Below are 57671 nucleotides of genomic sequence, written 5' to 3'. Positions count from 1 at the left end.
GCGAACCCACACCTTTCGCCGCGAACCCACGCGATCCGGCGCGTATCGCGTGTGGGGTGGGACCGAAACGTGTGGGTTCGGCGCGGGGCTGGGATCACGCGCGGTATCGCCACACCCCACCGGTAGGCTGGGGCGCGTGACCATGGAGATCGAGATCGGCCGCGCCAAGCGGGCTCGCCGCGCGTACTCGTTCGACGACATCGCCGTCGTTCCCTCGCGCCGCACCCGCAATCCCGAGGATGTCTCGACTGCCTGGTCGATCGACGCGTTCCAGTTCGACATCCCGGTGCTCGGCGCCCCGATGGATTCGGTTGTGAGCCCGCAGACGGCGATCATGCTCGGTCAGCTCGGCGGACTCGGTGTCCTCGATCTCGAGGGGCTCTGGACCCGGTACGACGACCCCGAGCCGCTGCTGGCTGAGATCGCGTCTCTCGACGAGGCGACGGCAACCTGCCGGATGCAGGAGCTCTACTCCGAGCCGATCAAGCCCGAGCTCATCCGTGAGCGACTGCAGCAGATCCGTGACGCCGGAGTCACGGTGGCCGGTGCTTTGACTCCGCAGCGCACCCAGCAGCTGTACGAAACCGTGGTCGCCGCGGGTGTGGACCTGTTCGTCATCCGTGGCACGACGGTTTCGGCCGAGCACGTCTCGAGCGTCGACGAGCCCCTCAACCTCAAGAAGTTCATCTACGACCTCGACGTGCCTGTCATCGTCGGCGGTGCTGCGACCTACACGGCAGCCCTGCACCTCATGCGCACGGGCGCCGCGGGCGTGCTCGTCGGCTTCGGCGGGGGCGCAGCCTCGACGACGCGCGGGGTTCTCGGCATCCACGCGCCCATGGCCACGGCGGTAGCCGACGTCGCCGGCGCGCGCCGCGACTACCTCGACGAATCGGGCGGGCGCTACGTCCACGTCATCGCCGATGGCGGTGTGGGAACCTCCGGCGACATCGTCAAGGCTCTCGCGATGGGCGCGGATGCCGTCATGCTCGGCGTCGCTCTCTCGCGGGCAACCGACGCGCCGGGCCGTGGATACCACTGGGGCCCCGAGGCTCACCACTCGAAGCTCCCGCGGGGGCGTCGCGTGAAGGTGGACCAGGTGACGAACCTCGAATCCGTGCTCTACGGTCCTGCTCCGGTCGCTGACGGCACCGCGAACCTGATCGGGGCGCTGAAGAAGTCGATGGCCACGACCGGCTACTCCGACCTCAAGGAGTTCCAGCGCGTCGAGGTCGTCGTCGCGCCGTATACGGGCGGATGACAGACCAGACAGTCTTTCCCCCGACCCTGCGGGAGGTCATGCTCCGACCCCGCTGGATCGGCGTCCTGCTGCTCTCGCTCGTCGTTGCGGGCGTGTTCGCGTGGCTGGGGCAGTGGCAGCTTTCTCGCGCGATCGACACCGATCCGCTTCCGCCTGGAACCACCGAGGAAGTCCAGCCGCTCGCCGAGATCGCCGGGCCCGGCGAATACCTCCCCGAGCCTCTCGTCGGCCAGCGCGTCGAGGTGACGGGCACGTGGGTCCCCGAGGACTTCCTTGTCGTCTCGTCGCGCTTCAACGACGGCGTCGAAGGCTTCTGGGTCACCGGTCAGCTGCGTATCGCCGACACGACGGGACCGACATCCGTGGCCGTCGCCGTCGGCTGGGCGCCGACGCTCACCGTCGCCGAATCCGCCGCCGAGGCGCTCGAGCAGACTGCGGTCGCGGGGGAGCCCGTGACGGTCGTCGGTCGGTTGATCTCGGACGAGGGTCCGGTGCCGCCGCCGCGCGGCGAGCCGCCGTTCACCATGACACGGATGTCGCCGGCGGCACTCCTGTCGCAGTGGCACGACACCGCGGGCCTTGACGTCTATCGCAGCTACATCGCCTCGCAGTCTGCGCCGGCGGGCCTTGTGGACATCGCCTCGCCCGCGCCGGATGCCGGGTCCACAGTCAACTGGCTGAACATCTTCTACGCCGCCGAGTGGGTGGTCTTCGCCGGCTTCGCCTTCTATTTCTGGTACCGCCTCGCCAAGGATGCGTGGGAGAAGGAAGTCGAAGAGCTCGAGGATGCCGCAGCCGCGGCATCCTCGTCGGGAAGCGCCGGCGCGACCGGCGACTAGAATGGGCCCATGCCCCGCGAGCCGAAACCGTCGTCTTTTCCGGCCATTCGCGGAGCCCTGACCTTTTACCAGGTCGCCTCGATCATCACCGGTGTCATGCTGCTTCTGCTGCTGGCCGAGATGATCCTCAAATACTCGCCGCTGCACGTCGAACTGTTCGCGGGTGGCTCCGGTGGTTTCCTCTGGTTCGCGCCGGTGCTGGTCGGCCCCGGATGCGAGTGGTACTCGCTTTTCGTTCCCGGCGGTCTCGGCTGCGACCTCGAGTCAGCGGGCGACGGTGTCAACGTGTCGCTGTCGATCCTCGTCGGCCACGGCTGGTTCTACGTCGTGTATCTCTTCGCCTGCTTCCGCATCTGGAGCCTCATGCGGTGGCGGTTCGGTCGCTTCATCGCGCTTGCGCTCGGCGGGATCGTCCCCTTCCTCTCCTTCTTCATGGAGGCTCGCGTCGCCCGTGAGGTCAAGGCCTACCTCGCTGCGCGCGAGTCCGAGAGTCACGATCTCGCTGAGCAATCCAGCCTGACCCGCCAGAACCCCACAGTCTCCTGACCCAACGCTCCTGGGTTCCAGGGGCGCCGACCGAAAGCATCCGGTGACAGAACAGACCGAGACCTCGCAGCGACCCGTCCTCGTCGTCGACTTCGGCGCGCAGTACGCCCAGCTCATTGCCCGTCGCGTGCGAGAGGCGGGCGTCTACAGCGAGCTCGTGCCGCACACCGCGACGGCCGCCGAGATCGCCGCGAAGAACCCGATCGGCATCATCCTGTCGGGCGGGCCCTCGTCCGTGTACGAACCCGGCGCGCCGACGCTTGACCCGGGCGTGTTCGATCTGGGCGTGCCGACCCTGGGCATCTGCTACGGATTCCAGGTAATGGCTCAGGCTCTCGGCGGCGTCGTGGCCAACACGGGCCTGCGCGAGTACGGCGCGACGGATGCCAGCATCATCCGCGACGAGAGCGTGCTGTTCGACGGTCAGCCCGCCGACCAGAACGTGTGGATGAGTCACGGCGATCAGGTCTCGGAGCCTCCCGCGGGGTTCGAGGTGCTCGCTCGCACCGGAGCCACCCCGGTCGCCGCGTTCGGAAACGACGCGCGTCGCATGTACGGCGTGCAGTGGCATCCCGAGGTCAAGCACTCCGATCACGGCCAGCGGATCATCGAGAACTTCCTGCACAAGGCCGCGGGTCTTCCCGCCGACTGGAACAGCGGCAACGTCATCGCTGAGCAGGTCGATCGGATCCGCGCGCAGGTCGGCTCGGGACGCGTGCTTTCGGCACTGTCGGGCGGTGTGGACTCTGCCGTGTCGACAGCCCTCGTGCACAAGGCCGTCGGCGACCAGCTCGTTGCGGTCTTCGTCGATCACGGGCTCCTGCGCAAGGGTGAGCGCGAACAGGTCGAGCAGGACTACGTCGCCTCGACCGGCGTACGGCTCGTGACCGTCGACGCGCGGGAAACGTTCCTCACGGCGTTGGCCGGTGTCAGCGATCCCGAAGAGAAGCGCAAGATCATCGGCCGCGAGTTCATCCGCGCCTTCGAGCGGGTGCAGCGCGAACTCGTCGACGAGGCCAAGGCCGACGGCGAGCCCATCCGCTTCCTCGTGCAGGGCACCCTGTACCCGGATGTCGTCGAGTCCGGTGGTGGCACAGGCACCGCGAACATCAAGAGCCACCACAACGTCGGCGGGCTTCCCGAGGACCTGCAGTTCGAGCTCGTCGAGCCGCTTCGCACCCTCTTCAAAGACGAGGTGCGCGCCATCGGGCGTGAGCTGGGGCTTCCCGAGGTCATCGTGGGTCGCCAGCCCTTTCCGGGGCCCGGTCTTGGCATCCGCATCGTGGGTGAGGTCACCGCTGACCGCCTCGAGATCCTGCGTGATGCCGACGCCATCGCCCGCGAAGAGTTGACCAAGGCGGGGCTGGACGGCGAGATCTGGCAGTGTCCGGTCGTGCTCCTCGCCGACGTGCGGTCGGTCGGCGTTCAGGGCGATGGGCGCACGTACGGGCATCCGATCGTGCTGCGCCCCGTCTCGAGTGAAGACGCGATGACCGCCGACTGGACCCGGCTGCCGTACGACGTGCTCTCGCGGATCTCGAACCGCATCACGAACGAGGTGCGTGAGGTCAACCGTGTCGTGCTCGATGTCACCTCCAAGCCCCCGGGGACTATCGAGTGGGAGTGACGCGGAGCGGCGCTCACACTCGGGCGATGGTGCTGTGTGGCACGTGACCGTCGGAGCGGGCGAGTGGGAGTAGCTCCCACCGCTGGGGGTGCGTTGCCTGGGGCGCGCTACCTCGTCCTTGCGTCGCGGCTCGTTCCCGATCGCGACGGTGGTTTCACGATCTCGGTGCTCCGGCGGGCGCTCGATATGGCAGCCGCGGGCGCGGAGATCACGCTCCTGACGGTCGATCCGGGGGAAACTGCCGACCACGACACTCATCGAGCCGAGTGGGTGCGGCGTGGTCTCCTTGGCAGTGAGGGGAGTCTTCGGAATCTGTTCGATGACGCGCGCTCGGATCCGTCGTGGTTGCGGCGCTCGGCGATTCCGGGGCCGGTGCCGTCCTCCCCGTGGCCGACGCGGGTTGTCACCGACGGCTCGGGCGCGGCGATGCTCGACTTGCCGGTGGTGAGCGGCGATGCCGCGTGGCATCTGACTGACGCTCCGGTTCGTATCTACGACGGCGACGGAGACGTGATTGGGTGGCTGCCGGGGTTCGGTGGCCTCTACCGCGCCTGGCTGAACGCTGTCGCAGCCGAATCGGCGGATGGCGGCGCGGAGCGCGCCCCGGTTGTCGTGCTGTGCGAGGCGCGGCAGATCGGCGAGACGCTGGTCGCGTCTGGCGGACCTGCGCTGGATGCCGGCATCCGTGTGCTGCATACGACGCACGCCTGTCATGTCCTCTCCCCGTTCCAGTGGGACTCGCCGATGGATGCCGCATGGCAGCGGTGGTTCGAGATCGCAGACCGGTTTGACGGCGTGTTGTGGCTCACGCCTTCGCAGCGCGACGACGTCGAGCGTCGGTTCGGCGGCCGACTGCGGTCGTTCGTCGTGCCGCATCCTGCGCCGGTCGTGTCGGCGCCGAGCGATCCCGTTGCCGGCCGCATCGTCATCCTGAACTCGCTCATTCCTCGCAAACGCGTCGATCACGTGCTGCGGGCGCTTCCCGCGATACGTGCCGCGGTCCCCGCCGCGCACCTGTGCGTGTACGGTGACGGCGGGTCGGGTGCGCAGCTGCGCGCTCTGGCGACGGAGCTGGGCGTCGCCGATGCTGTCGAGTGGCTTGGTCACGTCGCCGATCCGGCGACGCAGGCCTGGGCATCCGCCGACGTTCTCGTGCTCGCGAGCACGAACGAGGGGCAGCCTCTCGTGATTCTGGAGGCGCTGGCGGCCGGCGTTCCCGTGGTCGCCTACGACATGCCCTACGGGCCCCGCGACACCCTCGCGTACGGCGGAGGGGTGCTCGTCAGCGATGGCGACATCGACGCCCTCGCCGCGGCGCTCATCGACGTGCTCTCGGACCGTGGCCTCCGTTCGGAGCTTTCAGCCTCGGGACGAGCAGCTGCGGCGGCGATGGATGCCGCGGCATCCATGCGCGCCCTCGGCGACGCGGTTCGCACTGCCCTGGCCGACCCCGTCAGCAGCTGACCCCTAGCGCCGCCGGATGCTCGAGTCGCAACGGCGCACAGGATGTCCGACGCGCCGGGCGTCTTGGGTGTGCGCACGGCGTGTCGGGTAGCGGATGCGCCGTTGCGACAGGGGTGAGGTGTCAGGGGCGAGACGGATGCCGGGCGCGGGCCGTGCGACGGATGCAGAAGGGCCGCCCGACTCCGAGGAGTGGGCGGCCCTTCTGTAGATCGGTGCGTCAGTTGCTGCCGCGCAGGATCGCGAGGATTCGCAGGATCTCGACGTACAGCCACACGACAGTGACCATGATGCCGAAGGCGCCGAGCCAGGCGTACTGGCGGGGGGCGCCGTTACGCACACCCTGCTGGATCGAGTCGAAGTCGAGCACCAGCGAGTACGCCGCCATGATGACCACGAAGACACCGATGATCAGTCCGAGTGGGATTCCGAAGACCTGCTGACTCAGCAGACCGAATGCGCCACCGGCGATCGGGACATTGAAGATCATCAGCATGACGTTGATGAGCGAGAAGACGAGGTAACCGATCATCGCGATCATGAAGACCTTCGTCGCCTTCTTGGAGGCGCGCACCTTGCCGCTTGCGAACAGGGCCAGGGTGACGCCGACGACAGCGACGGTCGCGAGCGTTGCCTGGATGACGATGCCGGGCCAGATGAACTCGAAGAAGGCCGAGATCGCGCCGATGAACAGGCCCTCGAAGGCCGCGTAGCCCCAGATGAGAGCCGGGCGGATCTTCTTACGTGACGTGAATATCACGACCATCGCAAGCACGAATCCGCCGAGTGCACCAATGATCCACGGCGCCATCGTCGGGCTCGGGTTCGCCGCGGTAACCGGGGCCATCGTCCACAGCCACCCAGCGACAGCCGTCACCAGCAGGATCGCGAACAGGCCGATCGTCTTGATGACGGTGTCTTCGACAGTCATCCGCCCGGTCTCGATCGCGCCGGCCGACGGCGCTGCGTAGGCACCCTCCAGCTGGGCGTTGACCGCGGCGTCCGTTGCTGCAGCCGGGGGCGCGTACTTCGTCTGCGCCCCGGAGCCGGTCTGGCCGCTCGTCGGGAAAGCGCGGCCCGCGCCCTGCTCCTGGAACGCGGGGTTGTTGAATGCGGGGTTGTTTCCAGCCGCCACGAGTTCACACTCCAAAGTTCGTGAAAAACAGCCGTCTGCTGTTGATCAAGGCTATCGGACGGGGGCACCTGAATGACCCGTGGCCGCTGTGAAGCCGCCATGAAAGGCTAGCCTGAGCGCGTGAGAAGGCCCCTCATCATCGGCCACCGCGGTGCGCCCGGCTACCGTCCCGAACACACGCGCAGCTCCTATGAGCTCGCGATCCAGATGGGGGTGGACGCCGTCGAGCCCGACCTCGTCGTCTCCCGGGACGGGGTTCTCGTCATTCGTCATGAGAACGAACTGTCAACCACGACGGATGTCGCAGACCGTCCCGAGTTCGCCGGCCGGCGCACGATCAAACGGATCGACGGGCTCGACCACTCGGGGTGGTTTGCCGAGGACTTCACCTGGGATGAGCTCGCGACCCTCCGCTGCCGGGAGCGGATTCCGGGCATCCGCCCGGGGAGTGCTGCCTTCGACGACCAGGAACCGCCGCTGCGGCTTCGGGACCTGCTCGCGCTGTTGGATGACCATCGCGCGGGTGGGCGTGAGGTCATCCCCGTCATCGAGATCAAGCACGCCGCCTACTTCGCGTCGCTCGGTCACGATATGGCGCGCCTTGTCGAGGCCGAGCTGGCAGCGAGCGGGTGGAACGAACGCCGCGTGGTCATCGAGTCGTTCGAACTGGCCATCCTTCGCCACCTGCGCGAGCGGGGCACGAGCGCTGAGCTGGTGTTCTTGATCGACGCCGACGGCATCCCTGCCGATCAACTCTCTGACCCGACCGCGCGAACCTACGCCGACTGGATGGCGCCCGACGGACTGGATGTCCTCGCCACCGAGGTCGACGGGATCAGCCCCGACAAGATGATCATCCTTGCCCCGGATGCCGAGGGCCGCGCAACCGGTCCGGCGCCGCTGGTCGACCGGGCGCATGCACGGGGGCTCGCCGTCTTCACGTGGACGTGTCGGCCCGAGAACGCGTTTCTTCTTCCCGAGTATCAGACGGGCACTCTCGCGGAGTACGGCGATTGGCGAGGCGAGTGGGCGGTGCTGCAGAGGGCCGGTCTCGACGGCGTTTTCGTCGACCACGCCGACCTTGGCGTCGAGGTCTTCGGCGTCTAGGCCGTCGGTGAGGGTGTAGACGCCACGAGCGATGCGCGGGGGCCTCGGCCCCGCTATGGCCGTGATCGCGGCGCCGCTCGCTCTGGCGCGTGCGAGGGCAATCCCGAGCTGGCCCGGCGTGCTCGCTCCAGGACTCCCGCGGGTCTGCTCGAAGCCAACGACCCCCTGTCCAATGCTTGACAGACGGCGCCGGGGAAGCGAATCTTTGTGGAAGGGGTGACCTGAGGTGGATGGACCTGTGCAGCGCGGTGAACGGGGTCTGCAACCCACAGATCCCGGCGTGCGCGCGGAATCTGCGTCTGCGGAGCGCATTCTGCTCTCGCTCCAGATCCAGCCGTGGACGCAGTTTGCGTTGCTCGCCGCCACGGTCGGGGTCATGGTCACCGCCCAGATCTACGGCGACAGTGCGCTCACCCCGGCGGCCTTCGCCGGGTTCGGCTTCATCCTCGCCGGTGCTATCGCCATCGGCATCCTGGCCCGGTTGCGGCCACGCACCCATACGGCGTGGATTGCGTTGGTTCCGCTCGCGGCGCTCGTGGGGATCCCCCTGATTCGGAACGAAGCCGTCGATGTGGTCGACGGCATCGGCTTCATGATGGTCTTCCCCCTCGTCTGGCTCGGCGCCGCGTTCTCGCTGCCGGCGGTCGTGGTCGGTATCGTGCTTGCGGGGGCCATTCCCCTGATGCCGGCGATCGGTGCGGGCCGGGTGCCCGATTCTGCGCCCGAGTGGATTTCGTTCGGTGTGTTTCTCACCTTCGCTGCCCTCATCGCGCTGTCGGCCTTTGCCACCGGTCACCAGCTTCGACGGGAAGTGGCCAGTCGGGAGGCGGCCCTGGCCGCGTCTCGGGCTGCGTCCGAGGCGCAGGAGCGCCTCTCGGCGATCCTGCGCGCCGTATCGGAGGCCACGGAAGACGCCGTCTTGGTGTTCGATCCGGACGGGCGTGTGCTGACAGCGAATGACTCTGCTCAGCGACTTGCCCATCTTGCCGGAACGGATCTCACGGGACATGCCACTCCGGGGGGCCGAAAAATCTTCTCCGCAGACCGGCGCACGCCGCTTCTCCCGTCGGCGGAAGCCATATCGGCACTCGCTCGCAGCGGCGAGGTGCGGGGCCGCATCGCCTGGCTCGGCGAGGCAGACCAGGTCGCGGTGAGCTACTCGGCACGACCGATCTTTCGTGCTGGAGAGCCGCTCGGTACGGTCTTGATCGCACACGACGTCACCGACCTCGTCGAGGCGATCGAGGTGCGCGATCGCTTTCTGGATGCCGTGAACCACGAACTGCGTACGCCGCTGACCGTGCTCATGGGCGAGACGGAACTGGCGCGGGATGAGGAGGTCACTCCCCGGGTGGCCGCCCGTCTCGAACGGGTCGACTCGGCCGCGCAGCGTCTGTTCGCGACCGTCGAACACTTGCTCTCGGCTTACCGACACTCGGTGCGGGCGCTCTCGCACACGACAAGCGTGGCCCTGGCGGTCGGGGATGTGATCGAGCGCCAGTCGGGCCTTGCCCAAGAATCCGGGGTGAGCGTGGTCTTCACCGATCACGGCGCCGAAACGACGAGTGTGGACGCCCGAAGCCTCGGGGGCATCGTCGAGGAGCTCCTGCGCAACGCGGTGCTCTGTTCCCCCCGAGGCGCAACCGTTTCCGTGGAGACACGACGTGAGGGGGACTGCCCGACGATCGAACTCACGGACTCTGGCGTCGGGATGAGCGACACGGAGCGTCGCCGCGCCTTTGATCGGTTCTATCGCACGGACTTCGCCCGCCAGCAGGCGCTACCGGGTGTCGGCCTCGGCCTGTCGATTGCCCGCAATCTGGCAGACGCGAACGGCGTTTCGATCGAACTCGAACCCGCCTCGACGGGTGGAACGTGCGCGCGGCTCACCCTGCCGCCAGCGATTGCTCCCGTGGATGCGACGGCGTGACGACCTCCGCCGGAGGGGCCGCGAGAAGCCGCCGTCCTCGCATAGGGTGGCACCATGGATGCCGCCTCTGATCCACCCGGCGCCGCTGCAACAGGCATTGTCGCGACCGGTCTGCGTCGCTCGTTCGGCAAGGTCGAGGCGGTTCGCGATGTCTCACTGCATGCGCGCGCCGGCGCGGTTACGGGGCTTGTCGGCCCCAACGGGTCGGGCAAGACGACGCTCTTTCTCATGCTCGCCTCGCTGCTCACCCCGGATGCCGGAACGATCCGCATCGGTGACGTCGATCCGATCGAAAGGCCGCACGCGGCCCGTGCCCTGCTGGGATGGATGCCGGACTCGCTCGGCACGTGGGGGGCGCTCTCTGCCCGAGAGACACTCATCGTCACCGGTCGGCTGCACGATCTTCCGAAGGATGCCGCGAGAGCCCGCGCCGACGAGCTTCTCGAACTCGTCGACCTGACCGCGCTCGCCAAAGCTCCTGCCCGCGTGCTCTCGCGTGGACAGAAGCAGCGTCTGGGACTTGCCCGCGCGCTGGTGCACGACCCGCGAGTGCTGCTGCTCGACGAGCCCGCATCAGGGCTCGACCCGGCTGCCCGCGTCGAGCTTCGACACCTGCTGCGCCGATTCGCCGCCGAGGGACGCACCGTGCTGGTGTCCAGCCACGTGCTCGCCGAACTCGAGGAGGTCATCGACGATGCGGTGTTCCTTCTCGAAGGGAGTTCCGTCGACTCGGGCGCAGCGATCGCGGCACGACGCACGCGCGACTGGCGCATCCGACTGCTGGGGCAGCAGGCGGATGCCGCAGCATCCGTTGCCGCAGCGCTTGAGTGGCCGATCGAGGCAGTTCGAGTCGACCGTTCGGACGTGCTGATCCCGCTCGCGACAGACGAGGATGCCGCCGGGGCGCTGCGCCGACTCGTCGAGCGCGGCATCCCGCTGACGGAGTTCGCCCCCGCCGTCGGTGATTTGGAACAGGCCTTCCTCGACCTGCGTGGAGGTGAGGGAGCATGAGCGGGACCCGCCTGTGGACGCTCGTCCGTCTCGACCTGACCCAGCGGGTGCGCAGCGTCGCCTGGTACGTGATGCTCGGCGTGTTCGCCGCGATTCTCGTCGTGGTGACTGCCCTGTCTTTGCTCTCGTTCTCATACGCGGGAGGTGCTGGCGCGGGCGCCGGTGTCTACTCCGTGGTCGTCTTCGTGGTGCTGCTGCTGGCCGTTCTCGTCTCGCCGACCCTGTCGGGAAACGCGATCAACGGCGACCGGGATGCCGCAAACCTTGCGCCCGTGCAGGTGACGCTCGCCACGACGGCCGAGATCGTGCTCGCGAAGTTCCTGGCGGCGTGGCTCACGGGTCTGTCATTCGCCGTGATCGCGGTGCCGTTCATGCTCGTTGCCGCCGTCAGTGGCGGAGTCGACCCGCTCGTCGTGCTGGTCTCTCTCGTGGTGCTGATCGTGGAGATCGCGATCATTGCCGCGATCGGTGTGGGTCTCAGCGGCATCGTTGCCCGTCCGCTGTTCTCCGTAGCCGTGACCTACCTGGTGGTGGCGGCCCTCGTCATCGGCACGCCGATCGCGTTCACGCTCGGTGGCGCGGCGATCCGCACCGACGTCACGCAGTCGTACCGCAGCTACATCTACGACGACGCGACCGGCATGACCTCGAACCCGCCCGAGTGCGGCCCCTGGGAGAGCGCCACGTACGAGGTGCCGAGGTTCGACACCGTGTGGTGGATTCTCTCGGCGAACCCGTTCGTCATCCTTGCTGACGCCACACCGGCACGCTTCGACACGAGCGGGTACCCCGAAGACCTCTTCGGCAACTTCTCGTACCTCGTCCGCAGTGCCCAGATCCCGCCGCAAGACACCGTGACCTGGGACGACTGCGCGCGGATGCCGCAGCCGACGCCCACGCCCGAGGAGATCTACAACCAGACGACGCCGAGCTGGTTCGTGGGCCTCGCCGTGCAGCTCGTGCTCGCGGGGGCGCTGCTGTGGTGGGGCGGGGCGCGCACCAGGACGCCGTCGCGCACGCTGCCGCCGGGCACGCGCATCGCCTGACCCGAATTCCCAGTAGCGTGAGGGAATGAGTTCGGCGGTGCGGCGAAGCATCCTCGCTGGTGCCACGGCAGTCGTTCTGCTTGCCCTCGGCGCTGGCGTTGCCGTGGTCGTGACCGACGCCCTCGGCATCCGGACCGAAGCCGCCGCGCAGATGCAGCCGCAGCCGCCGGCCGTTGCCCCCGCTGTGGATGTCGTCGCGCCGCCGCAGTTCACGAGCGTTGACGCGCCCAGCGGACCCCGCTACGAGGCTGCGCTCGACGAGCTGCTCGATGCCGTGGCCGATGCGCCGAGCACAGGTGCCGACGCGCCCCTGACGGTCAGCGCGGGCGATGACCCGGATGACGAGTCCTATCGCCTTGAGGGAGACGCGGCAGCGCTCACGATCGTGGCCGCGGGGGAGGCGGGCGCGGTTCGGGGCCTCTACGACATCGCGGCCCGCATCCGTGCCGGAGAGCCGGCGGTCGTGGACGTGGGCGTCGAGGTGAGCTCTCGTCTGCCGTTCCGGATGGTCGACCTCGGGGCTGTCGGGGTGGTTCCGGACGCCGAGGCCTGGGCCGTCGGGACCGACTACTCGCACGCATCCCGGGCCTTCGAAGACGTGATTCTGCCCGAGGCTCCCTACATCGACGAGGATGCGCTCGCCGAAGCGTACGACGAGTTCGACGCTTTCTTGCGGCATGTGCTCGCCGATGGATACACGGCCGTGGCCTTTCCGGGATTTGTCGAGTACGTGACGTTCGACGGCGTCGACGGTGTGTATGCCGAGGGCGACGATCACACGGCGCGCGCTCTTGCCCTGCGCAAGGCGTTCACGCCGTTCTGGGATCGGGCCGACGAACTGGGCATGGACGTCTTCTTGCGGACCGACATGCTCGCCCTCACGACACCGCTCGAGCAGTACCTTGTGGGACGGTTCGGATCGCTCGACACCGCCAATCCGGAGCTCTGGGACGTCTACACGACGGGTCTCGATGAGCTCTACGCCGCGGCGCCGGCGCTGGATGGCATTCTGATCCGCATCGGCGAAGCGGGCGAGGTCTACGACGTCGACGGCTGGGACGTGTCCTCGAAGCTGGCCGTGACCGAGGCGCCCCAGGTACAGGCGATGCTCGAGGCGTTCACGGGGCAGGCCGAGGCATCCGATCGTGAGGTGATCTTCCGATCGTGGAGCGTCGGGGTAGGCGCCGTCGGTGACATGCACACGAATGTGGAGTCGTACGACGAGGTGCTGGCGGGCATCGACTCGCCGGCGCTGATCGTGTCGACGAAGTACACGCTCGGCGACTTCTACAGCTGGTTGCCTCTGAATGACACGCTCGCGCAGGGTGATCAGCGCCGCATCATCGAGTTCCAGAGCAGGCGCGAGTTCGAGAACTTCGGGGCTTTTCCGAGTGATCTCGGCCCCGAGTATCAGTACGCGCTGCAGACCCTGCTCGCCGAGAACCCGAACATCGAGGGCGTCTGGATCTGGACGCAGGACGGCGGGCCGTGGCGGGCTGGCCCGATGACCCTGTACCTGAAGACCGGCTTCTGGCAGCTCTACGAGCTGAACACGCAGCTTGCGGGAGTGTTGGCGCGGGATCCGGATGCCGACGTCGCGGCGGTGACCGCGGGATGGGCGCGCGAGTGGTTCAGCGACGACCCCGCCACCGTGTCGGCGATCGCCGAGGCGATGGCGCTCTCTCGGGAGGCCATCACGCAGGGCCTGTACATCGAGCCGTTTGCCGAGCAGCGGGTCTTCGCGATCGGGCTCGAACCGCCGCCGATGATGTGGATCTTCGAGTGGGACATCCTCACCGGTGATTCTGCTGTTCTCGATGTCATCTACGAGGTCTCGCGCGACCAGATCGACGAGGCGATCGCGGGTGGTGAGCGGGCGGCCGCCGCAGTTGATGAGATGCAGGCGTTGGTTTCGGGGACGGATGCTTCCACCTGGCGCGACCCCGCGATGCGGGATGCGTTTGTCGGCACTCTCTCGTACGAGGCCGACGTGCTGCATCTGCTGTCGTCGTACCGGGCGATGATCTTGCACCAGGCACAGTGGCACGACACTCTCTCAGCGGAGGCTTACGCAGCCTGGCAGAGTGACCGCGATGCGTTCGTTGCGCTCGCCGCCGATCACACCGCGACCTACGCCGGCGACGTCGACTACCCGGCATATAACCTCACCGCCGCGCAGCTGGGCGTCGAGCGCGCGGACCGTGACCTGACGATGGCGTGGCTTGCCCGCATCCTGCTCGTGCTCGGGGTGGCGTGGGTCGTGATCGGGATGCTGTCGGCGCGGACGCGCCTGGTGCGCCGGCCCGGTGCGGCGGCTGCGCGGGCGGCGTGGCTTGCGGCCACGCGCCCGTGGCGGGCACGGGAATCGACGCTCGGGATGCTGCCGCTGGACCGCTGGTTGCTGATCATCGTGCCGGGCGGTCTGCTCGTGGCGACTCGCGCCGTGCAGACCTCGTTCCTGTCGTGGACCCACCTGGCCGTCGTGCTCGGTGCATGGCTGGTATTCCTCATCGTCGTGCGCCTCTTCGTGCGCGAGCGCTCGCCGTGGCCGGTGATCGCGGCTGTCGGTGGTGTGCTGGTGTTGCGCAGCATCCTGACCCTGCTCGCTCTCTCGTTCACGGGGCCGGGCGGATACTGGTTCGCCTTCTGGACCGATCCGCTTCGCCGCTCGATCTACATCACGATCGCGTTCGCGCTGTTCGTGTGGCTGTTCGTCGCGGCGGGGTGGGCGCTCTCGAGCCAGTTCGGCGCCCGCCGCGCGACGGGCATCGTGCTCGCCGGTGTCGGGGCCGGGCTGGCGGTTCCCGCGGCGGTGATCGGGCTCGTCGGTCTCGAGTCGGCGCTGACGCTGTGGAATGACGAGATGGGGTTGCTGCCGTGGGGTCTCGCGCGGATCCTCGGCATCACGACCTATCTCGACATCCCGCCCGATACGCCGTGGTTCGCGGCGGGCTTCGGTGCTGTCATCGCGCTGATCGGCGTGTTCCTGGCGTTGACCTGGCGGCGTGACGCTGTGACACGCTGACGACCCTCGGCACGTCAGATCGGTCGCGGAACAGCGCTGTAGTGCGATCCGGACACAGCAGGCTCGGCCGGCGCCGCCCCGGGCTGTGCAGGTGGCGAAGGCGGGGTACGCCAGGGCGGGCGTTCAGGCGGTGGGGGTGGATCCCAGGCCCAGGCCCACGGTGCTTTCGTGCGAAGTCTTCGGGGTGGTGTCTCGGTTCCGTCCGGTGATCGGTGCCCGGGCGGCGGAATGAGGATGAACGGGCCGAGTCCGTCGCGGACGATGCGCCAGCCGTTGTTGTGAAGCTGCATGTGGTGGAACCGGCACAGCAGGATGCCGCGGTCGATGTCGGTGCGACCGCCCGCTGCGACGTGGTCGATGTGATGTGATTCGCAGTACGCGGCGGGCACCGAGCATCCGATGCCGGCGCAGCCGCCGTCGCGGATCGCGAGCGCAAGCTTCTGCTTCGCACTGAAGAGGCGTTGCTCGCGTCCGAGGTCGAGGGGGTTGCCCCGGCTGTCGACCGTGACATCGACGGAGCCGTGCTGGCACAGGGCGCGGTCGATGATCGCCCCGGGAAAAGCGTCTCCGCCATCCTCTGCGTGGCCCGTGGCGATCATCCGGCCGAGCGGGTCGCGGGCGCCCGCCTGGTCTTTGACGATGACCATGCGAACTCCCGGCTGGCGAACACCGAAGACGTCGGCGGCCTCAGCCACCGCGCCGGCACGCAGAACGTCGACGAGAAGGTCGTACTCGAGCTGCTCGTTGGTGCGCGGGTCGGCGATGAGGTCCGCAGCTGCGACACGCTCGGCATCCGTGACGAAGCGCGGTCCGCCGCGCCGGGGTCGGAGTGCCGCCGCAAACATCGACCGCACGAACAGCGCCATCTCGTCGTCGAACGCGATGTGGCCGTGATGCTGGCCGTGCTGGTCGATCCACATCCGAATGGAGCGCTTCTCGTAGCGGTTCTGGAACCGGCACGCCGCCCCTGTCGGGTCGAGGATGTCGCGCATCTGCCGTGCCCGGCTTCGCAGTTCCTCGACCGATGCTCCCTCGACTGCCTCGTCGACGAGTGTTCCCGCCGCAACCGACCAAGCGAGAGCCGCCGAGGCCGGGTCGATGTCCTCGGCGTCGGGCTCCCCGAGTCCGCCGCGGATCGCGTCGTGCTGGGCTGGTGTGAGTCGGCCCTCGAGCAGTGCCACCCGCAGCGGCGCGTGCCACGGCTCTCGTGCGGAGGCGGCAGCGCTCGGGAGATTCGCGTCGAGCGACAGCGCGTTGTCATCGCCAGCAGGGTCGCCGCTCTCGGCATCCATCGGCGCCGCGGATGCCCCGCCCTCATCGAGCAAGGCCGCCCCGACGCGGAGCTGGCGCAGCGCGTCAGCACGGCTCCCGCCCGTGATCGACTGGATCAGCGCGGCAGGCGACGCGTGCCCCTGGCCCGCTGCCAAACCCGAATGCCCCTGTTCGCGTCGGGACCTGGTTGCCGCGACACCGGCGACCACCGACTGCAGGCGCTCGGCATCATTGGCGATCGCCGTGACGTGACGCAGCACCTCCAGCACCGACGCGTCCGACAGGGCCGCTGCGCCAGCGGGCAGCCCCGTGGGCTCGACATCCAGCTCGGCGAACACAGCGAGCTGATCGAGCCGCTCGCGCATTGCCGTGAGGATGTTCATGTCTTCACTACATCACCAACCTCCGACATTGGCAGGCCCGTCGCCATCACTCGAAAAGCGGCTGTGGACAGGGCTTTGTTTCAGAATCCTGGGGAGGAGACGACCGCCACATCGGATGCCACGCGCGAGGACTGAGGGTGGCACCGCCTCGTCGGGGTGGACGGCGAGCCAGCGCAGCGCCGCAGCGGGGCGAAGAACGTAGAAGAAGCGCTTCAACGAGGGCGCACTCGAGCGCTGCTGAAGCGCGACATATCGGTAGTGGCGGCCGACGCTGGCGCGTTCCGCGACGGCCAGCGCCAGCGTCAACAGCCGATCGCGAAAGTCGGGGTCGCCGGAGTAGATGATCGGGGACCGCAGCCATTCGATCGCGGTGGCATTGCCTTTCGCGATCAGTCGCACAGTTTTCGCCAGATCCCAACCGTTGACATCGAAGACCGCGTCCAGAGGCGTCTCGATGACATCCCGCTCGGGCCACAGCGAGAGGTAGCGGTCTGGGGGCCGCACGAAAATGAACCGACAGTCCTCGTCGCTGTCAGGCGAAGGGAAGCCCCACGCGCGGCTGCCGCTCTCGATCGCCCAGCGGATGCGCACGTCGTGCTCGACTGCCACAGCTGACAAGCGAGCGTCGATCTCGGCTACGACACGCGGATCGAGGCTCGGTGAAATAGCGCGCACGGCTCGAAGATACGCGCCGGTGAGCCCTGATCGACGCGACGGCGGGAGTCGAACCCGCTGCGCGACCGGGTATGAACCGGTGCCCGGAACCATCCGGTCCGCCGCGATGAGGACCCCACGCTAACCGCCACCCCTGACGTGCGGCTGCTGTGTTTCTGACCGTGACGTCACATGTCGTCATCCGTCGCTCGCGTGGCAAGGAGATGCTGGTGGGCGAGCCGACGCAGGGCAAGGATGGCGGGTTCGTACATCGCGGTGCCGAGCACGGCGTACGAGACCTGCTCGCTCTCGCTGAGCTCTGCCAGCGGGAGCAGCTCGGCCGCCGCGACCCGCAGGAGCGGGCCGGCGTAGCGGGCGGCGGTCTCGGCATCCCAGGTGAGCCCCGCCGCTTCGATGCCGCGGATCGCCGCCTCGAGTTGCCCGACAGCGGCGAAACGTTCGTCGTAGGTGAGCCCCAGTCGCTCGATCGTCTCGCGCGCGCGGTCGGTGTTCGTCTCGTCGGCGTACGGCGGCAAGGCGCTCACGGCCCTTCCGAGCGTCGCGTACGGCGTCTCGTCGGGCGCATCGATGAGGGACAGAATCTCCTTCACCCGCGCGAGCGGCAGCGCCCGAACGTCGCTGAGGGCCTGGATGACGCGCAGGCGCGCGAGGTGCTCGTCGCCGTAGTCCGCGCGGGTTGCGGAGGTCGCGGTGCCGCGGGGGAGCATTCCTTCCCGGATGTAGAACTTGATCGAGGCGACGGGGATGCCGCTGTGTTCAGACAGTTCAGAGATGCGCACGCTGCTCCTTGCTTGGATAGTGGCACTATCCTATATTGGGTAGTGAAACTATCCAATGCGCGCCGGCGGCGCGGAGAGTCGAAGCGGAGCATCCATGTCCCCGATCCTGTCGATCGTCGTCGGCGCCACCCTGCTGACGGTCATCACCATTGCCTACGGCGGCACCTTCGTGCTGCGCACGACGACCGGCGGTCATCCGTTCAACGGTCTGCAGAAGACGTTCTTTCGCGCCGGCCACGCCCACGCCGGCGTGCTCGTCATCCTCGGAATCGTCTGCGCGCTCGCGCAGGCGTCGGCGGGCGTGGCCGGCGGATGGGAGTGGGCCGCGGTCGGCGTGCTCGCCTCGGCGATCCTGGTTCCCGCAGGATTCTTCCTGGCGGTGATCGGTCGCGATCCGCAGAAGCCGGGCAAGGCCATGGCGCTGCTGTGGGCCGGGGTCGTCGTGCTCGCGATCTCACTCGCCGTCGTCGGGGCATCCGTGATCGCGGCCGGGGTCGCAGCACTCGGCTGAGCCGCGGCACATGCCCGCCCCGAACGGAGCGACGATTCGTGGCGGGCAGCTGTGGGAAGATCGTCCTGACCCGCCGAGCCCGTCACCCGTTGGTTCTCGCAGCGGCGACGTGAGAGCGGAGAGTGGCGGCATGGCAGCCGTGGACAGCACTGCCGGGGGACCCGGCGCCGTGTCGCGGCGTCTGCCTGTGCGGTATCCGCTGACGTCCTACTTCGTCGTCGCGTTTGCCTTCTCATGGGTCATCGAAGTGCCGTTGGCTCTGGCCACGCTCGGTGTGATCCCATCGATCCCCGTCGCCGTGGTCGCCATTGCGATCGTTGTCGCGACGTTCGGACCGCTGATTGCGGCATTCCTCGTCACGGCGCTGATCGAGGGTGGCCCTGGCGTCGTGGCCCTGCTGCGCCGGTTCGTCCGGTGGCGTGTGGGTGTGCGCTGGTACCTCGCTGTCCTGGTGGGGATACCGCTGGTCATCATCATCGGGACCCTGCTCGTTCCGGGCGCCGGGGAGTCGTTCGATCCGTCGGCACTGGCGGCCCTGGTGGGGTATCCGATGGCGTTCCTCATGACCGTTCTGCTCGGCGGGCCCCTGGGGGAGGAACCCGGATGGCGCGGCTTCGCGCTGCCCCGGCTGCAAGAGCGTCATGGCCCGCTGCGGGGGAGTCTCATCCTCGGTGTGCTGTGGGCAGCCTGGCACCTGCCGCTGTTCTGGAGTGGGGTGTGGACCCCGCCGACCGTCGCGAACATCGCGATGTTCACGGTCATGATCATGGCGCTGACGATCATCATGACGTGGGTCTTCAACAACGCCGCGGGAAGCCTCCTGATCATGATTCTGATGCACGCCTCGTTCAACACGTTCGCGAACAGAGTGGCTGCACCGCTGTTTCCCGCCCCGATCTTCACGGACTACGGACTGCTTCCGGTGCTCATCGGTTTCGGTATCACGGCGGTGGTGCTCATCGCCGTGACCCGGGGTCGTCTCGGTTACGCGGCGACCACAGATGCACCGGGGTCTGAGCCGGTGCGCTAGAGGGCGGACCGCCTGATATCAGCGCGAGAACGAGTCGGCGGCTCGGTCGAACTGACCGCCGCGACGCTTCTCGACGATCTCTTTGCCCAGCGGCATGAGCGACACCGGCACGAGCTTGAAGTTCGCGATCCCCAGCGGAATGCCGATGATCGTGATGCACAGCGCGAGTCCCGACAGGATGTGACCGATCGCCAGCCACCAGCCGGCGAGGATGACCCACACGACGTTGCCGAGGAACGAGAACACCCCCGAGCGCGGGTGGTCGACGACCTCGCGCCCGAACGGCCATAGCGTGTAGAAACCGATCCGGAACGAGGCGATGCCCCACGGGATCGTGACGATCAGCACGCACAGGATGACGCCGGCGAGCATGTAGCCGAGGAACAGCCAGAACCCCGACAGGACGAGCCAGATGATGTTCAGGAGCGTGCGCATGAGGTCCATTGTGGGAGTCGCTCCTGTGCGCGAGGTGGGACTCGGGCGAGCCGTGAGGATCAGTCGAGGCTGCGGCGGCGCTGGGTGCGGCGCAGGAGGCCGGCCGCTCCGGTGACGAGGAGGATCACGCCGAGCCCCAGGATCAGAATCGCCACTCCGGTCGCGGCATCCAGCGTTGCCGCCCACTCGACGGCGGCGCTCGGGCGCGACGGCTCCGACAGGAGCCACAGGCCGCCGATGGCGACGGCGGCGAAGAACAACCCCCAGACAACGGCTGCCCAGCGTGTTCGCGGAGCTTCGACGCCGGGGTGCGCGGGGGTGAGCTCTGCAACGCGCACCGGCGCCGCGGGTTCCTCTGCCACCGGGGGCGTGAGGGGCGCGGATGCGTCACCCGAGGTCGACGCGAATGCTTCAGGCTTTTCCGGCGCGGGGGGCCGGAAAAGCGGCGGCCTCTCGGATGCGATGACGTCGAGGGTCATCGTGTCGTCGCGGTCGTCGATGTCGGCGTTTTCGGTGGGGGATGCGGGGGTGGAGTTCTCTGTGGACATCGTGGTCACCTCGAAGTGGGTCGGGGCAGCGCCCTACGGGGCGGGAAGTGGAGAAAGGGTGGGAAGCGGCTCGGGCGATGACTCGCTGAGCGGGTCGCTACCAACGAGATTCGTGAAGGAGAGATAGACCTGGCCGCTGTCCTGGTCGAGGACGACGCGCTGTGTGGTCTGAACGGGGGTTTGGGGGTAGGCGAGAACCATCTGCAGCCTGCCGTTATCGTCGGTGGGCACTCGTTGGGGACCCACGTGCTCCTGGTTCCCCTCATCCCAGCGGTCGTACCAGACTTCGGTGGTCCCCAGGGACGCGTTGAGATCCAGCGCGACGCCGGGGACCACCGTGATGGTCGTGTAGCCGTCGCCCTTGCGGATAAGCAGCGGCGGCGGTTGCTCCGTGGGGAGCGGCTGAATGGTGAGGTACAGCTCGCCGTCCTCCTGCGATATGACTCCCTGAGGCTCCGTCGAGTTCTCGATGGTGATGTGAAAACGTGCCTGGTACTCGGAGGCATACGTCACGATGGGTGGAATCGTGGCTGCCACCGTCCCGCCGAACAGTGCGACCACTGTCGCAAACGCCAGGAAGCCGCTACGCCGACGCATGAGCCCGGCGACGATCATCGACACCGCGAGCACGAGCGCTGCGACAAAGAGTCCGTACGCACCCGCAGTCTTGACGTTCACCGAGGTGATCGCTGTGTGCCAGATCGCGGTTCCAGCGCCGGCGACGAGAGCGACTCCGAGCGCGGACACCACGAACGCGCCGCTGGCACGTGGACGGGACAGTCGACGGATGCGGCGCTTCTCGTTCGCGGCGGTTGCGAATGCTGCAGCCTCGGCCTCGCGCTCGCGGCGTGCCTGGTCGCGGGCGAGGCGATCGGCATCCTTCTGCGAGCGCCGCCACGCGTCGTTCTCGGCGCGCCAGGCGTCGTGGCGGGCGCGCCACTCGGCGATCTCGGCGTTGCCGGCGCCCCGCTCGGGAGGCAGCGGTTCGGCCGGGGGCGCAGTCGGTACGGCATCCGTTGCAGGAATGTCCTCGCTTGCTGCCTCGGATGCCGAGGTCGGCGAGGCGCCACTGCCTGTCGCTGGCCGAGCGCTCGCCCGAACCACCAGGATGACGAGCGCGACCGCCAGCACGGAGCCGACGATCCAGCCGATGATGGCTAGCGGACCGGTGTTCCATCCCGGCACCATCCACCCGAACCACGGCACGACCGGAACGAAGCCGACCACCAGCAGGATGATGATCGCGACCATCGCCGGGTCGAAACGCCCGCGCGTGGCCTCCCGCAGATGGATGCGCCCACCAACATCGGGCAGCAGCGCCCACGCGATCGCGTAGAGCAGCAGCATCGGGAACCCGAGCACGGCGGCGACGACGACAATGCCGCGCACGATCGCAGCGTCGACACGGATGCGGGCAGCGATTCCGGCGCAGACTCCGCCGAGCCATCCATCGGCGCGCACGACGCCGAGCCCGCGCACCCAGGCGAAGAACCGGTCCGCCCCGGTGGGTGCTCCCGTCGGTCGCGGGGGAGGTGGACCCGGATCGGTCGCGGGAGGTTCCGTCGAAGTGCTCATGGTTCGATCGTGGCGGACGGGTCGATCGCACCGCGATGGGGTGATCCCCTGAGCGCACCCTGATTCCGGCGTCCGTGGCTCCCGATCTCGGCATCAGGGTGATTGGATGGCGGCATGTCGTCGGCCCCCGCCTTGCCCGCGCGCCCGCCCCTGCAGCGCCTGCGCGAGTGCCTTGTCTCGGGCACATCGGCCGCCGTTGCCGAACACCTCGACTGGAGCGTGGTCGCGGTACGGATGCTGTTCATCGTCCTTTCTGTGGCATGGGGCGCAGGCATCCTGCTGTACGTCTGGATCTGGGCCTTCACACCCTGGCGAGAGGGCGACGAGGCACCCTCGCGCCGGGCACCGGTCGCGTGGATCCTCGCGTCGCTGTCGGTGGGTGCCGTGATCATCGCGTGCGGTGTCGCGGCGACCATCTCCCGGTGGGACGTCGTCTACGCCACTCGTCCGGAATGGTGGACGGCAATGCTCGCGGCAATCCTGCTCGCCGTGACTGCGGGGCTGTGGGCAACGCTCATCGACGGATCCGATCCCGCACGCGGTCCGCGCCACGCCCTGGGGGTGCGGATCGCGGCATCCGCAGCGCTCGGCACGCTTCTGATCGTGCAACTGACGACCTTGCAGCAGGGAGGTGTCGTGTCGTTCATCGGCGCGCTAGCCCTCATCGGCGGGATCGTGTTGGTCAACTCCTCGACGTTCGTCGAGAAGTGGCGGGAGTTGTCGGGGGAGCGGGTGCGCCGCATCCGCGAGGAGCAGCGCAGCGAAATGGCCGCGCACCTGCACGACTCGGTGCTGCAGACTCTCGCGCTGATTCAGAACCGGGCAGGTGCCTCGAGCGAAGTGGCTCGTATCGCCCGCGCCCAGGAACGCGAGCTGCGCGGTTGGCTCTACGACGGCGACGAACCCGCCGACAGCGACCTGCCGACCGACCTGCGCGATTACGCGGCAGCCCTCGAGATCGACTACCCGGTGCGGATCGACGTCGTCGTCGCGGGGACCTCGGCCGAGCGAGCCAGCGGCGAGATGGCGGCTGCGGCGCGCGAGGCGATCCTCAACGCGGCCCGCCACGCCGGCGGCGAGGTCTCGGTGTACATCGAGGGCAGCGCGGCATCCGTCGACGTGTTCGTCCGTGACCGCGGTCCCGGCTTCGAGCTCGACACGGTGCCCGCAGATCGTCTTGGTGTGCGTGAATCGATCATCGGACGGATGCGGCGCGCGGGCGGTACCGCGACGCTGCGGCGCGGCGCGGGAGGTGGCACCGAGGTGCACCTGCGGCTGGGAGGGGCGGCATGAGCGGCATCCGCGTCGTGATCGTCGATGATCATTCGATCTTCCGGTCAGGGCTACGCTCCACGCTCGAGGGTGTCGAGGTCGTGGGCGAGGCGTCGGACGTCGAGTCAGCCGTCGCGGTGATCGCTGCGGAACAGCCCGAGGTCGTGCTGCTGGACGTCCACCTCCCGGGCGAGACAGGTGAGGTCGCCGCGGCGACGGGCGGCGAGGCCGTCATCCGCCGAGCCGCCCCCGCCGCACCGTCGACCCGATTCCTGGCTCTGAGCGTCTCGGATGCGGCCGAAGACGTTGTGCGCGTCATCCGTGCCGGCGCCCGCGGCTACATCACCAAGGGTTCGTCGGTCGCCGAAGTGAGTGCCGCGGTGCGCGCCGTCGCCGACGGGGATGCCGTGTTCTCGCCGCGCCTGGCGGGCTTCGTGCTCGACGCGTTCGGCGCGGTCTCGGGTGAGACTGCGGCAGCGAGCGACGAGCTCGACAGGCTCTCGGCCCGCGAGCAGGAAGTCATGCGGCTCATCGCCCGAGGCTACGCCTATAAGGAGGTAGCAGCCGAGCTGTTCATCTCGATGAAGACCGTCGAGACCCACGTGTCTGCCGTGCTCCGCAAGCTCCAGCTGTCCTCGCGCTACGAGCTGACGGCCTGGGCTTCCGCCCGCCGCCTGCTCTAGAGCGAACCTGCCCGCGAGAAGCCGATCGGGCGCCGATGCGCACGGCTCCCGCTCGGATTCTCGGCGCCGGATCGGATTATCGATTGATGACGCGGGCGGTTCGGTTCAGCGGACGAGGCGCTCGCCCGCACGAACCGGCACGTCCCAGCGGTTGGTGGGTGGGGGAAAGACGCACACGTAGCCGTCCGAGAACGCGCAGGGCGGGAGATGGGCGCGATTGAAGTCGACGGTGACCGATCCGTCCGGTTCCGGTGCCGGCATCCGCAGGAACCGGAATCGGTAGCTTTCGTTTCCGCTGGTCGCGTCGGAGAACGCGGCGAACAGGGAGCCGTCGTCGAGCAGTTGCACGCACAGTGCCACATCTCCGTCTGGCAGCGCGAGGTGCAGGAGTCCCTCGTAGTCATCGGTGCTCTGGTAACCATCAACCGCGAGGGTCGGCACATCGCGGCGTGGAGTGAGCTCCAGTCGCGCGACGAGCCGCATCCGATCGTCAACGGACCAGCGCTCGATCTGTGAGATCCCTCGCGCCGTGGGCGCCGACGGGTCGTAGACGCGCAGCGCCACCGCGCCGTCACGCTCGAAACCTCGAAGTTCGAGGCCTCCGGATTCCCAGCGCTCGCCGGACGCCAGGTTGACGAATCCAGACTGAATTGACCCGATGGCCCGTCCGTCCTCGGCGTGCCAGTCACCCGGAACGCCCTCGAAGGAGCGTGGTGTCGGGTCCAGCCAGTGCGTCGCCGCGAGCGTGGCGATTCCGCCGGGCGACCAGACGGCGGCGTCGCGGTGCGCGCGCCATTGCTCGGTGGTTGTCATGACGAGCCTTTCGTCGCGGGGAGTGTGCAGCAGCGCCATCGTCGCAAGGAGCGCCGTCAGAAACATATTGTTACACCATCGAAACCTGGCCATGGATAGCATCTCGCTATGGATCAACGAGGTGACATCGACATCGATGCGCTCACTCGAGCACTCGATGTCCATTCCCTCCGCATCCTGGTCGCGATCGACCAGACGGGCTCAATCAGCGCCGCCGCCCGATCGCTCGGATACTCCCAGCCGACGATCACCCAGCACGTGCAGCGGCTCGAGGCTCGCCTCGGGGTCGCGCTGGTCGCACGCACCGCGCGCGCTGCGCGTCTCACCCCGACCGGTGCGCTGCTCGCCCAGCACGCACCCCGGATCGATGCGAGCCTGACGGCAGCGGCCACCGAACTGGCACGGATGCTGGGCCGCCGGGCCGACCTCGTCCGGATCGCTGCCTCGGCAGATGCCGTGGGCACCGTCGTCGCCCCCGCGCTCGGACGCCTCGCCGCGCAGCATCCCGAGATCGACGCCTCGTTCCTGGAGGCACCCGACAATGGTTCGGCCCTCGCTCTCGTACAAGACGGCCGGGCCGACATCGCGGTGACCCTCACTCTTGCCGTCAGCGGTGAACGCCACATGATCGCTCGGCGCAGCGGGATGCGCTCGAGCTTCCTGTTCGCGGAAGAGATCGTCGCGGTCAGCACCGCGGACATGTCTGCGGTCGGCGGACGCATCGATCCCGCACTGCTGGCCGACGAAATCTGGATTCGCGGCGACGGGTCTCCCGGAGACCTGCTCGCGCAGCGACTCGAGCGCCCCCGCGCAACCGACGACATGCAGGTCTCGAATGCCGCTGCTGCTGTCGCGCTCGCCCGTCACCGCGTCGGCACGACCTTCGTCGCCGAGAGCGCTCTGGCGGGTATCGACCTTCCGGATGGCGTGCGGGTGTGGGGACTGACTCCGGCACTCACTCGGCGCGCCACCGCGACGGTTCTCGTCGAGGCCGCAACGATCCCCGCCGTCGAGGCGGCGCTTCGCGTGCTCGCCTCGCTTCGCCCGTCACCCGTCGACGTCGAGGTCATTCTCGATGCGAGACGGCGCAGCGCAAGCCACCGTGCCCGATTCAGTTCGTCCCGCACGACATACCCCACCCGAACCACACCCCCCGAGGAGAGTCCCATGCCCTTCCCGTCCACCGCCCGCCTCGCCCAAGCGGGCGCCGTCGTCGCCGCGGGAGCCCTTCTGCTCTCCGCGTGCAGCGCCGACCCGGCACCGTCGGCGAGCACCGCCCTGGCTGACAGTGGTGAGCAGATCGACAGCATCACGGTCGCCCTGCCCGGCTCGCTCTCCAACCTGTACGTCGGGCAGGAGTCCGGCATCCTGAACTACTACATCGCCTCGATCGCGCAGGAAGGTCTCGTCGCGATCGACGCCGACGGCGCCATCCAGCCGGCCCTCGCTGAGTCATGGTCGCAGCCGGATGACGTGACGTACGTCTACGAACTCCGTGATGACGCGACGTTCCAAGACGGCACCCCGGTCACCGCCGATGACGTCGTCTTCAGCCTCAACGAGGCTCGCGACGAAACGACCTCGCCGGGCCTTGCGTATTACATGACCAACGTCGAGTCGGTCGAGAAGACCGGTGACAGTGAGGTGACGGTCACCCTCACCGAGCCGGATGCCGCGTTCGCGAAGAACATGAGCACCGGTGGCGCCGCTTTCATCACGTCGAAGGCGTTCTGGGAGGCCAACGACGGAAACGTCGGGACGGCATCCTCCCTCCTGATGGGAACCGGCCCCTACAAGGTCACTGAGTTCGCCCCCGACTCCCACGTCACCTTCGAACGCACCGACACATGGTGGGGCGACGAGCCCAAGGTCAAGAACATCACGGTCAACTTCATCCCGGACGAGTCGACCAGGCTCCTCGCGGCCCAGTCCGGCGACATCGATGTGGCGTTCAACGTTCCGCTCGCGCAGTCCACGCAGTGGGAGAACCTCGACACCATGCGTGTCGACTACATCAACGACCTGTCGTACGTGGGGCTCTACTTCAACACGTCGGTCGCCCCGTTCGATGACCCGAAGGTACGCGAGGCCATCGCGCACGCCGTCGACCGCGACGCCTACGTCGACAAGCTGCTGCGGGGGCACGGCGAAGCCGCCACCGCGATCATGACCCCCGAGTCGCTCGCCGCGGTCTACTCCCCGGATGTCGCCCGCGAGAAGCTCGCCGAGATCCCGCAGTGGGACTTCGACCTGGATGCCGCCAAGGCGGCGCTGGCGGAGTCGGGCTACCCCGACGGGTTCGAGACCGAGATCCTCACCCCGAACACCGGACCGCAGCTGGGAACCGCAGCGCAGGCGCTCTCGCAGAACCTCGCCGAGATCGGCATCACGCTGAACGTGCGCGAAGTGCCGATCGAGGAGTGGCTGGCGAGCCTTGATGCCTCCAGCGACTACGGCCTGAATATGATGTGGTACTTCTCGACCCTCGGTGACCCCGCCGAGATCCCGAGCTACCTGCTGGGCGTCGGCAACCCCGCCGCGTACGACAACCCCGAGATCATGGCGCTGCTCTCGGAGGTGGGCGCCGAGTCCAACCCGAGCGATCGCATCGACCTGCTCATCGAGGCCGAGACGCTGCAGGCCGAGGATGCCGTCAACATTCCGCTGTGGTGGGGCCAGTCGGCAACCGCGTTTGCCAAGGACCTCGGGATGAACGACTACAGCTCGTTTGCGTTCATCTCGTCGTGGCCGACACAGCTCTACCGCGCGGCGCAGTAACACTGACGGAACCACCACTGTGACAACAGGTTCACCCCTCCGGGCACGCGCCCCGCGATCACGGCCGCTCGGCCGCATGCTCGCGGTGCGCGTGCTCGGCATGCTCGGCGTGCTGCTGGTTCTCTCCTTCATCGTCTTCTCGCTGATGTACCTCGCGCCGGGAGACATCGTGAAGAACCTGCTCGGCAACCGGCCGTCCTCGCCCGAGGCTATCGCCGCGGTGCGCGCGCAGTACCATCTCGATGACCCGTTCCTCGTGCAGTACGTGCGCTGGCTCGGAGGGTTCCTTACGGGGGATCTCGGCGAGTCGATCCGGTTGCAGACGCCTGTCGCCGACGCGATAGCCTCCCGCGTCGGGTTGACGGCACTGCTGTGCGGGATCGCGTTCGTCATCGCCCTCGTGGTGGCCATTCCGCTCGGGGTGCGCAGCGCCGTGCGGGCAGGCGGAGCATCCGATCGGACTGCCAGCGCGCTCGCGGTCGTCGGGCTCAGTGCCCCGACGTTCGCCGTCGGCCTGCTGCTCCTCTACGTCTTCGCGTACTACCTTCCGGTCTTCCCGGTGTACGGGGCAGGTTCGGGAGGGCTCGACACGCTCTGGCATCTCATCCTCCCGGCGATCACCCTCGCCCTGGGCCTCGGGGCCATCATTCTGAAACTCACCCGCACGGCCATGCTCCGCGAGCTCGAGACCGACTACGTCACCTCGGCCCGCGCTCGCGGCCTGTCAGAGCGCAGTGTTCAGCGCATTGCGCTGCGCAACGCGGCGATCCCGATCGTGACCGGCGCGAGCCTGGTGTTGACCTTCCTCGTCGGGGGCACGGTGCTGGCAGAAACGACCTTTGCGCTACCGGGCCTGGGGACCCTGCTGCAGGACTCCGTCCTGTTCAAAGACATCGCCGTCGTGCAGTCGCTCACCCTCCTGGTCGCCATCGTCATCGCGGTGATCGCGCTCCTGGCCGACATCGCCTACATCCTGCTCGACCCGCGCGTGCGTGAACGGGGGGTGCCGGCATGACCGCCGCCATCGAACTCATGACCTCGCCGACCCGTCGCCGCAGACGGATGCCGATTCTCATCATCCTGTCGGTCGGTCTCATCGCTCTCGTGGTTCTGGCGGCGGTCCTCGGCCCGCTGCTGTTCCCCGATGCCATGCGCCAAGACATCCTCTCCGCGCTCCTGGCTCCGGGACAGGACGGACACCTGCTCGGCACCGATGAGCTGGGGCGCGACGTCTTCGCCATGACGGTCGCAGGCACGGCGTCGGCGCTGGTCGGACCGGTGTGCGTCGCCGTCGGGTCGATGCTGCTCGGCATCCTGCTGGGCACTCTGGCCGGTTACGAGCGCGGCTGGCTCGATTTCCTGATCAGCCGCTGGACCGACCTGCTGCTGGCGCTTCCGGTGCTGCTGGCCGCCATCGTCGTCGCCGGCGTGTTCGGCGGCGGGTACTGGGTGACGGTGGTCTTGCTGATCGCGCTGTTCTCGCCGTCAGACATCAGGATCGTTCGCGCCGGCGTGCTCGAGCAGTCGGCGCGGCCCTATATCGAGGCGGCGCGGATGCTCTCGCTCTCGCGGTGGCGCGTGATGTTCCGCCACATCCTGCCGAACGTATCGACCCTGGTCATCACGAACGCGATGCTCAACGTGGCCTTCGCGATCGTCGCGTTCTCGTCACTGTCGTTCCTCGGTGTCGGCGTCCCACCGGGCACCGCCGACTGGGGGCGCCAGCTCACCGACAACCGGGCGATCATGTTCGACAACCCGGCAGCCGTCATGGTGCCCGCCGCCCTCATCATCCTCGTCGCGTGTGCCGTGAACCTCGTCGGCGACTGGATCGGGCAGCGCCTCTCGCAAATAGGAGAAGACGCGTGAGCGGCGTGCAGATTCAGGGGCTCACCGTGCGGGGGCCACAGGGCGTCATGGTCGAGCCGTTCGACGCGACCATCGCTCCGGGCCGAACGCTCGCCATCATCGGCGAGTCCGGATCGGGCAAGACCCTCAGCGCGAAGAGCCTCATCGGCCTCCTGCCCCGTGGTTTCCGCGCCGCGGGAACTGCCGTCGTCGGTGACATCACGCTCGCCTTGGATGCCGCACCTGCAGCGTGGACGTCGGTGCGTGGGTCCACCGTCGCGCTGCTGCTGCAGGATCCGTTCACGAGCCTCTCGCCCGTGCACCGGTGCGGCGATCAGATCGCGTGGACGCTACGGGCAGCATCCGATAGGCGGATCGCGGCATCCGAACTCACCCGCGAGGTCGCCGCGCGGCTGGCTGAGGTGAAGCTTCCCGAACGTGTCGCGCGGGCCTTCCCGCATCAGCTCTCGGGTGGGATGCGGCAGCGGGTAGCGATCGCGGCAGCGCTCGCCGCCGATCCGAAGCTCCTCATCGCCGATGAGCCGACCACCGCGCTTGACGCCTCGAACCAAGCGGAGATCCTCGACCTCCTGCGTGCGGTGCAGGCACGTCGAGACCTGTCGGTGATCCTCATCTCGCACGACCTCGGGCTCGTGCGCGGCCGCACCGACGATGTTCTGGTCATGCAGCACGGCGTCATCGTCGAGCGCGGAACAACCGGTGCCGTGCTGTCTTCCCCGAAGCATCCGTACACTCGCGCGCTGATCGACGCGGATCCCGTGCTCGCTCCGCCGCGAGACGCACCGACCTCCGCCAGCGAGACGACGCCGACCCTCGTTGAGGCGACGGGGGTGACGAAGCACTTCGGGGAGCGCACCGTGCTCGATGGTGTCGACCTGCGCATCGGTGAGGGCGAGATCGTCGGCGTGGTCGGAGAGTCCGGGTCGGGCAAGTCGACTCTCGCTCGCTGCATCGCGGGGCTCGAGCGCGAAGACGGCGGAGTCATCTCCTTCGCCGGCGAGAACCTCGCGCCCGGACGCCGTTCGCGCACCCCCGCGCAGATGCAGATCGTGTTCCAAGACCCGTATTCGTCGCTGAACCCGATGATGTCGATCGGGTCGATCCTGCGCGAAGCCCTCGCGGTCGCGCACCGCCCGGCATCCGATGTCGCGGAGCTGCTCGAGACCGTCGGGCTTCCCGCCGACTTCGCCGGCAAGCGCCCTGCCGAGCTGTCGGGCGGCCAACGACAGCGCGTCGCCATCGCCCGAGCCCTCGCGCCGAGACCGCAGCTGCTCATCTGCGACGAATCGGTCTCGGCACTCGATGTCTCGGTGCAGGCCCAGATCCTGACGCTGTTGACGGCGCTTCGCGACGACCTCGGCATTTCGCTGCTGTTCATCTCGCACGACCTGGCGGTCGTGCGACTGCTCGCCGACTCCGTGACGGTGCTGTGGGACGGCCGCGTGATTGAGAGTGGACCGTGCGAACAGGTGCTCACCGAGCCTCGCCACGAATACACCCGGATGCTGGTCGCTGCCGCGCACCGCGAAAACACGTCGGTGAGTGCCGGCGAGAGAGAAGACTGACGTGCAATCGATCGAACCGGTGCTCGCGGAAGGCGCAGACGCTGTCACCGCGGTTCTGGATGCCGGCCTCGCCCCTGCCTTGGGTGCAGAGCGCGCCGCGCGCTGGCGCGTCGAGCGCGCCGGATACCGCCCGACGGTGCACACCCTCGGGCACGGGGAGGGCATCCTGGCTGCCGCACTCACGTCTGGTCGCCCCGCAACCGCTGCGACGAAGATCGTCGACCTGTGGACCTCGCCTGATGCGCCCGATGACGCCGCCGACCGCCTCGTCGCGCGCGTGATCGCAGCGGCAGTCGAACGCGGCGATGCCGCAGTGAAGTGGGAACTACCCGAGGGCGCCGCCGTGCCTGCGTCGGCTCTCGCGCACGGCTTCGTTCCCCTGCGCGCCCCCTGGGGAGCCGTCGGCACCGAGGGTACGCGGGGACTCGTGCACTGGCTGGTTCCCCTGACCCATGACGAGCCCGGGTATTACGGACAGACGACCCTCTTCACGTGTGGAGCGGTTGCTGGTCTCATCGCCACCGAGCGCTACGGCAGCCACGGCTTCGCGGGCGAGACCGTGCCCGATCGTGATCTCGAGATCGAGTTCTGGCGCCGCGCCAGCAACTACCCGGCCTGTGAACCGCTGGGGCTTGCTGTCACGGTGCAGGAACACATCGGGCCTCACGGCGCCGTCGAGGTCACGCTCAATCACCCGGGACCGGTCCTACTGGAGGATTTCACCGGCTTCGACTACGACTTCCGGGCCGAGCTGCAACGGGAGTCGCGAAAGCGCGCGGCAGATCTCGGCATCCGGGTCGACACAACCCGCATCCCGATGACGGAGGTGTCCGCGCGGGTCGCCGCGGGCGAGCAGGCCCTTCTTCTCATCGACGAGGCACCGATGCACGCCGACCCCGGCCCCCACTGGATCGTCGCTCACGCCGCCGCCGGGCCTTACGTCGTCGTCGAAGACCCGTGGGTGAACACGGCGACGGGGGAGACCTGGGTTGACACCCACGATCTGCCCATCCACGTCGATGACCTCGAGCGCCTGGTCGCCTGGGGCCCGGAGGGTTATCGAGGCGTGATCTTCTTGTCGCCGCGCTGAGTCGGCGGGCCGGGCGGATGTCGGGGGTCGCGAATAGACTTGCGGGGTTATGGATGTGGTGGATGACGAGCTGCTGACCGGCCTGAATCCGCCGCAGCGTGAGGCGGTGCTGTACCGAGGGCGGGCGCTCCTGATCGTGGCGGGAGCGGGCTCGGGCAAGACCCGCGTGCTCACCCACCGGATTGCGTCGCTGCTGCGCAGCGGCGAGGCGTACCCCAGCCAGATCCTCGCGATCACCTTCACCAACAAGGCAGCCGGTGAGATGCGAGAGCGTGTCGAGCAGCTCGTCGGCGAACGCGGGCGCGGCATGTGGATCTCGACCTTCCACTCCGCGTGCGTGCGGATCCTGCGCCGCGAAGCCGAGCAGTTCGGATTCACGAAGGCCTTCACGATCTACGACTCCGGCGACTCCCGCGCGCTCATCAAGCGCCTCGTCAAAGAACACGAAGCTGACGCGCTCGGGCTGACCCCGGCAGGCGTGCAGGGACGGATCTCCAAGCTCAAGAATGAGCTCGCGGATGCCGAGTCCTTCGCCCGCCAGGCGAACATGAGCGACCCCGCCGAGCGCCTGTTCGTCGAGATCTTCGGCGACTACCAGCGGGCGCTGCAGCGTGCCAACGCGTTCGACTTCGACGACCTGATCGCCCAGACGGTCTACCTGTTCCGCGCGTTCCCGCAGGTCGCGGATGTCTACCGCCGGCGCTTCCGGCATGTCCTGGTCGACGAGTACCAGGACACGAACCACGCCCAGTACGCGCTCATTCACGAGCTCACCCGCCCCGTCACGGGAGCTGCGGCCGAGCCGTACTCCGTCGGCGGAATGATGATCTTCGAGCCCGACGAAGCCCCCGAACTCGAGGGAGCCTCGCTCACGGTCGTCGGCGACTCCGACCAGTCGATCTACGCGTTCCGTGGCGCCGACATCCGCAATATCAGCGAGTTCGAGCGTGACTTCCCCGGCGCGAAGGTCGTGCTGCTCGAGCAGAACTACCGGTCGACCCAGAACATCCTCTCGGCAGCGAACGCTGTCATCGGCAACAACTTCGACCGCAAGGACAAGAAGCTGTGGACCGATGTCGGCGCGGGGGATCCGATCGTCGGGTTCACCGGTTACTCGCAGCATGACGAAGCCCAGTTCGTCGCGGACGAGATCGAGGCCCTCCACCGTCGCGGTGTCGAGTACGGGCAGATGGCAGTCTTCTACCGCACGAACTCCCAGTCCCGTGCGCTGGAAGAGATCTTCATCCGCTCGGCTGTGCCCTACAAGATCATGGGCGGCACCAAGTTCTACGAGCGCGCCGAGATCAAGGATGCCCTCGCATACCTCGTCGCCGTCGCCAATCCCGCCGACGAGATGGCCGTGCGCCGCATCCTGAACAAGCCGCGGCGCGGCATCGGCGACGTGACCGAAACGGCCATCGCCCGGTACGCGGCAGACGAACAGATCACGTTCCGCGATGCCCTCGCCAACGCCTCGGCGCTCGGCGTCGGACCGAAGATCCAAGCCGCGATCGTGCAGCTGGATGCCGTGCTCGCCGAGGCCAGCGCGCTGATGCTTCCATCCTCGGGCGAGCTCCCGCCGCCGACCACCGTGGCCGAGGGCCTGCAGCTGCTTCTGAACAAGTCGGGATACCTCGACGCCCTCCGCGCCTCCCGCGACCCGCAGGATGAAGCGCGCGTTGAGAACCTCGACGAACTCGTGGCCGTCACCCGTGAGTTCGCTCGCAACAACCCCGACGGCACGATCATCGACTTCCTCACCGAGGTCGCCCTCGTCGCGGATGCCGACGACCTCGACGATGCCAGCGGTTCCGTGTCTCTCATGACCATGCACACAGCGAAGGGTCTGGAGTACGACACGGTATTCATTACGGGTGTCGAAGAAGACCTCATCCCGCACCGCATCTCGGCCGGCGAGCCGGGCGGACCACAGGAAGAGCGACGCCTGTTCTACGTCGGGGTCACGCGTGCTCGGGCGCGGCTCTATCTCACGCTCGCCATGACCCGTGCGCAGTTCGGTGAGGTGTCGGTCGCGATGCCCAGCCGCTTCCTGCAAGAGATTCCCGCGACGCTCATCGACTGGCGCCAGTCGCCCGGTGACGTGAACTCCCGTGGGGGTTCGCAATCCCGCGCCCTCAACGCGCGGCCCGGGCGGTCTGGCGCGGGGGGAGGCTTCGGGGGATCGGGCCGTTACGGCGACGCGCTCGTGCCGAAGTCGACCTCGATCGACAAGTTCGCCAACCGCATCCCCGCGAAGGTCCGCGACAACGGCGACATGGAGCTCGCGCCAGGCGACCGCATCCGTCACGACGACTTCGGCGAGGGTCGAGTGGATGCCGTCACCGGCGAGGGTGCGAAGCGCGTCGCGCATGTTCGGTTCGATACTGCCGGAGCCAAGAAGCTCCTGATCAAGATCGCCCCGATCGAGAAGCTCTGAGAGTCGCGCGCCAGGACTTTCGCCCCTGAGCGGCGACGGCGGCCGAGCGTACGATCGCGATGACGGCGTGAGCGAGGGCGCACCAGCGCCCAGGGCAGGTCAGGCCCGCTGGCAGAAGGAGGCTTATGACCCTCGCCTCAGTGCTCACGGTGCTCGCCGATCACCCGGTGCTCGTGCTGTTCCTGGTCACGGGTGTCGGTGCGGCGATCGGGCGCATCCGGCTGTGGGGGATGTCCCTCGGTGCGGTGGCCGTGCTCTTCACGATGATCGCGCTCACGGCCTGGGGCGTGTCCCAGGGCGTCACGATCGAGGTGCCCTCGTACGTCGGTGATTTCGGTTTGGTGCTCTTCGCCTTCAGCATCGGCGTCATCGCCGGGCCGGGGTTCGTGAACGCGCTCCGCACGTCGTACTGGATGCTGCTGCTCGTGTCGGCCATCATGATCGTCGCCGCAGCCCTGACGCTGGGCCTCGGGACACTGCTGGATCTGTCGCCGGAAACGATCGCCGGCGCCTACGCCGGGTCGGTCACGAGTACCCCCGCCCTCGCCGCCACCGGGGGTAGTCCGGCGGCGACTGTCGGGTATGCGAGCACGTACATCTTCGGCGTCGTCGGGGCGATGGGCGCCGTCGCGCTCGCGCTTCGCCACAGCCGCACTGACGCTGACGCGCCACCGCGGATCGTCGACCTCGTGATCCGCATCGACACCGACAGCACCCCCACGATGACCGACCTCACACGGCGGCACGGCGGTCGGGTGCTGGTGTCGCGCCTGCGTCGCCCCAACGGGGAGGTCATCGTCGTCGGCCCCGACACGGTGCTTGAAAAGGGCGCGATCATCAATGTGGTCGGCCCCGAGCGGGTCGTGGCAGCTGTCACCGATGAGCTCGGGCATCCGTCCACGGTGAACATCACCCACGACCGCAGTCGGCTCGACTACCGGCGGATCATCCTGTCGGACTCGCGCTGGTCGGGGCGCACGATCGCCCAGCTCGGTGTCGCCGAGCGATTCGGAGCGACGATCGTGCGGGTGCGGCGCGGGGATGTCGAGTTCCTCGGCACACCCGACTTCGTGCTGCACCAGGGTGACCGGTTGCGGGTGGTAGCTCCGCGCGATCAGTTGCCCGCGGTCACAGCCTTTCTCGGCGATTCCGAACGCGGCATGGCCGACCTCAACCCGGTAGCTCTGGGCCTCGGCATCGCGGCCGGCATGCTGCTCGGCCTGATCGAAGTGCCGCTGCCGGGCGGATCGCATCTGTCGCTCGGAGCTGCCGCCGGCGCGCTCATCGTTGGCCTGGTGATGGGCAGGATCGGGCGCATCGGTCGATTCGTGACGACGATCCCGAACGCGGCGGCCACCGCCCTGGGCGAGCTCGGCCTCCTGATCTTCCTTGCGTACGCCGGATCGAAGGCGGGATCGCAGATTCTGCAGGCGATCGCATCGGGAGAGATCGTCGCTCTCGTCGGAATCGGCCTGGTCGTGACATCCTTCGCGATGTTCGGCACCTACCTGCTCGTGCGACACATCCTGCACCTGGGTGGGACGAAGCTGTCGGGTGTCATTGCCGGAGCGCAGACGAACACCGCCATCCTCGCCTTCGCCCAAGAACGGACCGGTCACGATGTCCGTGTCGCGCTTGGCTACAGCCTCGTGTATCCGACGGCGCTTGTGGTGAAGATCCTGCTGGCACAGCTGCTGACGCTGCTGTGAGGGGTGCGGACGAGACTTACCGTCTTTCCCCACCTGTGACAACTCTGGTGCCGTTGGGCGCTCGACGTCTGTAGCCTCGAAACATGGCTCTGTTCTCTCGACGCCCCGCAGCAACGCCTGCCGAGACGCCCGAGGGCGCCTCCGACGATGCGGCAGCGGTCGCTGACCCAGGTCTCTCCGCCGACACCGCCGCAGTGTCTTCGACCCCTGATTCCGTTGACGACGAGCCCGACTTCGACGCGGTTGTCGGTATCTCGATGTCTTCCTTCCAAGGCTTGGGGGCGCCAGCCCCGGCGGCCAATGCGGTGAGCGAGGAGGGAGCCGATGGGACCGACGCTCCTCCCCGCCCGGGACTGCAAGACAACGGCCCGCTCGTGACAGCCCTCGCGAAGCTTCCGGAGCGGCCCGAGCCCGCGGAACTGCTGCAGGTAGCGCGCCAGCTTCTGCAGGGACACCTCTTCTTGCGCGTCAAGGGAGACGCGAAGCGGATGCTGGCCGAGGGCGAGAACATTCCGCTGGCCATCACGACAATCGGTGAGAAGCAGTACGTCCTCGTCTATAGCGGTGTCGCTGCTCTGCGCGCGAGCCTCGCCGCCGACGGCGCTACCGACACTTCGGCGATGGCCCAGCCGGCGCAGGCGGTGCTGCGGTTCCTACTGTCGGGAACGTACGCCGGCCTCATCGTCGACCCGGCGTCCGCTCCTGCCAGAGCCATGCTGTCGCGAGAACTCATCGCCCAGATGATGGAGCAGGCCGATCCCGACTTCAGCATCAAGAAGCTGCTCTCCGCTCGCCGCACCGAGTCCACGCCCGACGATGTCGTGGCAGCCATCCCCTCATCGCGTCTGTGGATCGCGGTGAACAAGCCCGACGGGTCCGATCAGGTCGGCGTCGCCGAGGCCCGCACTGCCGACGGTGACCGTCTCATCGAGGTGTTCACGCACCCCATCGAGATTGCCGCCCTTGGGCGCGGGGACCGGCCCGCGCCCGTCACCGGTGCGCAGCTGGGTGCTGCACTTCGCGCCGACCCCGGGCTTGCCGGCATCCTCATCGATCCCGCCGGTCCCTGGATTCGCCTCGACCGAGACGACCTCGCCCCGCTGATGGTCGAGGCTCCGGGCGATGGCGACTGACCGAGTCATCCTCGAAATCCCCGGCCCCGACGGTGACCGGGAGGTCGGGCTGTCGAGCCCCGATCGCGTGCTGTGGCCGGCGGTTGGGATCACCAAGCGCGAGCTGGCTGAGTACCTGCTTGCCGTCGCCGAACCCTTTCTGGCCGCCAACGGCGATCGCCCCGTCTCACTCGAGCGCTACCCCGACTCGATCGAGGGTGAGATGTTCTTCTCGAAGAACCCGCCCAAGGGCGCACCATCGTTCGTCGACACTGTCACCGTGACCTACAACAGCGGGCGTCGGCATCCGCAGATCGTGCTCACCGAGCCCGCGGCCGTCGTGTGGGCTGCACAGATGAATACCGTCGTCTTCCACCCGTGGGCCTCGCGGACCGCGAACACCGACAACCCCGTCGAGCTGCGCATCGACCTCGACCCGCAGCCAGGTACCGACTTCGCGGATGCTGCCGCCGTCGCCCCGGCGTTACGCGATGTCCTCGCCGAAGCCGGCCTCCAGGCGTGGATCAAAACAAGCGGGAACCGCGGCATCCACCTGTTCTGCCCGATCGAACCGGAGTGGGAGTTCCTCGACGTTCGCCACGCGGTCATCGCTGCCGGTCGCGAGCTGGAGCGACGGATGCCGGAGCGGGTCACGACGAACTGGTGGAAAGAGGAGCGCGGGCAGCGCGTCTTCATCGACTTCAACCAGGCAAATCGCGACCGCACGATGGCCGGGGCCTACAGCCCGCGTGCCCTCCCGACCGCCACCGTTGCCACACCGATCACGTGGGAGGAGCTGGCCTCCGTCGATCCGGCATCCTTCACGGTGCGTACGGTGCCGCAGCGACTTGCCGAGCTCGGCGACCCGTGGGCCGAGTTCGGAGCATCCCCCGGGCGAATCGACACGCTGCTGGAATGGTGGGAGCGTGACCTCGCTGAGGGCCTGGGCGAGTTGCCGTTCCCGCCCGAGTTCCCGAAGATGCCCGGCGAACCCCCACGGGTGCAACCGAGCCGGGCACGCAAACCCGACACGAGCGATCCTGAAACGGAAGAGACCGCGTGACCGAGAAGACTACCGACGGGGCGCGCTCCGAGACACCGGCGACGAGCGATCAGTGGGCAGCGCGCCTGCTTCAGACGCGCTGGATCGTCCGTGCCCCGATCCCGCTGTTCCGTGCGGGGCTTGGCTGGCTGTTCGGCGGCAGGTTCGTGATGGTCGAGCACATCGGCCGCAAGAGCGGCGAGCCGCGCTATGTCGTTCTCGAAGTGATCGAGCGTGAGACCAACGCGCTCCGCGTGGCTTCCGGCCACGGCCCGCGGGCGCAGTGGCTCAAGAACCTGGCCGCTAACCCCGCCGCACGGCTCTGGGTGGGTCGATCCAAGGGCGTTCCCGCTATGGCCCGCGTCCTGCCCGAGATTGACGCTGCGGCGGCGCTTGCCCGCTATGCCCGGGTGCATCCGGATGCCTGGGAACACCTAAAGGGGGCGATGGACGAACTCAACGGGGGAGAGGTGACCATCCCGGTGGTCGAGTTCACCCCGCCTTCGCGCTGATCCCGCCGCTCAGCACTCAGCTCTCGAGCACCGCCCCCACGTCGTACGCTCGCACCGTCTCGAGCTGCTCATAGGTGCAGGAGCGGGGATCGCGGTCTTCTCGCCACCGCACGAACTGCACGGTATGGCGAAAACGCCACTTCTCGAGCTGGTCGTAGCGCACCTCGAGCACAAGCTCGGGACGCAGCTGCACGAACGACACATCCTTGCCAGAGGCGAAGCGAGACCGCTCGCCTTCACCGGTCACCGCGGCGCCGGACTCGTCGCGCTCGACGAAGGGCTCGAGCTCGTCGACGAGCTCGAGCCTGCGCTTGTCTGACCACGCTGCCACGCCGCCGACCTGAACGAGCTGGCCCTCGTCGGTGTAGAGACCGACGAGCAGTGAACCGACGCCGCGACCGCTCTTGTGGACGCGGTAGCCGAGTGCGACGACATCCGCCGTGCGTGCGTGTTTGATCTTGAACATCATGCGCTTCCCCGGTGCGTAGGGCTGCGCGAGGGGCTTGGCAACGACGCCGTCCAGACCCGCGCCCTCGAACTCATCGAGCCAGCGGGCAGCCTGGTCCGGGTCGTGCGTCGTGCGCGTGACGTGCACCGGATGCGGCACCGCGCTCAGGAGGTCGAGGAGCTCGGCCCGCCGGGCTTGAAACGGCTCGCTGGCAAGATCGCGCTCCCCGCGGGCCAGGATGTCGAACGCGATGAACATCGCCGGCGTCTGATCGCTCAGCATCCGCACCCTCGACTCGGCGGGGTGGATGCGTTGCGTCAGCGCGTCCCAGTCCAGGCGCTGGGAGCCCGGCACGCCCAGCGCGATGACGATCTCGCCGTCGAGCAGGCACGGCTCGGGCAGAAGCCGCGTGAACGCCTCGACGAGCTCGGGAAAGTAGCGCGTGAGCGGTTTCGCGCCGCGACTACCGATCTCGAGATCTGTCCCGTCCCACGAGATGAGCGCGCGGAAGCCGTCCCACTTCGGTTCGAAGCTCAGGCCACCGGCTACCGCGTCAGGCGCGGGGATGCTGTCGACGGACTTCGCGAGCATCGGCTCGGGAATCGTGTGAGGCATGCGGTCAGCATCCTGTCTGTTGGGGGTCGTTGTCGAGCCCCGGCGTCAGGACGGCGCCGGTTCGGTGCTCTTGCGTCGCGCCCACCGGGCCGGCGTGTTCGGACCGTCCCAGACCTGCACGATTCCCCACGCCACGGCAGTGATCGGCACCGCCAGGACCGCGCCGACGATTCCGCCGAGCACCGTGCCGATTGTCAGAGCGATCAGGATGACGAACGAATGCAGCTTCATCGAGCGGCCCATCAGCACCGGTTGCAGGAAGTTCCCTTCGAGCTGGTTGACGAGCACGACCAGACCCACGACGAACAGGGCGTTCACCCAGCCGTTGGCAACGAGCGCGACGAGCGCAGCGAGGATGCCGGCGAGAGTCGCCCCGACGATCGGGATGAAGGCGAGGAGGAAGACGAGGACGGCCAGGGGCAGGGCGAGCGGGACGCCGAGGATCCAGAGGCCGATGCCGATCCCGACAGCATCGACGAAAGCGACGGATGCCGTGCCACGGACGTAGGCGCCGAGCGTCGACACTGTCTTGTCACCGATGCGGTGCGCCCGCGCTTCGGCAGAACCGCGGAACGGGCGGAGCAGAAACTCCCACATCCGCGGGCCGTCCTTCAGGAAGAAGAAGAGCACGACGACCAGCAGGACGAAACCGGTGGCGAAGTTGGCGACGACACTGACGCCGGCGATGGCTCCGGTGCCGAACTGAGCACTCGTGATGAAGTCCTGGATGGAGGCGATCCACTGGTCGATCTGCTGCTGATCGATACCGAACGGCAAGGTCTGCACCCACTGCCACAGCTGCTGTGCGCCAGCCTGCGCTTGGCTGTAGAGCGAATCCCACTGGTCGCGCACCGCCCAGACGATGAGCCAGCCGACGCCCCCGAGAATCAACACGATGGCAAGCAGCGCGACGAGGGTGGCAAGGATCGAGGGAACTCCACGACGGCGCATCCAACCCATGACCGGCGCGAACGCCGACGCGAAGATCAGGGCGAGCAGCACCGGGATGACCACGAGCGTGAGTTGCCTGAGCCCCCAGATGACGCCTGCCGCCAGGGCGACGACGACGATGATCTGTAGGCCCCGCGTCGCGAGCACCCCGAACTTGTCGCCCCAGAGCTTGCGGGGTGGCACGATGCCGTCATCCGGTACCGCAGGAGCGCTGTTGCTGTCTGTGGACGAGCCGATGCCGAACAATCCCATGCGTCGACCGTAGCTGCCGTGGGCACCTGGGCGCACGGTCTTGACGACGCGGCCCGCATGCGGCAGTCCGGCGCTCACCCGGTTGGTCAGTCGTGTGTCAATCGCCGCCGAAGACGTCCGCGAGCGTGATCGGCACGCCTGCCGCGTCGCTGAGCGCCGTGCGCGCGGCGTGCCAGCCGCTCATCCCGTGAACGCCAGGCCCGGGCGGGGTCGACGACGAGGCGAGATACACCCCGGGCAGCGGTGTACGCCACGGATGCCGGGACACGACGGGTCTGCGGATCGCCTGCGCCATCGTGAATGCGCCGCCGGAGATGTCGCCACCGATCTCGGCGGGGTTCCTCCTCCCGCGGGACGCTGCTGTCGTCGAGTGCGTCGCGAGGACCAGGTCCCGCGCGCCCGGTGCGAAGCGCTCGATCTGCGCGAGAACGGCAGCCGTGGCATCCGCCCTCGACCCGATCGGGACGTGCGTGTACGCCCACAGGACCGCCTTGCCCGCGGGGGCACGGGTCGGGTCGATCACCGACGGCTGCACCGCGAGTACGTACGGGTTCGCGGGGATCCGGCCGCGTGCGACATCCTGCTCGGCGGCGATGATCTCCTCCCGCGTTCCGCCCAGGTGCACGGTCGGGGCTCGGCCCACGTTCGGATCGCGCCAGGGGATGGGCCCGTCAAGCGCGACGTCCACTTTCATGACGCCGGGGCCGTACCGGTAACGGCGCACCGCCCTCGCGTACCCGGTCGGGAGCGCAGAGTCTGTCAGCAGCAACCGCGGCGAGGCGTCGAGGATGAGCAGATCGCCCGCCGCCGGATCGCCCCAGTCCAGGCCGTCGAGCGACGTGACCCGTCGTCCCGTCTCGATCACGCCGCCGTGAGCGCGGATGTCGGCGGCGAGCGCCTCGGCGATGACCTGGGCGCCGCCGCGCGGGACGGGCCACCCACCGGCGTGGGCCTGCGCCGTCAGCAACAGGCCCGCCGCTGCCGACGCCAGGGACGGCATCCAGGTGTTCGCGTGAGCCATCGCTCCCGCCAGAAGCGCTGCAGCCCGCGGCGTTCGGAAACCCAGCGCGCCAAGGCTCGTGCCCTGCTCGAGCACCCGAAAGCCGAATCGCGCCGCCGTGACCGGATGCCGCGGCATCCGTATCAGCTGATCGCCCGTGAACGACACCAACGCGTCGATGTGGCCCGCGAGCGGTCGGACCGTCGCCAGCCAGGCGCGTCCGTCGGGGCCGAGGTCGTGTGCCGTGCGGTCGAGGTCGCGCCAGGCGATGGCCGCGGGCGCATCATCGAGCGGGTGCGCGTAGGAGGCATCCGGGATGAGCCACGACACGTCCCGATCCAGCCCGAGCGCCCGGAACACGGGAGAGGTCAGCGCAGCAGGGTGCACGGCCGAGCACACGTCGTGGCGGAAGCCGGGAAGGGTCAGTGCTTCGGTGCGCAGTCCACCTCCGATGGTGTCGGCTGCCTCGAGGACCCGCACCCGCAGTCCCGCCCGAGCGAGTGTCGCCGCGGCGGTCAGTCCGTTCGGTCCGCTGCCCACGACCGTCGCGTGTGCCGCCATGCCGTCAGTCTGCCACTCTCGGCATCCGGCGCGCCCCGGTCAGAGGTCGAGAGAGGAGTGCAGACGGCGGGTGACCTCGGCCAGCGGCATCCGCTTGGGGAAGACAGCCACCACGATGTCGTCGGGATCCGGATGCTCGGGGTCGGGATGAACGCCGAACTTGCGCATGAGGTCATCCAGAGCGGCTCGCAGTACCGACACCGGCACGGGTTCCCGGTCGCGCAGTAGTTGGCGCAGCACATGGTTGTGAACGGCAGCGACGGATGCCGCGAAGCCGACCGCATCGATCGGATCAAGTCCCGGGAGTGCGCCGCGCAGGTACTCGTCGAAGAGTCGCTCGTACCGGAATACCGTGACGATCTCGCGCTCTCGCAGCGCAGGAACTTTCCGCACCACGGAGTAGCGGCGCCGTGCGAGCTCGGGGTCGGCGGCGAAGTGTTCGAACACCGTAACCGCCGCATCGCACACCGCGACCCAGGGGTTCTCGTGAGGCTGCGACAGGTTCTCACGCAGCTGCGCGAGCAGGAGCTCGTGGTCGGCGAACACGACGTCGTCCTTGCCGCCGAACTGACGGAAGAACGTTGACCGGGAGCTGCCGGCAGCCTGGGCGATCTGCTCAACGGATGTCGCGTCGAAGCCGTTCCGATCGAACAGGTCGAGCGCGACGGCGACGACTGCGGTCCGCGACGACGACGTGGCGGCGGTGGTGTCGGACATGCCGTGAGCCTACCGCCGGGGGAACCTCAAGTTTGGCTCAGTGTTACCTCAAGGAAAGAGCATCTGAGCCCAGGATCATCCCAGGAAGCCGCAGCTTTCCGGTATCGCGCGATAGCGTCGCGGTGCGGGATCGCTCCGGGTGCTCGGCATCCGTCGCCCCGCCTTTGTTGTGTGAGGCCTCTGGCCACGGACACGGATGGAAACGCGGGATGAGCACACGCACAGCGTTGCCGTCGACGAGACGGCCGCAGTGGGGATCCGAGAAGCGGCGCACGCCGCTCTCGACAGTGCACGCTCGCCCGTCTGCTGCCAAGGTGGTGTGGGCGCGGATCGCCATCGGTGCGACGATTGCGGCCTGGGTCGGCTACATGATCTTCACGATTCTGCCGCAGCTGTTCGCGAACGACGGGGTCTTCCGGACGCTCGAAGTGATCGTCTACGCGGCGGTGGTGACGTTCCTCACGTTCTCGGCCCTGATGTACCTCGTCGCCCGCGCCGGGGCCTTCCGCCGATTCCGGGATCATGTCCGTGCTCCGCGCGGGGAGCTCGACCGCCACTTCGCGGAGGGGCACCAGGACGGGCTGACCGTCCTCATCCCGTCGTATGCGGAAGAGCCGGCAGTCGTGCGCAAGACGATGTGGTCGGCCGCGTTGCAGGAGTACCCGTCGCTGCGGGTCGTCCTGCTTCTGGATGACAGCCCCTTTCCCACCGACCCTGTGGTGCGGGAGCGTCTCGATGAGACCCGCCGCATCGCATCCGACATCGAGAACGCTCTGAGTGAGCCTGGCGAGCGGTTCACCGCGGCGCTGCTGGCGTATGAGAACGAGTGGCTACTGGGCGGCACTGTCGCCTCGGATGCCGTCGTGACTCTCCGCGACGAGTATGCCGCCGCGGTGGCCTGGCTGCGCACCGTCGGTGACGAGTGGCCGCACGAAGACCACGTCGACACCTTTTTCATCGAGCAGGTGATCGGAGGCCTTGCCGAAGACTTGGATGCGACAGCACAGGCTCTGCAGGCCGCGATGGATGCCGATGCCGCGCCCACGGGCGAGAGACTGCTCGAACTCCACCGCCGCCTCGTCCGGATCTTCACCGTCGAAGCGACGACCTTCGAACGCAAGCGCTACGCGTCGCTGTCGAATGAGCCGAACAAGGCGATGAACCTCAACGCGTACATCGGACTGCTCGGGGGGCGCTATCACGCTCACCCCACCGATGAGGGAACGGTGCTCGTGGAAGTCGGTCCCGCGGACGAGGCCGACATCGTCATCCCCGACACGCCCTACCTGCTCACCCTCGACGCCGACTCGCTGTTGCTTCGCGACTACTGCCTGCGGCTCGTGCACTTCCTGGAGCAGCCCGAGAACGAACGCGTCGCGGTGACCCAGACGCCGTACTCGTCGTTCCGGGGAGCTCCCACCCGCATCGAGCGACTTGCGGGCGCCACGACCGACATCCAGCACATCCTCCACCAGGGGATGACTGCGCACGACGCAACCTTCTGGGTGGGCGCAAACGCCGTCATCCGTCGGCGTGCGCTCGAAGACATCGTGCAGGTCGAGACGGTCAACGGCTACGAAGTGCGCCGGTACGTGCAGGACCGCACGGTCATCGAAGACACCGAGTCGAGCATCGACCTCGCCGATCAGGGGTGGTCGCTGGTGAACTACCCCGAGCGCCTCAGCTACAGCGCCACGCCGCCTGACTTCGGTTCGCTCGTCGTGCAGCGACGCCGGTGGGCCAATGGTGGCCTGCTGATCATGCCCAAGTTCTTGAAGTACGCGCAGCGGCGGCGCAAGTCGCACCGGCCGATCACGCTCACCGAATGGATGCTGCGCACCAACTACATGGCATCGCTGGCGTGGGCATCCTTCGGTCTGATCATGCTGCTGACCTACCCCTTCGACAGCCGGCTGCTGAGCCCGCTGGTCGTGTTCGCTGCTCTTCCCTATTTCATGTCGCAGGCCAGTGACCTTCGCTACTCGGGATACCGCACGATCGACATCTTCCGGATCTACGGGTTCAACCTCATCCTGTTGCCGGTGAACCTTGCCGGCGTCCTCAAGTCGATCGAGCAGGCGCTCACCGGAAAGAAGATTCCGTTCGCCCGCACGCCGAAGGTGCGCAACCGCACCGCCACGCAGCTGCTCTACGTCGTGGCTCCCTATGCCATCGTCATCTTCTCGGTGTTCACTGCCTGGTGGAACATCCTTCACGAGAATTGGGGCACAGCTGCCTTCGCCGCCTTCAACGCGACCCTCGCGGCCTGGGCGATCGTCGAGAACATCGGCATCCTGGAGTCCATCGCCGACACGTGGTTGGGGCTCACCGACTGGATGTGGGTCGACGCGACCCCGAAGAAGCGTTCGCGCGTAAAGGCGGGGGAGCGCGCGCAGCCGGACTGGCGGGCCGCGCTGTACCACGGTCACCCGGCTGCGGGAGAGACCTCGCCCGACTACCTCCCCCCACCGACCATCCCTGCACGCCCGGTGATGCTCGAGCTCGAGACACTCGAAGCCTCGATCCACGCTGAATCCGAGCAGCCGAGCCTCACTGAATCCGAGCAGCCGGGCCTCTCCGTGCTCGACGTCGATGACTCACCGGAACCCGATCCGGTGTCGGCGACCCGTCCCGAGGTCGCCGCAGCCGAGGCGGCTGCCGAGCCGGAACCCGATCCGGTGCCGGCAGCCGCCCCGGCGATGTCCGAGCCCGAGCCTGTTGTCGCTGAGTCGGAGCCGGAGCCTCACACCGAGCCAGCGGCCGAGCCCGCCGTCGTCGAACTCGATGCGGCGACCGAGCCTGTTCTCGTTGGTGCTCCGACCGAGTCGGTGTCTGAGCCCGGCGCCGAGCCCGAGGTGTTCCGCCCGACGTACGCCATCGCGCCGGCATATGGGATGGAACTCGTGCCCGATCTCTGGATGCCGGGGCCGGAGGGTCGTGTGGTGTCGGCCGAATGGGATGACTTCGGGGACGCCGTCGATCATCCTGTCGAGGTCGCGGCCAGCGCCTGGGCCCCCGGCGACAGCGGCGATCGCGCCATCCAGGTCTTCTCGTCGGCAGAGCCAGCTCGGGTCGATTCGGCGGCTCCGGCGTGGATCGCCGCGCCGGAGCCCGTGTTCCCCGATGTTCCCGTCCAGGCTCCCGCGGCGCAGTATGTCTACACGCAGTCTGCGCCTGAGCAGCGGTATGTCTACACGCAGCCTGCGCCGGCACAGCGGGATGTCTACACGCAGCCTGTGCCGGCACAGCGGGACCAGCCGTGGCCGGTCGAGCCCGCGCAGCAGGCTGCCCCGCAGTGGCACGCTTCGGCACCCGTGCCCACCTCCCCGTGGCAGACTCCGGTCTGGAACGACCAGGCGCCCTCGTACCCTGCCCAACAGCAGTACCCGGGCGAACCCCGGGCGCCCTTCACTGCGTCACCGCTACCGGCGTGGCAGGGTTATGTCGTCGCCCCCGAGTACGCGCCGACCTCTCCGAGCGACGGCCAGCAGTATGGGGCGGCTCCGTCGTGGCAGAGTCCGGCTCAGCCCGACGTCTATCCGCCGGAGCTCGTCCCGGCCACGGCAGCGGCTGGCGCTGACTGGGCTCCGGCGCCTGCGCCGGGCGAGTGGCAGGTGCCTTCGCAGACCGCCGCGCGGACCTCTCCTGACGCCGTACCGGTCGGGGTGCCCCCGGGGCGGATGCCGCTTCGCAACGAGGTTCCGCTGTCACCGAATGCTCCTGTGTCGCGCCCCGTGCGTGGCCGAGGTCGCGGGTGGTGACCGGCGAGACGGCGAGCAGCGCTCAGGAACGGCGGGCGACCGGCCCGCACGCCGGAAAGCGCTTGTCGCCGTGGCGGGTCATGCTCGGCATCCTCATCGCCGCGGCCGCCGGCGTTGCGATCTGGTTCGGGTTCCACACCGTGACCGATCGAGTCGTCATCGACCCGAATCAGCCCTGGTTCGCGGCGTACGTCGATACCACCCTCACCCCCGCCTACGCATTCGAGTCTCCGGCATCCGCCGCTGACGAGGATGTCGTGCTGGGGTTTGTCGTCGCTTCCGAGGAGACCACGTGTGAGCCGTCGTGGGGCGGCGCCTACACGCTGGACCAGGCTGCCCGCGACCTGGACCTCGACCGCCGCATCGCCCGTCTCAGGCAGCAGGGTGGCGACGTCGTGGTGAGCTTCGGCGGGCGAGACAACACCGAGCTTGCGACAGCATGCCCGGATGCCGAGTCGCTGGCGGGTGCTTACCAGGCCGTCATAGACCGCTACGACCTCACGATCATCGATCTCGACATCGAAGGCGACGCGTTGCAGGACACCGCGGTCGGGGCGCGCAGGGCTGAGGCGCTGCGCATTCTGCAGAGCGAGCGGGACGCCGACGATCCGCTCACGGTCTGGCTGACGTTGCCCGTCACGCCGTCGGGCCTCGATGCGACCGGCGAGGCTGCCGCTGTGCAGGTGATCGACGCCGGTGTGAAGCTGGGCGGGATCAACGCGATGACGATGGACTACGGCGTCGACCTCGAGGGTCGAACGATGGGCGACGTGGCGATCTCGGCGATTACCGGCGTTCGTGACCAGCTCGTTGACATCCTGCGCGACTCCGATGAACCGCTCAGCTCCGCGGCAGCGTGGGCGCGCATCGGCGCGACACCCATGATCGGTCAGAACGACGTTGTGGACGAGGTGTTCACGATGGATGATGCTGCGCAGCTCAATCAGTTCGCGCTGGATGTCGGTCTCGGTCGCGTTTCGATGTGGTCGGCCAACCGCGACCGCTCCTGCGGCGACAACTACGCCGACGTACGCATCGTGTCCAACTACTGCAGCGGTGTCGACCAAGGGCAGGACAGTTTCGCGGTCACGCTCGGAGACGGCCTGACCGACACCGGAACTGCCGGCAGTCACACACCGGTGCCACTGCCGAGCGCCTCGGCCACCGACGACCCGGCCACGAGCCCGTATCCGATCTGGAACGCTGACACGCGCTACCTCGCGGGGTCGAAGATCGTGTGGCACGGCATGGTTTACGAGGCCAAGTGGTGGACACGCGGTGACGTTCCCGACGATCCGATGGTCAGCGGCGCCGAGAGTCCGTGGGACCTGGTCGGTCCCGTTCTTCCGGGCGAGACACCCTACGTCGTGCCGACGCTTCCGCCTGGAACCTACCCCGACTGGTCGGGCGATACCGTCTACCGCGAGGGGGATCGCGTCCTCTACGACGGCGTTCCGTTCGAAGCGAAGTGGTGGACGCAGGGTGACAGCCCGGCCGCGGCATCCGATGACCCCGACGGTTCGCCCTGGATCCCGCTGACTGCCGCGCAGATCGAGCAGATCGCCGGCAGCGGGTAAGTCGCCTGCCCGTTCGCAACCGTTCAGTGCCGGGTAGTAGGCTGACTACTTGGTCGAACTATCTCGACATCGAGACATTCCCTCACCCACCCGACGCCGCAGCGGAGGACACCAGCGTGGATCTGTACGAGTACCAGGCACGAGACCTATTCGAGAAATACGGGGTGCCGGTGCTCCCCGGCATCATCGCCGACACTCCTGAGGAGGCGAAGGCGGCTGCCGAGAAGATCGGCGGTGTCGTCGTCGTCAAGGCTCAGGTCAAGACCGGAGGCCGCGGCAAGGCCGGCGGCGTGAAGGTCGCGAAGAATGCCGACGAGGCGTACGAGGCGGCCAAGGCCATTCTGGGCCTGGACATCAAGGGGCACGTCGTGCAGCGCGTGATGGTCGCCGCCGGCGCATCCATCGAGCAGGAGTTCTACTTCTCCGTGCTGCTGGACCGCTCCAACCGTTCGTACCTGTCGCTGTGCTCCGTTGAAGGCGGCATGGAAATCGAGCAGCTCGCCGTCGAGAAGCCCGAGGCCCTGGCCCGCGTCGAGGTAAACCCGCTGACCGGTATCGACAAGGACAAGGCTGTCGAGATCGCTACCGCTGCGAAGTTCCCGGCTGAGCTTGTCGACAAGGTCGCGGACGTCTTCGTCAAGCTCTACGACGTCTATCAGGGTGAAGGTGCGACCCTCGTCGAGGTAAACCCGCTGATCCTGGACGGAAACGGCAACATCATTGCCCTGGACGGCAAGGTCACGCTCGACGACAACGCGAGCGAGGTGCGCCACCCCGAGCACGAAGAGCTCGAAGACAAGGGTGCTGCTGACCCGCTCGAGGCCAAGGCGAAGGAATCGGGCCTGAACTACGTCAAGCTCGACGGCGAAGTCGGCATCATCGGCAACGGTGCGGGCCTGGTCATGTCGACCCTCGATGTGGTCGCCTACGCCGGCGAGAACCACGGCGGCGTCAAGCCCGCCAACTTCCTCGACATCGGCGGCGGCGCCTCGGCGACCGTCATGGCCGCGGGCCTGGATGTCATCCTCGGCGACCCGCAGGTCAAGAGTGTGTTCGTCAACGTCTTCGGCGGCATCACCTCGTGCGTTGCGGTTGCCGACGGCATCGTCAAGGCTCTCGAGATCCTCGGCGACACCGCCACCAAGCCGCTCGTCGTTCGCCTCGACGGCAACCAGGTGGAAGAGGGTCGCGCAATCCTCGCCGCCGCGAACCACCCGCTGGTCACCCTCGCCGCCGGTATGGACGAGGGCGCTGACAAGGCAGCCGAGCTGGCCGCCGCCTGATCGCGAAACCGGATAAGGACTTCTGACATGTCGATCTACCTCAACAAGGACTCCAAGGTCATCGTCCAGGGCATCACCGGCGGTGAGGGCACGAAGCACACCGCTCTTATGCTCAAGGCCGGCACCCAGGTCGTCGGCGGCGTGAACGCCCGCAAGGCCGGGACCACCGTCTCGCACACCGACAAGGACGGTAACGCCGTCGAGCTGCCCGTTTTCGCATCCGTCGCCGAAGCGATGGAGAAGACCGGCGCTGACGTCTCGATCGCCTTCGTGCCGCCCGCCTTCACGAAGGATGCCATGATCGAGGCCATCGACGCCGAGATCCCGCTGCTCGTGGTCATCACCGAAGGCGTCCCCGTCGGTGACACTGCCGAGGCCTGGGCCTACACCCAGTCCAAGGGAAACAAGACGCGCATCATCGGCCCGAACTGCCCCGGTATCATCACCCCCGGTGAGTCGCTCGTGGGTATCACCCCGGCCAACATCACGGGCAAGGGTCCGATCGGCCTCGTCTCGAAGTCGGGCACGCTCACCTACCAGATGATGTTCGAGTTGCGTGACCTGGGCTTCTCGACCGCCATCGGTATCGGTGGCGACCCGATCATCGGCACCACCCACATCGACGCGCTCGCCGCGTTCGAGGCAGACCCCGAGACCAAGGCGATCGTCATGATCGGTGAGATCGGCGGGGATGCCGAAGAGCGCGCCGCCGACTTCATCAAGGCGAACGTGACCAAGCCGGTCGTCGGCTATGTCGCGGGCTTCACCGCTCCCGAAGGCAAGACCATGGGTCACGCCGGCGCGATCGTGTCGGGCTCTGCGGGTACCGCCCAGGCCAAGAAGGAGGCCCTCGAGGCTGCGGGCGTGAAGGTCGGCAAGACGCCGTCCGAGACCGCCGCCCTGATGCGCGAGATCATCGAGCAGCTCTGACGCTCGCTCACCGAGACACCCTCTGTCGCGCGAGACGCCGCGCGACAGAGGGTGTCTCGCTGTGTACGCGGTGTCTCGCTCCGGGCAGCCCGTGGTCGCAGGTGGGCGGTAGCCTGAGGGCATGCCACTGACCGGAGAGTACAAGCCGTCCACATCGGAGTGGGCCCGCACCCAGGCCGAAACCTACGAAGCCACGGGGGGTGCCGAGGGATCGGTGCTGCGAGGCAAGCCCGTCATCGTCCTGACGACGCTCGGCGCCAAGACCGGAGGGCTGCGCAAGACCGCCCTCATGCGCGTCGAACACGACGGAAGCTATGCCGTGATCGCCTCGAAGGGCGGCGCGCCCGACGAACCCAAGTGGGCGGGGAACATGCGAAAGCATGCCGCCGTCGAGTTGCAGGATGGCGCGACCAAGCGCGACTACCTCGCCAGGGAAGTTCAGGGCGAGGAGCGCGATCAGTGGTGGGCGCGTGCTGTCGAGGTGTGGCCCGACTATGCCGAGTACCAGAAGAAGACCGACCGGCTCATCGCTCTTTTCGTGCTCGACCCCGCCTGAGACTCGCGCTCCGAGCCGCACAGGCTGAGAATCCGCCGCGATCGGCGAGTTTTTCCGGCCCGTCGTCAGGTTTCGGACGCCAGGGCGCGGCACAATACGTTCAGCGCCGTCCGTGCGCCCCGGAGCCAGCATGAACGAGACTGCGCAAGCCACATTGACGCGCCGAGACATCGCATCGTCGCGCCGCCGCCCTACCCCCTGGTGGGTCTGGACGCTGGCGGCGATCGGAGGGGTCGGCCTGCTGGCCTTCGTCACGGTGATCGGAGTCATCACGGTGCCGCCGGCCATCGCGAACCTGCAGACCCGTGTGGCAACCGCGGCAGAGCCCCTCGTGCTCGGTCCGGAATCGGCTCCCGTGACCGTCATCGTGCCCGAGGGCTGGCTGATCACCCGACCGGATGACTCGCACGCGCGCATCGTGACACCCGACCGCGGTCTGATCGTGGATGCCTCACTCAGCGCCGCCGACGCCACCCAGGCCGCGATGGACGCCGGCGCGGCGGCTCCCATGGTCGAGACCTTGGCATCGGGGCTGACCGTCGCGCACGGGTCCCCGTCCGGGTCGAGCGAGGAGGGCGCCGCTGCCGTGCCTGACCTGGTCGCTGCGGTGGGGCCGGTCGCGGGAGGTTCCGTCGTCTTCGTCGCCTCGAGCGATGACCTCGAGCGCTACCGCGCGGCGATGGCGTCGCTGGTCGAGGGGGTGCAGCCGTGAGCGCTTCGGTCCCGCGTTCTGCCCGTGCACTGGCCGTCGCGGCCGTTGTCGTAGCGGCATCCGTCGTCGCCTCCGGCTGCGCCCCTGCCGTCGACGAGAACTGGAGCCCGCCGACCTGGCCGGCAACGAGGCTGACCGTCGTCGAGGGCGAGGCGGCGCCGTTGAGCGCGGAACCCGGGCAACCGCTCGCCTCCAACGTTTCACCCGAGCGCATCCGCCAGGATGGTGTCGGCATCCAGGCCCGCTACCTGCTTCTGCCGCAGGTCCCCGCCTTCAATGACGCGGTGAGGGGCTATATCCGGGCCGCGATCGCTGCTCGGCAAGACGCCACCGGCGCGACCTATCGGCCTCAGGCCGGAGACGTCGGTGCAGGCCTGAACGACCGGACCTGCACTCCCGGCTCCACCACGACCCCGGCTGCCCAGTTGCTGGTCGATCCAGCTGTAGCCGGACCCGTCGTGGGCGGTGGTGCGGCTACTGTCGTGTGTGATGTCGTGTGGGCGGCGGGGACCCTGTTCGGCGAGCGGCTGCGCACGGTGATGTCGAACGCGGATGCCGTCACAGCCGACACCGCCGAGACTCTCTTCGGTGACGCGGCAGTGGGCGATGTGGCGTCCGGAGCCCAGCTGTGGACGCCGGAGGCCCTCGGAACCCTCGCTGCGGAGGTTGTTGACGGATTGCGCCGTGCCGCTGGATCCCTCTCGCTGGCCCCCGTGGTCGACCCGTCGGCGGCGGAGCGCCTCGCTGGGGCCTTGGCGACCACGATCCCCGCGGCTGCGGGCGGCATGCAGTTCACGATCCCCGCCGGCTTCACCACCGATGGGCTCGCGGCGCTCGGCATCCCGCCGACCGATGCGGCGCGTACCATTCTCGTTCCTGCGGCGGTCGCCGAGCCCCTGCTCACCGACTTCGGACGACGGCTGCTCGCGTCGGTGGGTCAGCCGTATTCGGGTCCGAGCGTGACGACCCCCGGGGACGTGCCCGTCGACTGTTCGCTGACGCCCTGCGTTGCGCTCACCTACGACGATGGTCCGAGCGATCTCACGGCGAGCATGCTGGATGCCCTCGCGGCCCACCGCGCCAGTGCAACGTTCTTCGCGATGGGTGAGAAGGCGAAGACGTACGCTGCCACGCTGCAGCGGATGGTCGCTGAGGGGCACCTCATCGGAAACCACAGCTGGAATCATCCGTCGCTCACGAAGCTGACCGATGCGCAGATCGCTTCGCAGTTGCGCGACACGACAGCCGCGCTGGAAGCAGCATCCGGCCAGAAGATCACGATGTTCCGACCCCCTTATGGCGACTACAACGCGCGGGTGCTCGCGGTGGCGCAGATGCCCGCGATCCTCTGGGATGTCGACACCGAAGACTGGGAAGGCCCGGCCGACGACGTCCTGATCGAGCGGGTCGTGACGCGGTCGAAGCCTGGCTCTATCGTCTTGCAGCACGACATCCACGGGAACACGGCGCGCACCGTTGGAGCCATTTGCGACGGGCTCCTCGATCGGGGTTTCACGATGGCGACCATCACCGAACTGTTCCACGGCTCGGTCCCGAACTCGGGAGCGTGGCGCAGCGCCCGGTGAGTCGACCGGTCAGCGGCCCGGCGATGGGTAAGGTCGAACCCGCATGAACCGGGTCATCGTCTTCCTTCTCGCGGCCTTCGACGCGCTCGTCACCGTCGCCGCGGGCCTCGTCGTCGTGCTCGCACCGGCGACGCTGCTGTGGGTCGTCGAGTTCGGTGGCCTTGCCCCGTGGGACGCGCTCTGGCCCACCACCGCGAGCGTCTGGCAACTGGGGCATGTCGTCCCGCTGGAGATCACGCTTCCCGCCGACTACCTGGCAACTGCCGGCATCGATCCAGGCGCAGCATCCTTCGTGCTCTCGCTCGCCCCGCTGGCCTTCGCGGGATTCACTGCCATCTCGGCGGCACGCTCGGGTCGCCGTGCGTCGCGCTCGGGAGCGGCGTTCACGGGCGCGCTCGCGGGGACCGCGGTCTTCGCCGCTGCAGCCGCTGGGATCGCGCTGACCGCGGGTAACCCCGTCGCGAACACCTCGCTCACGGAGGCGATCCTCTTTCCCGCCCTCATCTTCGGCATCCCCGCGATGCTCGGCGCGCTCGTCGGCGAATGGCAGGATGCCGACCGCGGCGTCATCGCGGCGCTGCGCGAACGGACCGAAGACCTGCCCGAGGACTGGGCGCTCACCCCGACGGTCATCGCTCGTGCGGGGACGATCGCGGTGGTCGGACTCGTCGGTGTCGCAGCGCTCGTCACCGCTGTCGCGATCTTCGCGCGCGGCTCTCAGATCGTCGGCCTCTACGAGGCGTCCCACGTTGACGTGCTGGGCGCGGTGCTCCTGACGCTGGGTCAGCTTCTCTACCTTCCCACCCTGATCGCATGGGCCCTGGCGTTCGTCGCCGGCCCCGGTGTGTCCCTCGGGGCGGGGTCGACTGTTGCGGCATCCGGAACCACGACCGGCGTCCTGCCCGGCCTGCCGCTGATGGGCGCCATCCCCGAGTCGACCTCGCCGTGGCTGCTGCTGCTCGCACTCCTGCCCGTCGCGGTCGGCGCCTTCGCCGGGTGGTTTGCCCGGTCGTTCTTCGCCGCGGATGCCGAGCGCGTTGCCGCCCGTATCGTCGTGACGCTCGGGATCGCGGTTGTCGCGGCCGGTTCAGCGGCGCTGCTGGTCGCGCTCGCCTCCGGATCGCTCGGACCGGGTACGCTCGCGCAGCTGGGACCGGAGCCGGGCCCCGTTGCGCTGGCCATCGGCATCGAGGTCGGCGTCGGCGCCGGCATCCTGCTGCTCTCACCGCGACGCCGAGCCCGTGAGGATGGCGCCATCGAGGCAGTGCCCACGGCGCTGCTGGAGCCCTCGGTAGACTGAGTCGGTGCTCACCGTCGCCGTTCTCATCTCCGGCGCCGGATCCAACCTTCGGGCGCTGCTCGAGGCGGCGAACGAGCCCGACTATCCGGCGCGGATCGTTGTCGTCGGTGCCGACCGCGAAGCCGAGGGCCTCGCGCACGCCGAAGCCTTCGGCATCCCGTGGTTCTTCGTGCCCTACGCCGAGTACGCGAGCCGGGATGCTTGGGGTGAGGCGCTTCGCGACCAGCTCGCCGTTTGGCGGCCCGACCTGATCGTTCTCAGCGGCCTGATGCGCCTGCTTCCGGCATCCGTGCTCGAACCCTGGGCGCCGCGGATCATCAACACCCACCCGGCGTACCTTCCCGAGTTCCCCGGTGCCCACGGCGTCCGAGACGCGCTCGCTGCCGGTGTCGGTCAGACCGGTGCGAGTGTCATCGTCGTCGACGCCGGAGTCGATACCGGACCCATCCTCGCGCAGGAGCGCATCGCGGTGCTTCCCGGCGACGACGAGGCGAGCCTTCATGAGAGGATCAAGCCGGTCGAACGCCGACTCCTGATCGACGTCGTGAGGCGCATCGCAACGGGCGAGATCGACCTCTCATCCCCCTGACTTTTCCTCTGACCAGGTCCGCGACGACGCAGCCCGCGCGGCCGATGACCACCCGACAGCAAGGAGACCCGATGGCAGGCCCCAGTCACGACCCGTCCCTGTACCGCGACCGCGACGTCGTGCCCGTCCGGCGGGCGCTGGTGTCGGTCAGTGACAAGACCGATCTCCTCAGACTCGCCGAGGCGCTTGCGGAGGCCGGTGTCGAGATCGTCTCCACGGGGTCGACGGCCGCGACGATCCGGGATGCCGGTTTTGCCGTGACCGATGTTGCCGCCGTGACGGGGTTCCCTGAGTCGCTCGACGGGCGGGTCAAGACGCTGCATCCTGCCGTGCACGCGGGCCTCCTTGCCGACCTTCGCCTCGCCCACCACGAGAACCAGCTCAGCGATCTCGGCATCCAGCCCTTCGAGCTGGTCGTGGTGAACCTGTACCCCTTCGTCGAGACGGTGGCCTCCGGTGCACAGGGCGACGATGTCGTCGAGCAGATCGACATCGGTGGCCCCGCTATGGTTCGGGCGTCTGCGAAGAACTACGCGAACGTCGCGATCGTGGTCTCGCCGGAGTCCTACGGGTCGGTGATCGACGCCATTCGTGGGGGAGGCACCTCTCTCGTGCAGCGTCGCGAACTGGCCGCGCGAGCCTTCGCGCACACCGCTGAGTACGACCGGGCCGTCGCAACCTGGTTCGCTGACGAGACACTCGGGGAGGATGTCGAGCTTCCCGCGCACCTCACGATTCGCGCCGAACGGCTCTCGACCCTGCGGTACGGCGAGAACATGCACCAGCGGGCCGCGATCTACACCCGTACGGGCGGCCACGGTATCGCCCAGGCGACGCAGTTGCAGGGCAAGGAGATGTCGTACAACAACTACGTCGATGCTGATGCTGCCCTGCGTGCCGCGTTCGACCTGGTCAAGCCCGCCGTGGCGATCATCAAGCACGCGAACCCTTGCGGCATCGCGGTCTCGGCGCCAAACGCGCTGGACCCGATCGCCAGCGCACACCTGCGCGCCCACGCCTGCGACCCGGTCTCGGCCTTCGGCGGCGTGATCGCCGCCAACCGCAAGGTGACCTTGAAGATGGCCGAGAATCTGCGCGACATCTTCACCGAAGTGATCGTGGCCCCGGACTTCGAGCCCGAAGCCCTCGAGGTGTTCCGACTCAAGAACAACCTGCGCGTGCTGAAGCTGCCCGACGACTGGAAGCAGGAGCCGATGGATGTGCGGCTCATCTCGGGTGGCCTGCTCTTGCAGGATGCCGACCGCTTCCCCGACGACATCGAGTCCGTCGCCACCGATTGGGAGCTCGTCTCCGGTGAGCGTCCGGATGCCGACGCGATGACCAACCTCATTTTCGCGTGGAAGACCTGCCGCGCCGTGAAATCCAACGCGATCGTTCTCGCGAAGGACTCGGCAACCGTCGGCATCGGCATGGGCCAGGTCAACCGGGTCGACTCGTGTCGCCTTGCGGTCGAGCGCGCAGGTGATCGTGTGCGGGGCGCTGTCGCCGCATCCGATGCCTTCTTCCCGTTCGCGGACGGACCGCAGGTGCTCATCGACGCCGGCGTGTCGGCGATTGTGCAGCCGGGAGGGTCTGTCCGCGATGAGGAGGTCGTGAAGGCCGCGCGCGACGCTGGCGTCACGATGTTCTTCACGCGCGAGCGCCACTTCTTCCACTAAGCCTCGATCCACCGATGGACGGGGCGTTGAGCGAGCGTCGTGACGTAGAAATGCCCCTCTGATCAGGAAGAATAGA

46 protein-coding genes and 1 tRNA gene are annotated in these 57671 nt (G+C 68.1%); 34 read left to right on the top strand and 13 right to left on the bottom strand.

What is annotated here, in order from left to right; genetic code table 11:
* The first annotated feature begins 142 nt into the window (after positions 1 to 142).
* The 5 genes from ACQVDU_RS05295 to ACQVDU_RS05275 all read left to right on the top strand — a co-directional run bounded on the left by ACQVDU_RS05295 (position 143) and on the right by ACQVDU_RS05275 (position 5737).
* Positions 143 to 1261 carry a GuaB3 family IMP dehydrogenase-related protein gene (locus ACQVDU_RS05295; RefSeq protein WP_228179478.1) on the top strand — a complete coding sequence of 373 codons (1119 nt, stop codon included), beginning with the start codon at positions 143 to 145 and terminating at the stop codon, positions 1259 to 1261.
* A complete protein-coding gene (locus ACQVDU_RS05290) occupies positions 1258 to 2100 on the top strand; it encodes an SURF1 family protein (protein ID WP_443476431.1) in 843 nt (280 codons plus the stop codon). The genes ACQVDU_RS05295 and ACQVDU_RS05290 overlap by 4 nt, the downstream gene beginning before the upstream one ends.
* Before the next feature lie 9 nt (positions 2101 to 2109).
* Positions 2110 to 2646 (top strand): DUF3817 domain-containing protein, encoded by a 537-nt coding sequence (locus ACQVDU_RS05285; RefSeq protein ID WP_363494281.1) that lies wholly within the window; start codon positions 2110 to 2112, stop codon positions 2644 to 2646.
* 43 nt (positions 2647 to 2689) lie between these two features.
* Entirely contained in the window at positions 2690 to 4273 is a 1584-nt protein-coding gene (gene guaA, locus ACQVDU_RS05280) for a glutamine-hydrolyzing GMP synthase (RefSeq protein WP_443476430.1), read from the top strand.
* A gap of 63 nt (positions 4274 to 4336) precedes the next feature.
* Positions 4337 to 5737: a glycosyltransferase family 4 protein gene (locus ACQVDU_RS05275; RefSeq protein WP_443476429.1), complete on the top strand. Its 1401-nt coding sequence runs from the start codon at positions 4337 to 4339 to the stop codon at positions 5735 to 5737.
* Positions 5738 to 5954: 217 nt separating this feature from the next.
* On the opposite strand, the gene ACQVDU_RS05270 is transcribed toward ACQVDU_RS05275, so the two are convergent.
* Positions 5955 to 6869, bottom strand: a complete 915-nt coding sequence (locus tag ACQVDU_RS05270) for a Bax inhibitor-1/YccA family protein (protein WP_292709904.1) — start codon at positions 6867 to 6869, stop codon at positions 5955 to 5957.
* A gap of 120 nt (positions 6870 to 6989) precedes the next feature.
* Between ACQVDU_RS05270 and ACQVDU_RS05265 the strand changes: the two genes are divergently transcribed.
* From ACQVDU_RS05265 to ACQVDU_RS05245, 5 genes are all read left to right on the top strand, one after another.
* On the top strand, positions 6990 to 7976 hold the full coding sequence (locus ACQVDU_RS05265) for a glycerophosphodiester phosphodiesterase family protein (protein WP_443476428.1): 987 nt from the start codon (positions 6990 to 6992) through the stop codon (positions 7974 to 7976).
* A gap of 280 nt (positions 7977 to 8256) precedes the next feature.
* Positions 8257 to 9906 carry an ATP-binding protein gene (locus ACQVDU_RS05260; protein ID WP_443476427.1) on the top strand — a complete coding sequence of 550 codons (1650 nt, stop codon included), beginning with the start codon at positions 8257 to 8259 and terminating at the stop codon, positions 9904 to 9906.
* 54 nt (positions 9907 to 9960) lie between these two features.
* Positions 9961 to 10917, top strand: coding sequence for an ABC transporter ATP-binding protein (locus tag ACQVDU_RS05255; protein WP_443476426.1), 957 nt, complete (start codon positions 9961 to 9963; stop codon positions 10915 to 10917).
* Positions 10914 to 11963, top strand: a complete 1050-nt coding sequence (locus ACQVDU_RS05250) for an ABC transporter permease (RefSeq protein WP_331790617.1) — start codon at positions 10914 to 10916, stop codon at positions 11961 to 11963. Before ACQVDU_RS05255 ends, ACQVDU_RS05250 begins: the two co-directional genes overlap by 4 nt.
* A 25-nt stretch (positions 11964 to 11988) precedes the next feature.
* Positions 11989 to 14988, top strand: coding sequence for a hypothetical protein (locus tag ACQVDU_RS05245; protein WP_443476425.1), 3000 nt, complete (start codon positions 11989 to 11991; stop codon positions 14986 to 14988).
* A gap of 14 nt (positions 14989 to 15002) precedes the next feature.
* On the opposite strand, the gene ACQVDU_RS05240 is transcribed toward ACQVDU_RS05245, so the two are convergent.
* The 4 genes from ACQVDU_RS05240 to ACQVDU_RS05225 all read right to left on the bottom strand — a co-directional run bounded on the left by ACQVDU_RS05240 (position 15003) and on the right by ACQVDU_RS05225 (position 18097).
* The gene (locus ACQVDU_RS05240; protein ID WP_331790615.1) at positions 15003 to 16643 is read right to left on the bottom strand and encodes an HNH endonuclease; all 1641 of its coding nucleotides are present in this window, start codon (positions 16641 to 16643) and stop codon (positions 15003 to 15005) included.
* 12 nt (positions 16644 to 16655) lie between these two features.
* Positions 16656 to 17318: a nucleotidyltransferase domain-containing protein gene (locus tag ACQVDU_RS05235; protein WP_443476424.1), complete on the bottom strand. Its 663-nt coding sequence runs from the start codon at positions 17316 to 17318 to the stop codon at positions 16656 to 16658.
* Positions 17319 to 17351: 33 nt separating this feature from the next.
* Positions 17352 to 17424, bottom strand: a tRNA-Met gene (locus ACQVDU_RS05230).
* 61 nt (positions 17425 to 17485) lie between these two features.
* Entirely contained in the window at positions 17486 to 18097 is a 612-nt protein-coding gene (locus ACQVDU_RS05225; RefSeq protein WP_292709922.1) for a MerR family transcriptional regulator, read from the bottom strand.
* A gap of 94 nt (positions 18098 to 18191) precedes the next feature.
* Here ACQVDU_RS05225 and ACQVDU_RS05220 point away from each other — a divergent pair, with 94 nt between their 5' ends.
* Both ACQVDU_RS05220 and ACQVDU_RS05215 read left to right on the top strand, forming a co-directional pair.
* Positions 18192 to 18608: a hypothetical protein gene (locus tag ACQVDU_RS05220; RefSeq protein WP_443476423.1), complete on the top strand. Its 417-nt coding sequence runs from the start codon at positions 18192 to 18194 to the stop codon at positions 18606 to 18608.
* A 130-nt stretch (positions 18609 to 18738) separates the two neighbouring features.
* Positions 18739 to 19638, top strand: coding sequence for a CPBP family intramembrane glutamic endopeptidase (locus ACQVDU_RS05215; RefSeq protein ID WP_331790613.1), 900 nt, complete (start codon positions 18739 to 18741; stop codon positions 19636 to 19638).
* A gap of 18 nt (positions 19639 to 19656) precedes the next feature.
* Here the strand turns inward: ACQVDU_RS05215 and ACQVDU_RS05210 are convergent, their stop codons facing one another.
* Genes ACQVDU_RS05210 through ACQVDU_RS05200 form a run of 3 tightly spaced genes read right to left on the bottom strand, consistent with a single transcriptional unit; the run spans position 19657 to position 22196 of the window.
* Entirely contained in the window at positions 19657 to 20073 is a 417-nt protein-coding gene (locus tag ACQVDU_RS05210) for a YccF domain-containing protein (RefSeq protein WP_292709926.1), read from the bottom strand.
* 59 nt (positions 20074 to 20132) lie between these two features.
* Positions 20133 to 20621, bottom strand: coding sequence for a hypothetical protein (locus ACQVDU_RS05205; RefSeq protein WP_443476422.1), 489 nt, complete (start codon positions 20619 to 20621; stop codon positions 20133 to 20135).
* A 33-nt stretch (positions 20622 to 20654) separates the two neighbouring features.
* The gene (locus tag ACQVDU_RS05200; protein ID WP_443476421.1) at positions 20655 to 22196 is read right to left on the bottom strand and encodes a PspC domain-containing protein; all 1542 of its coding nucleotides are present in this window, start codon (positions 22194 to 22196) and stop codon (positions 20655 to 20657) included.
* 114 nt (positions 22197 to 22310) lie between these two features.
* Between ACQVDU_RS05200 and ACQVDU_RS05195 the strand changes: the two genes are divergently transcribed.
* On the top strand, positions 22311 to 23489 hold the full coding sequence (locus ACQVDU_RS05195; RefSeq protein ID WP_443476420.1) for a PspC domain-containing protein: 1179 nt from the start codon (positions 22311 to 22313) through the stop codon (positions 23487 to 23489).
* A complete protein-coding gene (locus ACQVDU_RS05190; protein ID WP_292709933.1) occupies positions 23486 to 24151 on the top strand; it encodes a LuxR C-terminal-related transcriptional regulator in 666 nt (221 codons plus the stop codon). The genes ACQVDU_RS05195 and ACQVDU_RS05190 overlap by 4 nt, the downstream gene beginning before the upstream one ends.
* A gap of 105 nt (positions 24152 to 24256) precedes the next feature.
* On the opposite strand, the gene ACQVDU_RS05185 is transcribed toward ACQVDU_RS05190, so the two are convergent.
* Positions 24257 to 24964: a DUF1684 domain-containing protein gene (locus tag ACQVDU_RS05185; RefSeq protein WP_443476419.1), complete on the bottom strand. Its 708-nt coding sequence runs from the start codon at positions 24962 to 24964 to the stop codon at positions 24257 to 24259.
* Positions 24965 to 25072: 108 nt separating this feature from the next.
* Here ACQVDU_RS05185 and ACQVDU_RS05180 point away from each other — a divergent pair, with 108 nt between their 5' ends.
* The 10 genes from ACQVDU_RS05180 (at position 25073) to ACQVDU_RS05135 (ending at position 39078) form a co-directional block, all read left to right on the top strand.
* Positions 25073 to 27742 carry an ABC transporter substrate-binding protein gene (locus tag ACQVDU_RS05180; RefSeq protein WP_443476418.1) on the top strand — a complete coding sequence of 890 codons (2670 nt, stop codon included), beginning with the start codon at positions 25073 to 25075 and terminating at the stop codon, positions 27740 to 27742.
* A gap of 76 nt (positions 27743 to 27818) precedes the next feature.
* Positions 27819 to 28757: an ABC transporter permease gene (locus ACQVDU_RS05175; protein WP_443476417.1), complete on the top strand. Its 939-nt coding sequence runs from the start codon at positions 27819 to 27821 to the stop codon at positions 28755 to 28757.
* Positions 28754 to 29611: an ABC transporter permease gene (locus tag ACQVDU_RS05170; protein ID WP_443476416.1), complete on the top strand. Its 858-nt coding sequence runs from the start codon at positions 28754 to 28756 to the stop codon at positions 29609 to 29611. Before ACQVDU_RS05175 ends, ACQVDU_RS05170 begins: the two co-directional genes overlap by 4 nt.
* Complete coding sequence (locus ACQVDU_RS05165) at positions 29608 to 31176, top strand: ATP-binding cassette domain-containing protein (protein ID WP_443476415.1); 1569 nt, start codon at positions 29608 to 29610, stop codon at positions 31174 to 31176. Before ACQVDU_RS05170 ends, ACQVDU_RS05165 begins: the two co-directional genes overlap by 4 nt.
* A 1-nt stretch (position 31177) precedes the next feature.
* Complete coding sequence (locus ACQVDU_RS05160) at positions 31178 to 32266, top strand: peptidase C39 family protein (protein ID WP_443476414.1); 1089 nt, start codon at positions 31178 to 31180, stop codon at positions 32264 to 32266.
* A gap of 49 nt (positions 32267 to 32315) precedes the next feature.
* Complete coding sequence (locus ACQVDU_RS05155) at positions 32316 to 34703, top strand: ATP-dependent helicase (protein WP_443476413.1); 2388 nt, start codon at positions 32316 to 32318, stop codon at positions 34701 to 34703.
* A gap of 125 nt (positions 34704 to 34828) precedes the next feature.
* Positions 34829 to 36412 (top strand): aspartate:alanine exchanger family transporter, encoded by a 1584-nt coding sequence (locus ACQVDU_RS05150; protein WP_443476412.1) that lies wholly within the window; start codon positions 34829 to 34831, stop codon positions 36410 to 36412.
* Between the two features lie 83 nt (positions 36413 to 36495).
* Positions 36496 to 37545: an SseB family protein gene (locus ACQVDU_RS05145; RefSeq protein ID WP_300591587.1), complete on the top strand. Its 1050-nt coding sequence runs from the start codon at positions 36496 to 36498 to the stop codon at positions 37543 to 37545.
* Positions 37535 to 38587, top strand: a complete 1053-nt coding sequence (gene ligD / locus ACQVDU_RS05140) for a non-homologous end-joining DNA ligase (RefSeq protein WP_300591588.1) — start codon at positions 37535 to 37537, stop codon at positions 38585 to 38587. Before ACQVDU_RS05145 ends, ligD begins: the two co-directional genes overlap by 11 nt.
* Entirely contained in the window at positions 38584 to 39078 is a 495-nt protein-coding gene (locus ACQVDU_RS05135) for a nitroreductase family deazaflavin-dependent oxidoreductase (protein ID WP_443476411.1), read from the top strand. The genes ligD and ACQVDU_RS05135 overlap by 4 nt, the downstream gene beginning before the upstream one ends.
* A gap of 16 nt (positions 39079 to 39094) precedes the next feature.
* Here the strand turns inward: ACQVDU_RS05135 and ACQVDU_RS05130 are convergent, their stop codons facing one another.
* The 4 genes from ACQVDU_RS05130 to ACQVDU_RS05115 all read right to left on the bottom strand — a co-directional run bounded on the left by ACQVDU_RS05130 (position 39095) and on the right by ACQVDU_RS05115 (position 43622).
* The gene (locus tag ACQVDU_RS05130; RefSeq protein WP_443476410.1) at positions 39095 to 40141 is read right to left on the bottom strand and encodes an ATP-dependent DNA ligase; all 1047 of its coding nucleotides are present in this window, start codon (positions 40139 to 40141) and stop codon (positions 39095 to 39097) included.
* Positions 40142 to 40186: 45 nt separating this feature from the next.
* Positions 40187 to 41344: an AI-2E family transporter gene (locus ACQVDU_RS05125; protein WP_443476409.1), complete on the bottom strand. Its 1158-nt coding sequence runs from the start codon at positions 41342 to 41344 to the stop codon at positions 40187 to 40189.
* A gap of 97 nt (positions 41345 to 41441) precedes the next feature.
* Positions 41442 to 42905 (bottom strand): phytoene desaturase family protein, encoded by a 1464-nt coding sequence (locus ACQVDU_RS05120; RefSeq protein WP_443476408.1) that lies wholly within the window; start codon positions 42903 to 42905, stop codon positions 41442 to 41444.
* 39 nt (positions 42906 to 42944) lie between these two features.
* Positions 42945 to 43622: a TetR family transcriptional regulator gene (locus tag ACQVDU_RS05115; protein WP_443476407.1), complete on the bottom strand. Its 678-nt coding sequence runs from the start codon at positions 43620 to 43622 to the stop codon at positions 42945 to 42947.
* 209 nt (positions 43623 to 43831) lie between these two features.
* Between ACQVDU_RS05115 and ACQVDU_RS05110 the strand changes: the two genes are divergently transcribed.
* From ACQVDU_RS05110 to purH, 10 genes are all read left to right on the top strand, one after another.
* On the top strand, positions 43832 to 47383 hold the full coding sequence (locus tag ACQVDU_RS05110) for a glycosyltransferase family 2 protein (RefSeq protein ID WP_443476406.1): 3552 nt from the start codon (positions 43832 to 43834) through the stop codon (positions 47381 to 47383).
* Positions 47380 to 48960, top strand: coding sequence for a chitinase (locus ACQVDU_RS05105; RefSeq protein ID WP_443476405.1), 1581 nt, complete (start codon positions 47380 to 47382; stop codon positions 48958 to 48960). The genes ACQVDU_RS05110 and ACQVDU_RS05105 overlap by 4 nt, the downstream gene beginning before the upstream one ends.
* A gap of 116 nt (positions 48961 to 49076) precedes the next feature.
* Positions 49077 to 50243: an ADP-forming succinate--CoA ligase subunit beta gene (gene sucC, locus ACQVDU_RS05100; RefSeq protein ID WP_292711421.1), complete on the top strand. Its 1167-nt coding sequence runs from the start codon at positions 49077 to 49079 to the stop codon at positions 50241 to 50243.
* Positions 50244 to 50270: 27 nt separating this feature from the next.
* Positions 50271 to 51173 (top strand): succinate--CoA ligase subunit alpha, encoded by a 903-nt coding sequence (gene sucD, locus ACQVDU_RS05095; protein ID WP_300592799.1) that lies wholly within the window; start codon positions 50271 to 50273, stop codon positions 51171 to 51173.
* A 121-nt stretch (positions 51174 to 51294) separates the two neighbouring features.
* A complete protein-coding gene (locus tag ACQVDU_RS05090) occupies positions 51295 to 51729 on the top strand; it encodes a nitroreductase family deazaflavin-dependent oxidoreductase (protein WP_443476404.1) in 435 nt (144 codons plus the stop codon).
* Positions 51730 to 51859: 130 nt separating this feature from the next.
* Positions 51860 to 52441, top strand: a complete 582-nt coding sequence (locus ACQVDU_RS05085; RefSeq protein ID WP_443476403.1) for a hypothetical protein — start codon at positions 51860 to 51862, stop codon at positions 52439 to 52441.
* Positions 52438 to 54027, top strand: coding sequence for a polysaccharide deacetylase family protein (locus ACQVDU_RS05080; protein ID WP_443476402.1), 1590 nt, complete (start codon positions 52438 to 52440; stop codon positions 54025 to 54027). The genes ACQVDU_RS05085 and ACQVDU_RS05080 overlap by 4 nt, the downstream gene beginning before the upstream one ends.
* 43 nt (positions 54028 to 54070) lie before the next feature.
* A complete protein-coding gene (locus ACQVDU_RS05075; RefSeq protein WP_443476401.1) occupies positions 54071 to 55327 on the top strand; it encodes a cell division protein PerM in 1257 nt (418 codons plus the stop codon).
* Between the two features lie 4 nt (positions 55328 to 55331).
* On the top strand, positions 55332 to 55916 hold the full coding sequence (gene purN / locus ACQVDU_RS05070; protein WP_443476400.1) for a phosphoribosylglycinamide formyltransferase: 585 nt from the start codon (positions 55332 to 55334) through the stop codon (positions 55914 to 55916).
* A 71-nt stretch (positions 55917 to 55987) separates the two neighbouring features.
* Complete coding sequence (gene purH / locus ACQVDU_RS05065) at positions 55988 to 57595, top strand: bifunctional phosphoribosylaminoimidazolecarboxamide formyltransferase/IMP cyclohydrolase (protein ID WP_443476399.1); 1608 nt, start codon at positions 55988 to 55990, stop codon at positions 57593 to 57595.
* The last annotated feature ends 76 nt before the right edge of the window (positions 57596 to 57671 follow it).

The organism is Microbacterium sp. F2, from assembly GCF_052274505.1.
GTDB lineage: Bacteria > Actinomycetota > Actinomycetes > Actinomycetales > Microbacteriaceae > Microbacterium.
This window is presented reverse-complemented; position numbering and strand designations above follow the sequence as displayed.

What these genes read in the sequence shown, in the direction of transcription:
- ACQVDU_RS05295 (WP_228179478.1), top strand. Translation starts at nt 143, where the DNA reads ATGGAGATCGAGATCGGCCGCGCCAAGCGGGCTCGCCGCGCGTACTCG.
- ACQVDU_RS05290 (WP_443476431.1), top strand. Translation starts at nt 1,258, where the DNA reads ATGACAGACCAGACAGTCTTTCCCCCGACCCTGCGGGAGGTCATGCTC.
- ACQVDU_RS05285 (WP_363494281.1), top strand. Translation starts at nt 2,110, where the DNA reads ATGCCCCGCGAGCCGAAACCGTCGTCTTTTCCGGCCATTCGCGGAGCC.
- ACQVDU_RS05255 (WP_443476426.1), top strand. Translation starts at nt 9,961, where the DNA reads ATGGATGCCGCCTCTGATCCACCCGGCGCCGCTGCAACAGGCATTGTC.
- ACQVDU_RS05250 (WP_331790617.1), top strand. Translation starts at nt 10,914, where the DNA reads ATGAGCGGGACCCGCCTGTGGACGCTCGTCCGTCTCGACCTGACCCAG.
- ACQVDU_RS05245 (WP_443476425.1), top strand. Translation starts at nt 11,989, where the DNA reads ATGAGTTCGGCGGTGCGGCGAAGCATCCTCGCTGGTGCCACGGCAGTC.
- ACQVDU_RS05240 (WP_331790615.1), bottom strand. Translation starts at nt 16,643, where the DNA reads ATGAACATCCTCACGGCAATGCGCGAGCGGCTCGATCAGCTCGCTGTG.
- ACQVDU_RS05220 (WP_443476423.1), top strand. Translation starts at nt 18,192, where the DNA reads ATGTCCCCGATCCTGTCGATCGTCGTCGGCGCCACCCTGCTGACGGTC.
- ACQVDU_RS05215 (WP_331790613.1), top strand. Translation starts at nt 18,739, where the DNA reads ATGGCAGCCGTGGACAGCACTGCCGGGGGACCCGGCGCCGTGTCGCGG.
- ACQVDU_RS05210 (WP_292709926.1), bottom strand. Translation starts at nt 20,073, where the DNA reads ATGCGCACGCTCCTGAACATCATCTGGCTCGTCCTGTCGGGGTTCTGG.
- ACQVDU_RS05205 (WP_443476422.1), bottom strand. Translation starts at nt 20,621, where the DNA reads ATGTCCACAGAGAACTCCACCCCCGCATCCCCCACCGAAAACGCCGAC.
- ACQVDU_RS05200 (WP_443476421.1), bottom strand. Translation starts at nt 22,196, where the DNA reads ATGAGCACTTCGACGGAACCTCCCGCGACCGATCCGGGTCCACCTCCC.
- ACQVDU_RS05195 (WP_443476420.1), top strand. Translation starts at nt 22,311, where the DNA reads ATGTCGTCGGCCCCCGCCTTGCCCGCGCGCCCGCCCCTGCAGCGCCTG.
- ACQVDU_RS05190 (WP_292709933.1), top strand. Translation starts at nt 23,486, where the DNA reads ATGAGCGGCATCCGCGTCGTGATCGTCGATGATCATTCGATCTTCCGG.
- ACQVDU_RS05185 (WP_443476419.1), bottom strand. Translation starts at nt 24,964, where the DNA reads ATGACAACCACCGAGCAATGGCGCGCGCACCGCGACGCCGCCGTCTGG.
- ACQVDU_RS05180 (WP_443476418.1), top strand. Translation starts at nt 25,073, where the DNA reads ATGGATCAACGAGGTGACATCGACATCGATGCGCTCACTCGAGCACTC.
- ACQVDU_RS05175 (WP_443476417.1), top strand. Translation starts at nt 27,819, where the DNA reads ATGCTCGCGGTGCGCGTGCTCGGCATGCTCGGCGTGCTGCTGGTTCTC.
- ACQVDU_RS05170 (WP_443476416.1), top strand. Translation starts at nt 28,754, where the DNA reads ATGACCGCCGCCATCGAACTCATGACCTCGCCGACCCGTCGCCGCAGA.
- ACQVDU_RS05155 (WP_443476413.1), top strand. Translation starts at nt 32,316, where the DNA reads ATGGATGTGGTGGATGACGAGCTGCTGACCGGCCTGAATCCGCCGCAG.
- ACQVDU_RS05150 (WP_443476412.1), top strand. Translation starts at nt 34,829, where the DNA reads ATGACCCTCGCCTCAGTGCTCACGGTGCTCGCCGATCACCCGGTGCTC.
- ACQVDU_RS05145 (WP_300591587.1), top strand. Translation starts at nt 36,496, where the DNA reads ATGGCTCTGTTCTCTCGACGCCCCGCAGCAACGCCTGCCGAGACGCCC.
- ligD (WP_300591588.1), top strand. Translation starts at nt 37,535, where the DNA reads ATGGCGACTGACCGAGTCATCCTCGAAATCCCCGGCCCCGACGGTGAC.
- ACQVDU_RS05130 (WP_443476410.1), bottom strand. Translation starts at nt 40,141, where the DNA reads ATGCCTCACACGATTCCCGAGCCGATGCTCGCGAAGTCCGTCGACAGC.
- ACQVDU_RS05125 (WP_443476409.1), bottom strand. Translation starts at nt 41,344, where the DNA reads ATGGGATTGTTCGGCATCGGCTCGTCCACAGACAGCAACAGCGCTCCT.
- ACQVDU_RS05120 (WP_443476408.1), bottom strand. Translation starts at nt 42,905, where the DNA reads ATGGCGGCACACGCGACGGTCGTGGGCAGCGGACCGAACGGACTGACC.
- ACQVDU_RS05115 (WP_443476407.1), bottom strand. Translation starts at nt 43,622, where the DNA reads ATGTCCGACACCACCGCCGCCACGTCGTCGTCGCGGACCGCAGTCGTC.
- ACQVDU_RS05110 (WP_443476406.1), top strand. Translation starts at nt 43,832, where the DNA reads ATGAGCACACGCACAGCGTTGCCGTCGACGAGACGGCCGCAGTGGGGA.
- sucD (WP_300592799.1), top strand. Translation starts at nt 50,271, where the DNA reads ATGTCGATCTACCTCAACAAGGACTCCAAGGTCATCGTCCAGGGCATC.
- ACQVDU_RS05090 (WP_443476404.1), top strand. Translation starts at nt 51,295, where the DNA reads ATGCCACTGACCGGAGAGTACAAGCCGTCCACATCGGAGTGGGCCCGC.
- ACQVDU_RS05085 (WP_443476403.1), top strand. Translation starts at nt 51,860, where the DNA reads ATGAACGAGACTGCGCAAGCCACATTGACGCGCCGAGACATCGCATCG.
- ACQVDU_RS05075 (WP_443476401.1), top strand. Translation starts at nt 54,071, where the DNA reads ATGAACCGGGTCATCGTCTTCCTTCTCGCGGCCTTCGACGCGCTCGTC.
- purH (WP_443476399.1), top strand. Translation starts at nt 55,988, where the DNA reads ATGGCAGGCCCCAGTCACGACCCGTCCCTGTACCGCGACCGCGACGTC.